This window comes from Pseudomonas oryzicola, assembly GCF_014269185.2.
Lineage (GTDB): Bacteria > Pseudomonadota > Gammaproteobacteria > Pseudomonadales > Pseudomonadaceae > Aquipseudomonas > Aquipseudomonas oryzicola.
This window is the reverse complement of the sequence record NZ_JABWRZ020000001.1, coordinates 422496-477826: the sequence shown is the minus strand read 5'-3', so window position 1 is coordinate 477826 and position 55331 is coordinate 422496. Positions and strand designations below refer to the sequence as shown.

55 protein-coding genes (2 of these 55 cut by a window edge) are annotated in these 55331 nt (G+C 63.1%); 22 read left to right on the top strand and 33 right to left on the bottom strand.

Annotated elements, in window-relative coordinates; genetic code table 11:
• The 3 genes from HU760_RS02245 to HU760_RS02235 all read left to right on the top strand — a co-directional run.
• A protein-coding gene (locus tag HU760_RS02245) for a GMC family oxidoreductase (protein WP_186672131.1) crosses the window boundary here: on the top strand, positions 1–219 show its final stretch. Its footprint begins 1380 nt before the window's first position; only the last 219 of its 1599 coding nucleotides appear in the window; its start codon lies off the left edge, out of view; the stop codon is at positions 217–219.
• Positions 220–330: 111 nt separating this feature from the next.
• The gene (gene coaD, locus HU760_RS02240; protein WP_170033443.1) at positions 331–810 is read left to right on the top strand and encodes a pantetheine-phosphate adenylyltransferase; all 480 of its coding nucleotides are present in this window, start codon (positions 331–333) and stop codon (positions 808–810) included.
• Between the two features lie 107 nt (positions 811–917).
• The gene (locus HU760_RS02235) at positions 918–1169 is read left to right on the top strand and encodes a YfhL family 4Fe-4S dicluster ferredoxin (protein ID WP_013974644.1); all 252 of its coding nucleotides are present in this window, start codon (positions 918–920) and stop codon (positions 1167–1169) included.
• Positions 1170–1200: 31 nt separating this feature from the next.
• Here HU760_RS02235 and mutM read toward each other — a convergent pair whose 3' ends face one another.
• Together mutM and HU760_RS02225 are read right to left on the bottom strand one after the other, a co-directional pair.
• The gene (gene mutM, locus HU760_RS02230; RefSeq protein ID WP_186672129.1) at positions 1201–2013 is read right to left on the bottom strand and encodes a bifunctional DNA-formamidopyrimidine glycosylase/DNA-(apurinic or apyrimidinic site) lyase; all 813 of its coding nucleotides are present in this window, start codon (positions 2011–2013) and stop codon (positions 1201–1203) included.
• Between the two features lie 3 nt (positions 2014–2016).
• Positions 2017–2835 carry an HDOD domain-containing protein gene (locus HU760_RS02225; protein ID WP_186672965.1) on the bottom strand — a complete coding sequence of 273 codons (819 nt, stop codon included), beginning with the start codon at positions 2833–2835 and terminating at the stop codon, positions 2017–2019.
• Between the two features lie 190 nt (positions 2836–3025).
• Here HU760_RS02225 and HU760_RS02220 point away from each other — a divergent pair, with 190 nt between their 5' ends.
• The 3 genes from HU760_RS02220 (at position 3026) to ilvD (ending at position 7117) form a co-directional block, all read left to right on the top strand.
• On the top strand, positions 3026–3565 hold the full coding sequence (locus HU760_RS02220) for a type 1 glutamine amidotransferase domain-containing protein (protein WP_186672127.1): 540 nt from the start codon (positions 3026–3028) through the stop codon (positions 3563–3565).
• Between the two features lie 166 nt (positions 3566–3731).
• A complete protein-coding gene (locus HU760_RS02215; RefSeq protein WP_186672125.1) occupies positions 3732–4928 on the top strand; it encodes a class I SAM-dependent rRNA methyltransferase in 1197 nt (398 codons plus the stop codon).
• Positions 4929–5275: 347 nt separating this feature from the next.
• Positions 5276–7117: a dihydroxy-acid dehydratase gene (gene ilvD, locus HU760_RS02210; RefSeq protein ID WP_186672123.1), complete on the top strand. Its 1842-nt coding sequence runs from the start codon at positions 5276–5278 to the stop codon at positions 7115–7117.
• Between the two features lie 67 nt (positions 7118–7184).
• On the opposite strand, the gene HU760_RS02205 is transcribed toward ilvD, so the two are convergent.
• Positions 7185–8039, bottom strand: coding sequence for a LysR family transcriptional regulator (locus HU760_RS02205; protein ID WP_186672122.1), 855 nt, complete (start codon positions 8037–8039; stop codon positions 7185–7187).
• A gap of 139 nt (positions 8040–8178) precedes the next feature.
• On the opposite strand from HU760_RS02205, the gene HU760_RS02200 reads away from it, so the two are divergent.
• Positions 8179–8847 (top strand): FMN-dependent NADH-azoreductase, encoded by a 669-nt coding sequence (locus HU760_RS02200; RefSeq protein WP_186672120.1) that lies wholly within the window; start codon positions 8179–8181, stop codon positions 8845–8847.
• A 9-nt stretch (positions 8848–8856) separates the two neighbouring features.
• Here the strand turns inward: HU760_RS02200 and HU760_RS02195 are convergent, their stop codons facing one another.
• Positions 8857–9912 (bottom strand): HAD family hydrolase, encoded by a 1056-nt coding sequence (locus HU760_RS02195; protein WP_186672116.1) that lies wholly within the window; start codon positions 9910–9912, stop codon positions 8857–8859.
• A 243-nt stretch (positions 9913–10155) separates the two neighbouring features.
• Here HU760_RS02195 and HU760_RS02190 point away from each other — a divergent pair, with 243 nt between their 5' ends.
• Positions 10156–11547, top strand: coding sequence for an L-cystine transporter (locus tag HU760_RS02190; RefSeq protein WP_186672114.1), 1392 nt, complete (start codon positions 10156–10158; stop codon positions 11545–11547).
• Positions 11548–11581: 34 nt separating this feature from the next.
• On the opposite strand, the gene HU760_RS02185 is transcribed toward HU760_RS02190, so the two are convergent.
• The gene (locus tag HU760_RS02185) at positions 11582–12097 is read right to left on the bottom strand and encodes a dihydrofolate reductase (protein ID WP_186672113.1); all 516 of its coding nucleotides are present in this window, start codon (positions 12095–12097) and stop codon (positions 11582–11584) included.
• 54 nt (positions 12098–12151) lie between these two features.
• On the opposite strand from HU760_RS02185, the gene HU760_RS02180 reads away from it, so the two are divergent.
• Complete coding sequence (locus HU760_RS02180; RefSeq protein WP_186672111.1) at positions 12152–13543, top strand: DUF2868 domain-containing protein; 1392 nt, start codon at positions 12152–12154, stop codon at positions 13541–13543.
• Positions 13536–14900 (top strand): GTPase/DUF3482 domain-containing protein, encoded by a 1365-nt coding sequence (locus HU760_RS02175; RefSeq protein WP_186672109.1) that lies wholly within the window; start codon positions 13536–13538, stop codon positions 14898–14900. Before HU760_RS02180 ends, HU760_RS02175 begins: the two co-directional genes overlap by 8 nt.
• A gap of 84 nt (positions 14901–14984) precedes the next feature.
• On the opposite strand, the gene HU760_RS02170 is transcribed toward HU760_RS02175, so the two are convergent.
• From HU760_RS02170 to HU760_RS02145, 6 genes are all read right to left on the bottom strand, one after another.
• The gene (locus tag HU760_RS02170) at positions 14985–15533 is read right to left on the bottom strand and encodes a phosphonate degradation HD-domain oxygenase (protein ID WP_186672107.1); all 549 of its coding nucleotides are present in this window, start codon (positions 15531–15533) and stop codon (positions 14985–14987) included.
• Positions 15534–15604: 71 nt separating this feature from the next.
• Complete coding sequence (locus HU760_RS02165; RefSeq protein WP_186672105.1) at positions 15605–16630, bottom strand: putative 2-aminoethylphosphonate ABC transporter substrate-binding protein; 1026 nt, start codon at positions 16628–16630, stop codon at positions 15605–15607.
• Between the two features lie 18 nt (positions 16631–16648).
• Entirely contained in the window at positions 16649–18373 is a 1725-nt protein-coding gene (locus HU760_RS02160; RefSeq protein ID WP_186672104.1) for a putative 2-aminoethylphosphonate ABC transporter permease subunit, read from the bottom strand.
• 1 nt (position 18374) lies between these two features.
• Positions 18375–19433, bottom strand: a complete 1059-nt coding sequence (locus HU760_RS02155; protein WP_186672102.1) for a putative 2-aminoethylphosphonate ABC transporter ATP-binding protein — start codon at positions 19431–19433, stop codon at positions 18375–18377.
• 160 nt (positions 19434–19593) lie between these two features.
• Positions 19594–20463, bottom strand: coding sequence for a LysR family transcriptional regulator (locus HU760_RS02150; RefSeq protein ID WP_186672100.1), 870 nt, complete (start codon positions 20461–20463; stop codon positions 19594–19596).
• A 9-nt stretch (positions 20464–20472) separates the two neighbouring features.
• Positions 20473–22686 (bottom strand): heavy metal translocating P-type ATPase, encoded by a 2214-nt coding sequence (locus HU760_RS02145; RefSeq protein ID WP_186672098.1) that lies wholly within the window; start codon positions 22684–22686, stop codon positions 20473–20475.
• Between the two features lie 83 nt (positions 22687–22769).
• On the opposite strand from HU760_RS02145, the gene cadR reads away from it, so the two are divergent.
• Positions 22770–23213 carry a cadmium resistance transcriptional regulator CadR gene (cadR, locus tag HU760_RS02140; RefSeq protein ID WP_186672096.1) on the top strand — a complete coding sequence of 148 codons (444 nt, stop codon included), beginning with the start codon at positions 22770–22772 and terminating at the stop codon, positions 23211–23213.
• Positions 23214–23331: 118 nt separating this feature from the next.
• Here cadR and HU760_RS02135 read toward each other — a convergent pair whose 3' ends face one another.
• The 3 genes from HU760_RS02135 to HU760_RS02125 are packed head-to-tail and all read right to left on the bottom strand — an operon-like array spanning position 23332 to position 25960.
• Positions 23332–24303, bottom strand: a complete 972-nt coding sequence (locus tag HU760_RS02135; RefSeq protein ID WP_186672094.1) for a thymidylate synthase — start codon at positions 24301–24303, stop codon at positions 23332–23334.
• Between the two features lie 51 nt (positions 24304–24354).
• Positions 24355–25161, bottom strand: coding sequence for a prolipoprotein diacylglyceryl transferase (gene lgt / locus HU760_RS02130; RefSeq protein WP_170033507.1), 807 nt, complete (start codon positions 25159–25161; stop codon positions 24355–24357).
• 16 nt (positions 25162–25177) lie between these two features.
• Entirely contained in the window at positions 25178–25960 is a 783-nt protein-coding gene (locus HU760_RS02125; RefSeq protein ID WP_186672092.1) for a sulfite exporter TauE/SafE family protein, read from the bottom strand.
• A 130-nt stretch (positions 25961–26090) separates the two neighbouring features.
• On the opposite strand from HU760_RS02125, the gene HU760_RS02120 reads away from it, so the two are divergent.
• Positions 26091–26837 (top strand): NRDE family protein, encoded by a 747-nt coding sequence (locus tag HU760_RS02120; RefSeq protein ID WP_186672090.1) that lies wholly within the window; start codon positions 26091–26093, stop codon positions 26835–26837.
• 32 nt (positions 26838–26869) lie between these two features.
• Here the strand turns inward: HU760_RS02120 and ptsP are convergent, their stop codons facing one another.
• Together ptsP and HU760_RS02110 are read right to left on the bottom strand one after the other, a co-directional pair.
• The gene (gene ptsP, locus HU760_RS02115) at positions 26870–29149 is read right to left on the bottom strand and encodes a phosphoenolpyruvate--protein phosphotransferase (protein ID WP_186672082.1); all 2280 of its coding nucleotides are present in this window, start codon (positions 29147–29149) and stop codon (positions 26870–26872) included.
• A gap of 22 nt (positions 29150–29171) precedes the next feature.
• Positions 29172–29651, bottom strand: coding sequence for an RNA pyrophosphohydrolase (locus tag HU760_RS02110; RefSeq protein ID WP_003249017.1), 480 nt, complete (start codon positions 29649–29651; stop codon positions 29172–29174).
• Between the two features lie 141 nt (positions 29652–29792).
• Here HU760_RS02110 and HU760_RS02105 point away from each other — a divergent pair, with 141 nt between their 5' ends.
• Positions 29793–30449, top strand: a complete 657-nt coding sequence (locus tag HU760_RS02105) for a histidinol-phosphatase (protein ID WP_186672080.1) — start codon at positions 29793–29795, stop codon at positions 30447–30449.
• A 129-nt stretch (positions 30450–30578) separates the two neighbouring features.
• Here the strand turns inward: HU760_RS02105 and HU760_RS02100 are convergent, their stop codons facing one another.
• Positions 30579–31004 (bottom strand): DUF2269 domain-containing protein, encoded by a 426-nt coding sequence (locus HU760_RS02100; RefSeq protein WP_186672078.1) that lies wholly within the window; start codon positions 31002–31004, stop codon positions 30579–30581.
• Positions 31005–31152: 148 nt separating this feature from the next.
• Positions 31153–32667, bottom strand: a complete 1515-nt coding sequence (gene ilvA / locus HU760_RS02095; protein WP_186672076.1) for a threonine ammonia-lyase, biosynthetic — start codon at positions 32665–32667, stop codon at positions 31153–31155.
• A gap of 134 nt (positions 32668–32801) precedes the next feature.
• Between ilvA and rpiA the strand changes: the two genes are divergently transcribed.
• Complete coding sequence (gene rpiA / locus HU760_RS02090) at positions 32802–33476, top strand: ribose-5-phosphate isomerase RpiA (RefSeq protein ID WP_186672074.1); 675 nt, start codon at positions 32802–32804, stop codon at positions 33474–33476.
• Positions 33477–33580: 104 nt separating this feature from the next.
• Here the strand turns inward: rpiA and HU760_RS02085 are convergent, their stop codons facing one another.
• The 4 genes from HU760_RS02085 to HU760_RS02070 form a co-directional block, all read right to left on the bottom strand.
• Positions 33581–34483, bottom strand: coding sequence for an SdiA-regulated domain-containing protein (locus HU760_RS02085; protein ID WP_186672068.1), 903 nt, complete (start codon positions 34481–34483; stop codon positions 33581–33583).
• A 90-nt stretch (positions 34484–34573) separates the two neighbouring features.
• On the bottom strand, positions 34574–35494 hold the full coding sequence (locus HU760_RS02080) for an SdiA-regulated domain-containing protein (protein ID WP_186672067.1): 921 nt from the start codon (positions 35492–35494) through the stop codon (positions 34574–34576).
• Positions 35495–35676: 182 nt separating this feature from the next.
• Entirely contained in the window at positions 35677–36342 is a 666-nt protein-coding gene (locus HU760_RS02075; protein ID WP_186672066.1) for a fumarylacetoacetate hydrolase family protein, read from the bottom strand.
• A 25-nt stretch (positions 36343–36367) separates the two neighbouring features.
• Positions 36368–37765, bottom strand: coding sequence for a D-2-hydroxyglutarate dehydrogenase (locus tag HU760_RS02070; RefSeq protein WP_186672065.1), 1398 nt, complete (start codon positions 37763–37765; stop codon positions 36368–36370).
• Between the two features lie 171 nt (positions 37766–37936).
• Here HU760_RS02070 and serA point away from each other — a divergent pair, with 171 nt between their 5' ends.
• Entirely contained in the window at positions 37937–39166 is a 1230-nt protein-coding gene (gene serA, locus HU760_RS02065; protein WP_170033531.1) for a phosphoglycerate dehydrogenase, read from the top strand.
• 46 nt (positions 39167–39212) lie between these two features.
• Here the strand turns inward: serA and HU760_RS02060 are convergent, their stop codons facing one another.
• A complete protein-coding gene (locus HU760_RS02060) occupies positions 39213–39689 on the bottom strand; it encodes a DUF4399 domain-containing protein (RefSeq protein WP_186672064.1) in 477 nt (158 codons plus the stop codon).
• 223 nt (positions 39690–39912) lie between these two features.
• Between HU760_RS02060 and HU760_RS02055 the strand changes: the two genes are divergently transcribed.
• Positions 39913–40401, top strand: coding sequence for a substrate-binding periplasmic protein (locus HU760_RS02055; RefSeq protein WP_186672063.1), 489 nt, complete (start codon positions 39913–39915; stop codon positions 40399–40401).
• Positions 40402–40462: 61 nt separating this feature from the next.
• Here the strand turns inward: HU760_RS02055 and HU760_RS02050 are convergent, their stop codons facing one another.
• Both HU760_RS02050 and HU760_RS02045 read right to left on the bottom strand, forming a co-directional pair.
• Entirely contained in the window at positions 40463–40966 is a 504-nt protein-coding gene (locus tag HU760_RS02050) for a 2-thiouracil desulfurase family protein (protein ID WP_186672052.1), read from the bottom strand.
• A complete protein-coding gene (locus HU760_RS02045) occupies positions 40953–41585 on the bottom strand; it encodes a 2OG-Fe(II) oxygenase (protein WP_186672963.1) in 633 nt (210 codons plus the stop codon). The genes HU760_RS02050 and HU760_RS02045 overlap by 14 nt, the downstream gene beginning before the upstream one ends.
• A gap of 113 nt (positions 41586–41698) precedes the next feature.
• Between HU760_RS02045 and HU760_RS02040 the strand changes: the two genes are divergently transcribed.
• Positions 41699–42451: a DUF2059 domain-containing protein gene (locus HU760_RS02040; protein WP_186672050.1), complete on the top strand. Its 753-nt coding sequence runs from the start codon at positions 41699–41701 to the stop codon at positions 42449–42451.
• On the opposite strand, the gene bipL is transcribed toward HU760_RS02040, so the two are convergent.
• Positions 42452–43378 (bottom strand): phospholipase BipL, encoded by a 927-nt coding sequence (gene bipL / locus HU760_RS02035; RefSeq protein WP_186672048.1) that lies wholly within the window; start codon positions 43376–43378, stop codon positions 42452–42454. It abuts the gene before it with no gap.
• 235 nt (positions 43379–43613) lie between these two features.
• On the opposite strand from bipL, the gene HU760_RS02030 reads away from it, so the two are divergent.
• From HU760_RS02030 to HU760_RS02020, 3 genes are all read left to right on the top strand, one after another.
• Positions 43614–44177, top strand: coding sequence for a DUF6436 domain-containing protein (locus HU760_RS02030; protein WP_186672046.1), 564 nt, complete (start codon positions 43614–43616; stop codon positions 44175–44177).
• A gap of 129 nt (positions 44178–44306) precedes the next feature.
• Positions 44307–45641 (top strand): S-type pyocin domain-containing protein, encoded by a 1335-nt coding sequence (locus HU760_RS02025; RefSeq protein ID WP_225932791.1) that lies wholly within the window; start codon positions 44307–44309, stop codon positions 45639–45641.
• Positions 45638–45913 (top strand): bacteriocin immunity protein, encoded by a 276-nt coding sequence (locus tag HU760_RS02020; protein WP_170033547.1) that lies wholly within the window; start codon positions 45638–45640, stop codon positions 45911–45913. Before HU760_RS02025 ends, HU760_RS02020 begins: the two co-directional genes overlap by 4 nt.
• A gap of 40 nt (positions 45914–45953) precedes the next feature.
• Here the strand turns inward: HU760_RS02020 and HU760_RS02015 are convergent, their stop codons facing one another.
• Positions 45954–46505 carry a sugar O-acetyltransferase gene (locus HU760_RS02015; RefSeq protein ID WP_186672042.1) on the bottom strand — a complete coding sequence of 184 codons (552 nt, stop codon included), beginning with the start codon at positions 46503–46505 and terminating at the stop codon, positions 45954–45956.
• A gap of 86 nt (positions 46506–46591) precedes the next feature.
• Here HU760_RS02015 and HU760_RS02010 point away from each other — a divergent pair, with 86 nt between their 5' ends.
• Both HU760_RS02010 and HU760_RS02005 read left to right on the top strand, forming a co-directional pair.
• Complete coding sequence (locus HU760_RS02010; RefSeq protein ID WP_186672040.1) at positions 46592–48955, top strand: penicillin acylase family protein; 2364 nt, start codon at positions 46592–46594, stop codon at positions 48953–48955.
• Positions 48956–49019: 64 nt separating this feature from the next.
• Positions 49020–49838, top strand: a complete 819-nt coding sequence (locus HU760_RS02005) for an alpha/beta fold hydrolase (RefSeq protein ID WP_186672038.1) — start codon at positions 49020–49022, stop codon at positions 49836–49838.
• Between the two features lie 148 nt (positions 49839–49986).
• On the opposite strand, the gene HU760_RS02000 is transcribed toward HU760_RS02005, so the two are convergent.
• The 6 genes from HU760_RS02000 to cysT form a co-directional block, all read right to left on the bottom strand.
• Positions 49987–50772: a MetQ/NlpA family ABC transporter substrate-binding protein gene (locus tag HU760_RS02000; protein WP_186672036.1), complete on the bottom strand. Its 786-nt coding sequence runs from the start codon at positions 50770–50772 to the stop codon at positions 49987–49989.
• Positions 50773–50947: 175 nt separating this feature from the next.
• Complete coding sequence (locus HU760_RS01995; protein ID WP_186672034.1) at positions 50948–51778, bottom strand: sigma 54-interacting transcriptional regulator; 831 nt, start codon at positions 51776–51778, stop codon at positions 50948–50950.
• 63 nt (positions 51779–51841) lie between these two features.
• The gene (locus tag HU760_RS01990) at positions 51842–52423 is read right to left on the bottom strand and encodes an alpha/beta hydrolase (protein ID WP_186672032.1); all 582 of its coding nucleotides are present in this window, start codon (positions 52421–52423) and stop codon (positions 51842–51844) included.
• Between the two features lie 238 nt (positions 52424–52661).
• Positions 52662–53651, bottom strand: coding sequence for a sulfate/molybdate ABC transporter ATP-binding protein (locus HU760_RS01985; protein ID WP_186672030.1), 990 nt, complete (start codon positions 53649–53651; stop codon positions 52662–52664).
• Positions 53652–53654: 3 nt separating this feature from the next.
• Positions 53655–54527, bottom strand: coding sequence for a sulfate ABC transporter permease subunit CysW (gene cysW / locus HU760_RS01980; RefSeq protein ID WP_186672028.1), 873 nt, complete (start codon positions 54525–54527; stop codon positions 53655–53657).
• Positions 54528–54538: 11 nt separating this feature from the next.
• On the bottom strand, positions 54539–55331 hold the 3' portion of the coding sequence (gene cysT / locus HU760_RS01975) for a sulfate ABC transporter permease subunit CysT (protein ID WP_186672026.1). Its footprint extends 26 nt past the window's final position; the window shows 793 of its 819 coding nt (coding positions 27–819); its start codon lies off the right edge, out of view; the stop codon is at positions 54539–54541.

The following is a 55331-nucleotide window of genomic DNA, read 5'->3' as shown; positions in this document are numbered from 1 at the left end:
CTGGGCAGCGCCCACGTGATGGGCGGTTGTGCCATGGGGGAAGACCCGCGCCAGGCGGTATGCGACAGCCTGGGCCGCCATCACCAGCTGGAAAACCTGTCGATTCACGACGGTTCGCTGTTCCCCACCAGCATCGGCGCCAACCCGCAACTGTCGGTGTATGCCATCAGCGCCAGGCTCAGCGAGGCCCTGGTTGCCCGCCTGGCACACAGCGCATGACAATGAACGCGGCCCCTGTCTATAGTGCCATCAGCCGGCCGCATGACTTGGCCGGGCGCAGTCGCTGCGCTACCATCCGACTCCCCAACGCACTCCAGCCAGGATGACGCGATGAACCGAGTGTTGTACCCGGGTACTTTCGACCCCATTACCAAAGGCCATGGCGATCTGGTCGAACGCGCCTCGCGGCTGTTCGACCACGTGATCATCGCCGTGGCGGCCAGCCCCAAGAAAAACCCGCTGTTCCCGCTGGAACAACGGGTGGAGCTCGCCCGTGAGGTCACCAAGCACCTGCCCAATGTCGAAGTCATCGGCTTCTCCTCGCTGCTGGCACATTTCGCCAAGGAACAAGGCGCGAACGTGTTCCTGCGCGGCCTGCGGGCGGTATCCGACTTCGAGTACGAATTCCAGCTGGCGAACATGAACCGGCAATTGGCCCCTGATGTGGAAAGCCTGTTCCTCACGCCTTCGGAGCGTTATTCGTTCATTTCCTCGACCCTGGTCCGGGAAATCGCCGCATTGGGTGGTGATATCAGCAAGTTCGTCCACCCGGTGGTGGCCGACGCGCTGACCGAACGCTTCCGGAAGTAAGCCAGACAGCTGATTGTCGCGCCCGCGTGCACTGCGGGCGCGAATGCGGCACAATTGTGCCCACTGCGTTGAACATGCCCGGGCGCTGAGCCCCGGCCGGAGTCCCCATGTCCCTGATCATCACCGACGATTGCATCAACTGCGACGTCTGCGAACCCGAGTGCCCGAACGAGGCCATCTCCCAAGGCGAAGAGATCTACGTGATCGACCCTAACCTATGCACCCAGTGCGTGGGGCATTACGACGAGCCGCAATGCCAGCAGGTCTGCCCGGTCGACTGCATCCCGCTGGATGAAGCGCACCCGGAAACCGAAGAAGAACTGATGGCCAAGTATCGCCGGATTACCGGCAAGGCCTGAACCCTCAGGCCTACAGGTACAGCGAAACGCTTCAGCGCTGGCAATGCGGGCAATACACGCTGGCCCGCTGCCCCAGCTTGACCTCGCGCAATAGCGTGCCGCACACCTTGCACGGCTGCCCGCCCCGCCCGTACACGAACAATTCCTGCTGGAAGTACCCCGGCTGACCATCACCGCCGATGAAGTCGCGCAGGGTGGTACCGCCCTGCTCGATCGCCGCCGCCAGCACCCGCTTGATCTCGATGCTCAGTTTCAGGTAGCGCGCCCGTGAAATCCCGCCTGCTGCGCGGCGTGGGTCGATACCGGCAGCAAACAGGGCCTCGGTGGCGTAGATGTTGCCCACCCCCACCACCACGGCGTTATCCATGATGAACGGCTTGACCGCCATCGAACGCCCGCGGGACAACTGGAACAACCGCTCGCCGTCGAACAGGTCGGTCAACGGCTCCGGGCCCAGGCGCAGCAGCAGTTCGTGGTTGAGCGGGTCCTGGCTCCACAGCATCGCGCCAAAGCGGCGCGGATCGGTGTAGCGCAGCATCAGCCCAGATTCCAGTTCGATGTCGACGTGCTCGTGCTTGGCTGCCGGCAAGCCCAGTTCGACCAGGCGCAGGTTGCCCGACATGCCCAGATGGCTGATCAGGGTACCGACCTCGGCGTTGATCAGCAGGTATTTGGCGCGCCGCTCGACACTGACGATGCGCTGCCCCGACAGGCGTACATCCAGGTCTTCGGGTATCGGCCAGCGCAGGCGCCGGTCACGCACCACCACCCGGCTGACGCGCTGGCCCACCAGGTGCGGCGCGATACCGCGGCGGGTAGTTTCTACTTCGGGTAATTCCGGCATGTGTCAGTGCCCGCCCAACTCGCGAATGTTCTGCTTGAGGTTTTCGAAATCGTATTCCGACAAGCCGATGTAATCGAGCACCAGCGGGCCGACCGCACGCCACTCGTGGTCCACCGACTGGTTGCCCAGCACCCGGTAGGAGGCGCAGATATGCTCGGCCATCTTCAGCACCGCCAGCAGGTTCTTCAGCTGGCTCTGGGTGTTGCGCGAGCTTTCGTCGCGGAACACCGCCAGGGCATTGTGGTGGTTGGCGATGGTCGCGCTGAGGTGTTCGGGCAGCCGCCAGGACTTGGCGGTGAAATAGCCGACCACCGAATGGTTGGTGTTGAAAGCACGGTTTTCCGTGTCGACAATCCGGGTTTCCTCATCGGCCGTGGCATAGGCCTGCTCCAGCACCTCCATGTAATCCGGGAAGCGCTTGAGCATCAGCGGCACGCCACAGTCATGGAACAGGCCGAGGGTGTAGGCCTCGTCCGCAGGCTGGATGCCGGTACGCTTGGCCAGGGTCAGGCAGGTCATCGCCACATCCTGGGCGGTATCCCAGAAGCGGTTGAGGGTGACGATGGTCTCGTCGCTCATTTCGCCTTTGATCGACTGGGCGTTGATCAGGTTGATGATCGAACGGCTGCCCAGCAGGTTCACCGCGCGCTGGATCGAACCGATCTTGTTGGAAAGGCCGAAATGCGGGGAGTTGACCAGCTTGAGCAAGGCACCCGAGAGGCCCGGGTCCTGGGAGATCAGCTTGGCGATGGTTTCCAGGTCCGGGTCGGGCATGTACTGCTCGAACTGCAGGTCGACCATGATCTGCGGTTGCGGCGGGATGGTGATGCCTTGCAAGGCTTGCTCGATCTGTTCGGCGCTGAGTTCTTGGGACATGCGTGCATACTCGTTCGGGACGGGCGATTCTAACCCTCCAGACCGGCACGGGACCAACCACTGAATCGTAACGCCGGAACTTTACGTGAGTGGCACGGGCCTCCTTTTCACATACATCGCAAAAGGAGCAAGGCTCATGAGTGCGGAACTGAATGGCAAGCGCGTGGCCTTTCTGGTCACCGATGGCTTCGAGCAGGTGGAACTGACCGGGCCCCGCGAAGCCCTTGAGCAGAGCGGCGCGGTAGTGGATATCCTCAGCGACAAGGAAGGCAGTGTACGGGGTTGGAACCATGACCGGCCCGCGGATGAATTCGCCGTGGATGCTACCTTCGAAGGCGCCCACCTGGACCTCTACGATGCCCTGGTACTGCCCGGTGGTGTGCAAAATTCTGACACGATTCGGCTCATCCCCGCCGCGCAGAAACTGGTGAAAAGTCACGACTCGGCCGGGAGGCCGCTGGCAGTCATCTGCCACGGCGGCTGGTTGCTGGTGTCGAGCGGGCTGGTCAAGGGCAAGCGGATGACCAGCTACATGACCCTGCAGGACGACATCCGCAATGCCGGGGGAGAGTGGGTGGATGAAGAAGTGGTGGTCGATGGCAACCTGATCAGCAGCCGCAAGCCCGATGACATTCCGGCGTTCAGCCAGCAATTGATCAAGGCACTCGCGGCCTGATTGCCTCTAAGGCACGCCAGCACCCACAGGCAAAGCACAGGCCTCTGAGCCGTTGCAGCCCGCGTCGGAGCTGGCTTGCCGACAATGAGGCCCGCAGTTTGTCGAGCTTGGCACCGACAGATAGGCAGACAGGCTATAATCCCGCTCTTTTTCCCGGAGCGACGTCATGTCCCTGCCCAGCCTTCGCCTCAAAGCCAATGCCGACCGCCGCCTGCGCGCCGGCCATCTGTGGGTCTACAGCAACGAAGTCGACGTCACCACGACCCCGTTGCAAGGCTTCCAGGCCGGCCAGCAGGCCGTTCTCGAGGCGGCCAACGGCAAGCCGCTGGGTATCGTTGCACTGAGCCCGAACAACCTGATCTGTGCCCGCCTGCTGTCGCGCGATGCCAAGCTGCCGCTGGACAAGTCGCTGCTGGTACACCGCCTGAACGTGGCCCTGTCGCTGCGCCAGCGCCTGTTCGAGCAACCGTGCTACCGCCTGGTCTACGGCGACTCCGACTTGCTGCCAGGCCTGGTGGTCGACCGCTTCTTCGACATCCTCGTGGTGCAATTGGCCTCGGCCACCATGGAAGCCCACAAGGACGACGTGATTGCAGCCCTGGTGCAGGTGCTCAAGCCAAGCGGCATCCTGTTCAAGAACGACTCCTCCGCGCGTGACGCCGAAGGCCTGCAGCGTTATGTCGAGACCGTCTACGGCGAAGTGCCGGACTGGGTACCGCTGGAAGAGAACGGCGTCAGGTTCGAAGCCCCGGTGCGTGAAGGGCAGAAGACCGGCTGGTTCTATGACCATCGCATGAATCGTGCGCGCCTGGCACCTTACGTCAAAGGCAAGCGCGTGCTCGATCTGTTCAGCTACATCGGTGGCTGGGGCGTGCAGGCCGGTGCCTTCGGCGCCAGCGAAGTGTTCTGCGTCGATGCCTCGGGCTTCGCCCTGGATGGCGTGGAGCGCAACGCCGCGCTGAACGGCATCAGCGAGAAACTGACCTGCATCGAAGGCGATGTGTTCGAGGCCCTGCGCGAGCTCAAGGCCGCCGAAGAGCGCTTTGACGTGATCATTGCCGACCCACCCGCCTTCATCAAGCGCAAGAAAGACCTGAAAAACGGTGAAGCAGCCTATCGTCGCCTGAACGAACAGGCCATGCGCATGCTGACCAAGGACGGCATCCTGGTCAGTGCCTCGTGCTCGATGCACCTGCCCGAGGACGACCTGCACAACATCCTGCTGACCAGCGCCCGCCACCTCGACCGCAACCTGCAGTTGCTCGAACGCGGCGGCCAGGGCCCGGACCACCCGGTGCACCCGGCTATCGCCGAAACCCGCTACATCAAGAGCATCACCTGCCGGTTGCTGCCCAACAGCTGACCACAACACAAACGCGCCCCTGAGGGAGCGGATTCACGCGCGAAGACGGCAGCAGCCCTGCCACCGCATTCGCGGGTAAAGCCGCTCCCTCAGGGCAGGGCAATCCCCCTCGCTGATCGCGAAACGGCCAACTATCCACATCTCCATTCCCTCATCGCCTCAGCGGTGTAGAATCGGCCTATTCATCGCCAGTCATCCCCGGCGGGTTTATGAGCTCTGCCCAAGCACGCGGCGATCCCGCGCGGTCTTCGGCCCCATCCGTGCCAGTGGCAACCGGCCTGCGGTACAAAGGACAAGAGAAGCTCACTCCCCTTTTTGTGACCTGATTAAGCCGCCAGGAGTGTTTCATGCCTGATTACCGTTCAAAGACTTCCACCCAAGGCCGCAACATGGCCGGCGCCCGTGCCCTGTGGCGCGCCACCGGGATGAAGGACGAAGACTTCAAGAAACCGATCATCGCCATCGCCAACTCGTTCACCCAGTTCGTCCCGGGCCACGTGCACCTGAAGGACCTGGGCCAGCTGGTCGCCCGCGAGATCGAACGCGCCGGTGGCGTGGCCAAGGAGTTCAACACCATTGCGGTCGATGACGGCATCGCCATGGGCCACGACGGCATGCTGTACTCGCTGCCAAGCCGCGAGATAATCGCCGATGCCGTGGAATACATGGTCAATGCCCACTGTGCCGATGCCATCGTGTGCATCTCCAACTGCGACAAGATCACCCCCGGCATGCTGATGGCCGCACTGCGCCTGAACATCCCGGTGATCTTCGTTTCCGGCGGCCCGATGGAAGCTGGCAAGACCAAGCTGGCCAGCCATGGCCTGGACCTGGTCGACGCCATGGTCATCGCCGCCGACAGTTCGGCCTCCGATGAAAAAGTCGCCGAATACGAGCGCAGCGCCTGCCCGACCTGCGGCTCCTGCTCCGGCATGTTCACCGCCAACTCGATGAACTGCCTGACCGAAGCCCTGGGCCTGGCCCTGCCGGGCAACGGCTCGACCCTGGCCACCCACGCCGACCGCGAGCAGCTGTTCCTCACTGCCGGCCGCACCATCGTCGAGCTGTGCAAGCGTTACTATGGCGAAAACGACGAGTCGGTACTGCCGCGCAACATCGCCAACTTCAAGGCGTTCGAGAACGCCATGATGCTCGACATCGCCATGGGCGGCTCGACCAACACCATCCTGCACCTGCTGGCCGCAGCCCAGGAAGCCGAGGTGGCGTTCGACCTGCGCGACATCGACCGCCTGTCGCGCAAAGTACCGCAGCTGTGCAAGGTGGCGCCGAACATCCAGAAGTACCACATGGAAGACGTGCACCGCGCCGGCGGCATCTTCAGCATCCTCGGCTCGCTGGCCCGTGGCGGCCTGCTGCACACCGACCTGCCGACCGTGCACAGCCGCAGCATGGAAGAAGCCATCGCCAAGTGGGACATCACCCAGACCGATGACGAAGCCGTGCACACCTTCTTCAAGGCAGGCCCTGCCGGCATCCCGACCCAGACCGCGTTCAGCCAGTCGACCCGTTGGCCGAGCCTGGACCTGGACCGCGCCGAAGGCTGCATCCGCAGCGTCGAGCATGCCTACTCGCAGGAAGGCGGCCTGGCCGTGCTGTACGGCAACATCGCGCTGGATGGCTGCGTGGTAAAAACCGCCGGTGTCGACGAATCGATCCTGGTGTTCGAAGGCACCGCGAAGATCTTCGAGAGCCAGGACAGCGCCGTACGCGGCATCCTCGCCGACGAAGTGAAGGCCGGCGACATCGTGATCATCCGCTACGAGGGGCCGAAAGGCGGCCCAGGCATGCAAGAGATGCTGTACCCGACCTCGTACCTGAAGTCCAAAGGCCTGGGCAAGGCCTGCGCCCTGCTCACCGACGGCCGCTTCTCGGGCGGTACCTCGGGCCTGTCGATCGGCCACGCTTCGCCGGAAGCCGCTGCTGGCGGTGCCATCGGCCTGGTGCGCGACGGCGACAAGATACTGATCGACATCCCCAACCGTTCGATCAACCTGCAAGTCAGCGACGAAGAGCTGGCCCAGCGCCGCGTCGAGCAGGACAAGAAGGGCTGGAAGCCTGCCGAAGTGCGCCCACGCAAGGTGACCACCGCGCTGAAGGCCTATGCCCTGCTGGCGACCAGTGCCGACAAGGGTGCTGTGCGTAACAAGGCAATGCTGGAAGGGCTGTAAGGCTACCTGGCAGTTGAAAAGCCGGCGCCTGGTGCGCCGGTTTTTTTGGCCAGCGGGAACTGCCGAATCAAAGCGCCGCTCTCGAAGCACATTGACGCAATTGCGCCAGCAGCAAGGCAACCGGGCGCTTGGGCTTTGCCGTCGACGTCAGAATGGACTGCGCTTGCGGAAGAGGGGGCAGCGTTGGCTCTTCCTGCAAACCTGCAGCCAGTGCAGTTGACCGGGTGACTGGCGTAATACCCAGACCACCATTGACGGCAGTTATCAGCCCCCCGGCACTTGGGCTCTGACAAACGATCCGCCATTGTCGCCCCGCACGTGCCAAGGCTGCGATAGCGGCAGCACGATAGGGGCATTGATCGGAGAACACCGCCAAGGGTATCGGGGTGCCTGCATCTTCGATCGTCAGCGCAACCGGCCCTCTCGCCCAGATCAGCGGCTCGGACCACAGCAGTTCGCCACGTTCTTCATCACCACAGCGGCTCCCCAACACGATATCGAGCCCACCCGATTGTAAAAGTGCAAGCAGCTCGCCGGTCAGGCCGACTTTGAGGGAGATTTCCACATCGGGATGTGCCGCCGAGAAGCGACGCAAACAGTCGATGATGGGCGCTTTCACCATCTCCTCGCTCAACCCGACAAGTACCATGCCTGACACCCGACGGCCGACACCAAGACTCGCGCGAGCATCATCATGCAGCGCCAGGATGGTACGGGCATAGCCTGCCAGGCGCGTACCGGCTGGCGTCAGGCTGACCGAACGGGTCGTGCGCTCCAGCAGTCTATGCCCGGCGTCACTTTCCAGCCGTCTGATGTGAGCGCTGATTGCCGATTGCGTCAGGTGCAGCCTCTGCGCAGCACGCGTGAAACCACCACAGTCGGCAACGGCAATAAAGCTGCGCAAAAGCACAATATCGAACACGGATTAATCACCTATCTCACTCAATGTGCGAAGCATACGTGATTTCCATAACCGATCGAACTTAATCAGACTTTGCGCCAGACACCTGTGCAGTCGTACTGCCGGGGGATTGTCACCCACACTGCCAAGGAGAAGCCCGATGGTTGAACGTATCTTGTATGTTTGCGCATCACCGCGCGCAGAGCGGTCCGTTTCCACACAGATTGCCGAAGTGTTTCTCACAGCATTAGCGGAACGCAAAACCGTGGAAATTGACCGCCTTGACCCTTGGGAATACGAACTTCCCGAAGTGGATGGCGCGTTACTCTCGGCAAAGTATGCAAGGCTTACCGACGCCCCACTGTCTACCGCTCAGGCCGCGGCATGGACGCAGATCGAAGCACTCGCCGAACGGTTCCACCAGGCTCATACCTTGGTATTCAGCGTACCGCTATGGAATTTCGGCATCCCATACAAGCTCAAGCATCTGATCGACGCAATTTCGCACAAAGGCGTCTTGTTCACCTTCGATGAACACGGGTTGAACGGCATGCTGGGCGGACGTCGGGCTGTTGCAATCTACTCTCGCGGACTAGGCTATGGCCCTGACTCACAAACACCCGACCAAGGCTTTGGCCTGGAAAAGCCCTTCATCGATACGTGGTTTCGCTTTGTCGGGATAAACCAGGTGCACAGTGTCGTCGTCGAGCAGACGCTTGGCCCTGTCGGGGCCAGCGTCCGCGCAGCCGCCATCGAAGCAGCGACCTTGCTGGCGCAGAACATTGACCAGGAAGCGGCCCGGACCATCATCGTGGGCCGCAACGGCTGATAAGCCCCGTTACTGGATCTGCTCCGGCGTCACGATCACCCAGTTCTTGTCCGCCGTCACCGGCAAGCCTTCCTTGGCCTGTGCCGCGGCATTCTTGGCAATCATCCCGTTCAGTTGGTCCATGTACTTGGCTTTGCGGTTGATCCACAGGTGGATGCCGCCCTTGTCCACATCCACGCCATGGAATTGCATGTAGCCGTCGCTGGTTGGCGTATCACCGCCCACCAGTACCGGCTTCTTCCACTCATCGATATAGGTCAGGATGGCCGCGTGCTTGCCGGCCATCCAGGTGGCCGGGGTCCACAGGTACGGGGTCAGCTCCAGCCCGGCGTTGGCCTTGGCATCGTAGTGCCCGGCAGAGATCTGCTTGCGAGCGGTGGTCAGCTGGCCGCTGGCGCGGTCCTTCAGCAGCAGGCTCACACCAATCACGTTCTGTGGCTTCACGTTGTAGCCATATTTGGGGTCGGACGCGACCATGCGCACCAGCTCCTCGGACGCCGCGGAAATCACATAGACCTCGATACCGTTCTCCATAAGCTTGTTGTACAGCTCCGTCTGCCCCTTGAAGACCTTGGGCGGCTGCACCTCGATGGTCTTGACCTGGTCGCCTTCGTAGTAGGTGCTGGGGATCGGCTTGCCGGAGGCCATCATTTCATCCACCTGCACCTTCAGCTCCTGCAGCGTGAAGCCCGAAAATACCTGGGCTACCCATGGGTAACAGACCATGTCGTCGACTTCACACAGCCGGTAGTAATAACTGAACAGGCTTTCCTTGTGGTCGGCGGTGTCCTTGAACGGCATCAGCTTCAACGAGGGGTCGAGCTTGTCGCGGGTCAGCAGGCCTTTGTTTTCCATGAATGGCAGCAAGGCCTCTTCAAGGTCATAGCGGTAGCTGGTGTTATCCATGTCGAACACCGCGTAGTTACCCTTGTTGGCATTGGCGGCAATCAGGGTGTCGAGTTGCTTGGCAGCCTCGGCCGGCCAGTGCTTGAGCTCGGTGGCAAAGGTTTCGATACTGAACAGCAGGGACAGGGCGACAGCGACAGCTTTCGGAACAGATTTCATGTGCGAATCTCCTGAAATGACCCCGGAACGCTAGAGCAACCACGGTCGTCGACGGCCTTTCATAACGACCCCCATGCAGCTGCAAACGCCGCGTTCATTGCAATCCGCGACATGGCGTTATTCCATAAACGACTATGCACATTCCATTTGCGTATAAATTCGTTTGTTTTCAGGCTGTTAGCATTTCCGTTCGCAATCGCTCACAGAGGCGATGCCTCTTTTGCCTTTTCCGCTGGAGCTTCAATGAACCTGCCGCTGTCCCTTAATCTGCTGGTGTTCCTGGCCCTGTTGCTGGGCCTGGCACAAACCCGCCGCACCGACTGGAGCCTGGCCAGGAAAGTCCTCCTGGGCCTGGTGCTGGGCGTGGTTTTCGGGCTGGCCCTGCACACGCTGTATGGCGCCGGCCACCCAGTGCTCAAGGCCACCATCAGCTGGCTTGACCTGGTCGGCAACGGCTATGTCGGCCTGTTGCAGATGATCGTCATGCCGCTGATCTTCGCCTCGATCCTCAGTGCCGTGGCGCGCCTGCACAATGCCTCGTCGCTGGGCCGCATCAGCGTGCTGAGCATCGGTACCTTGCTGCTGACCACCGCCGTCGCCGCATTGATCGGCATCGTCCTGACCAACCTGTTCGGCCTCAGCGCCGAAGGCCTGGTGGCTGGCGCCCAGGAAAGCGCACGCATGCAGGTCATCCACAGCGACTATGCCGGCAAGGTCGCCGACCTCAACCTCCCGCAACTGCTGCTGTCGTTCATCCCCAGCAACCCGGTGGCTGACCTGGCGCGGGCCAAACCGACCTCGATCATCAGCGTGGTGATCTTTGCCGTATTCCTCGGTCTGGCCGCGTTGCAGCTGATCAAGGACGATGCCGAGAAAGGCCAGCGTGTGCTGTTGGCCGTCGACACCCTGCAGGCCTGGGTGATGCGCCTGGTGCGGGTAGTGATGAAGCTGACCCCGTATGGCGTGCTGGCGTTGATGGCCAAGGTGGTAGCCAGCTCGAACCTGCAAGACATCGTCAAGCTGGGCAGCTTCGTGGTGGTATCGTACCTGGGCCTGGGGCTGATGTTCGTGGTGCACGGCGTTATCCTCGCCGCCACCGGTGTGAACCCGCTGCGCTTCTTGCGCAAGGTGTGGCCGGTGCTGACCTTCGCCTTCACCAGCCGCTCCAGCGCCGCCAGTATTCCGCTGAACATCGAAGCGCAAACCCGCCGCCTGGGCGTGCCGCAGTCGATTGCCAGCTTCAGCGCATCGTTCGGCACCACCATCGGCCAGAACGGCTGTGCCGGTCTCTACCCTGCCATGTTGGCGGTGATGGTGGCGCCTGCAGTGGGCATCGATACCTTCGACCCGCTGTGGATCGCCACCCTGGTGGCCATCGTCACCCTGAGTTCGGCAGGGGTTGCCGGCGTAGGTGGCGGGGCGACGTTCGCCGCACTGATCGTGCTGCCGGCCATGGGCTTGCCGGTGGAACTGGTGGCGTTGCTGATTTCGGTAGAGCCGCTGATCGACATGGGCCGGACGGCGTTGAACGTGAATGGTTCGATGACCGCGGGGGTGGTGACCAGCCAGCTGTTGAAAGAGACCGACAAGCAAGTGCTGGCTGGCGATGAACATGCCGAGCTGAGCCACACCTGACGGATTGCCGGGGCTGCTTTGCAGCCCCAAAGTCTCAAACCCTGTCCCAAACCTCAAAGTGATACGCAGGCTTACCTTGCTCAGCCTGCGCCTCGCTCGACACCAGCTTCCACTGCCTCGGATCGAACTCCGGGAACCACGCATCCCCTTGCGGTGCCAATTCGACCCGTGTCAGGTACATTCGGCTGACCAGCCCCTTCTCCAGGGCCTGCGCATACAGCTGCGCCCCACCAATCAGCATCAGCTCATCGACACCTTTCTCACGCGCCCACTGCTCGGCCCGCACCAGGGCCTGCTCCAGCGAGCCAAATACCTCGGCACCCGCCAGCGCCAGGCCTGCCTGGCGGCTGACCACGATGTTCAACCGCCCGGGCAATGGCCGCCCCAGGGAGTCCCAGGTCTTGCGCCCCATGATGATCGGCTTGCCCAGGGTGGTGGCCTTGAAGTACTTGAAATCCCCCGGCAAATGCCAGGGCATGGAGTTGTCGATGCCGATCACGCGGTTTTCGGCGTGCGCCGCGATCAGGCTGAGGGGGAGTGATGTATTCATGCCAGCGAGGATAGCATCGGGTGTGTGGGTTATGCTTCTGCCCTGACCTGTGCAATGGAAGACCTTGTGACTGCTCCGACTTCCCTGGACAAGCGCTGGCTCACCGAAGCGGTACGCCTGCGCGAGGAACATGCCGGCCCCCTGGAGGACCAGGAAGCCAACCGCCACGCCCGCCAGGCAGGTGGTGACCTGGCGACCCGCCTTGAAAACCGCGCGCTGTTCCTGGCTGAACGCGACGGCATGAGCATCGCCCTGCGCCACTGGAAACAGGGTGCACGCCTGGCGCTGCTGGCCTTGCTGATAATGGCCATGCTCAGCGGCGCGGGGCTGGCCTTGGCGGCCCTCGGTGATGGGCAACGCCCGGTAAATGTGTTCTGGGCATTGGGCAGCCTGCTCGGGCTTGACCTGCTGATGCTGCTGGGCTGGGCCATCGGCTTTGCCGCCAGTGGCGAATATGGCACCGGGCTGGGCCGCCTGTGGCTGTGGTTGAGCGAACGCTTTGCCCGCGACGCCAAGGCCGCGCACCTGGCCCCCGCCCTGCTGGTGCTGCTGCAGCGCCAGCGCCTGGGCCGCTGGTTGCTTGGCCTGCTGGTGCACGGCCTGTGGTTGCTGGCGATGATCAGTGCGCTGGGCATGCTGCTGGCCTTGCTGGCCACCCGACGCTATGGCTTTGTCTGGGAAACCACCCTGCTCGCGGCCGACCCGTTCATCCACCTCACCCAGGCTCTGGGCGCCCTGCCTTCGTTGCTGGGCTTCGCCGTGCCCGACGAGGCCATGATCCGTGCCAGTGGTGACACCCTGCCGGGCCTGGACCTGGCACGCCAAGCCTGGGCCAGCTGGCTGCTCGGCGTGGTGCTGGTTTATGGCCTGCTGCCGCGCCTGCTGCTGGCCGGCTTGTGCCTGTGGCGCTGGCGCCAGGGCCGTGGGCGCCTGGCGCTGGACCTCAGCCTGCCCGGCTACGCGCAACTGAGTGAAGCGCTGATGCCGCGCAGCGAACGCATCGGCGTACAGGATGCCGCCCCCGAAGCCTTGCCGCAGTTTGCCGCCGGCCAGCTGGAAAGCGGCAGTAGCGGCGCGCTGCTGGTCGGCCTGGAACTGGACGACCAGCGTCCCTGGCCGCCCGCATTGCCGAAAAGCGTGACCGATGCTGGCGTGCTCGACAGCCGTGAATCGCGTAACCGGCTGCTGGAGCAACTCAGCCGCTTCCCCCCGGCACGCCTGGCCATTGCCTGCGACCCACGCCGCTCGCCCGACCGTGGCAGCCTGGCGTTGCTCGCCGAACTGGCACGCAATGCCGGCGCTACCCGCATCTGGCTGCTTCAGGCGGCACCGGGCCTGGCCGTGGACGCGCAGCGCCTGGGGGACTGGCACGAAGCCCTCGACCGGCTTGGCTTGCCACATGCCGATACCTCGCCACTGACCTGGCTGGAGCATGGCCATGACTGAGCCGCTGAAACTGGCCGTGGTCGGCCACACCAACGTCGGCAAGACCTCGCTGCTGCGCACCCTGACCCGTGATGTCGGCTTCGGCGAGGTGTCCCACCGCCCCAGCACCACCCGCCATGTGGAAGGGGCGCGGCTGTCGGTGGACGGTGAGCCCCTGCTGGAGCTGTACGACACCCCGGGCCTGGAAGACGCCATCGCCCTGCTCGACTACCTCGAACGCCTGGACCGCCCGGGCGAGCGCCTGGACGGCCCGGCCCGTCTGGAGCGTTTTCTGCAGGGCAGCGAAGCGCGCCAGCGTTTCGAGCAGGAGGCCAAGGTGCTGCGCCAGCTGCTGGCCAGCAATGCCGGCCTGTATGTGATCGATGCCCGCGAACCGGTACTGGCCAAGTACCGTGACGAGCTGGAGGTACTGGCCAGCTGCGGCAAGCCGCTGCTACCCGTGCTCAACTTCGTCGCCAGCGACTCGCATCGTGAGCCGCAATGGCGTGAAGCCCTTGCCCGCCTTGGCCTGCACGCATTGGTGCGGTTCGACAGCGTGGCCCCGCCAGAGGATGGTGAACGCCGGTTGTACGAAAGCCTGGCGCTGCTGCTGGAAAACGCCCGCCCGGCGCTGCAGCGGTTGATCGACGACCAGCAGGCGCAGCGCCTGGCACGCCGGCACAGCGGCAAGCGCCTGATCGCCGAGCTGCTGCTGGACTGCGCCGCCTGCCGGCGCAGTGTCGAGGCCGAGCCTGCGGCCGAGGCCCGGGCCATCGCGGCGTTGCGGCAAGAGGTGCGCCAGCGCGAACAGCGCTGTGTCGAAGCGTTGCTCAAGCAGTATGCCTTCCGCCGCGAGGATGCCCATGCCAGCGACCTGCCGTTGCTGGATGGCCGCTGGGGCGACGACCTGTTCAATCCGGAAACCTTGAAGCTGCTTGGCGTGCGCCTGGGCAGCGGTGTGGCGGCCGGTGCTGCGGCCGGTGCCGGGGTCGACTTGCTGGTGGGCGGCCTTACCCTCGGCGCGGCGGCACTGGCCGGGGCGATTGCCGGAGGCGCGCTGCAGACCGCTCGCAACTATGGGGCGCGCCTGATCGGCAAGTTGAAAGGCAAGCGTGAGTTGACCGTGGACGATACCGTGTTGCGCTTGCTGGCCCTGCGTCAGCAGCAGTTGCTGGTCGCACTGGAGAATCGCGGGCACGCAGCGCAGGACAGCATTCGCCTGGAAGCACTGGATGAGAAGACCTGGCGCGAGGGCAAGTTGCCGGAGGCACTGGTGAAGGCGCGGGCGCATCCGCAGTGGTCCACCTTGAATCCTGGGGCGAAGCTGAACCAGGCGGAGCGGCAGGAGCAACTGGAGGCGCTGGTTTCGCAGATTTGAGCCTGCAGGCCCGGCCTCATCGCCGGCAAGCCGTGCAGGGAGCCTGGCTTGCCGGCGATCGGGCCAGTGCTGGCCAGCAGTATTTCAGAGTAGAGCCAGCGCCTTCTGCTTCAGCTCATCCAGGTCGAGCAGCGCAATGTCGACCTCTTTGGCTCGCTCATCCCAATCCCGCATCCGCAAGCTCACCTCGAACAGCGGGTCACGTTCGAACGCATCCGCCTCGGCCGCGTTCATCACCCCGCCTTGGTATTCCAGTGTGCGCCGGCTCGCCTCACTCAACCGCTGGAAATACCCCGGCTGACGCAAAGTCAGGTAGCGCTTGGCCTCCACGTGGTTCTGCACCAGCCGCGCCATGCGCTCGCCAAAGCCACAGCGGCGCAGGTACTCGGCGCCGATGCGTTCATGGCTGACCACGCCATAGCCGCCCATGCTGGCGTCACCGCCACACAGGTGGCCGATATCGTGGAAGAACGCCGCCAGCACCACCTCATCGTCAAAACCCTCGGCCATGGCCAGTTGCGCGGCCTGGGACATATGCTCGAGCTGGGTGATCGCCTCGCCGATGTAATCGTCATTGCCGTGGCGCTGGTACAGGGCAAAGATGCTGTCGATGATCTGGGTCGGGGTGGGCATAACAGCCTTCTCCTGGCGTGATTGTGCTGCTGGATGCTTCGCGGGCGAGCCCGCGAAGAGGTCGGTGCGGGTTACTGCTGGGCCACCTTCTCCGACTTGCCGTCATAGCGCTTGCGCCACTCGGTCAGGATCTGGTCACGGTGCTGCGAAGCCCAGGCAAAGTCATTCTTGATCAAACGCTGTTCGTAATCCGCGGGCAACTCGGTCTGTGGCTTGGCAATACCCGGCGCGGCCAGCACGGCAAAGTTCTCCTTGTACAGCTCCATGGCCGCCGGGCTGGCCGAGAAATCAGCCAGGCGCCTGGCCGCACCCGCCTTCGGCGAACCCTTGATCACTGCGGTCGCCTCGATCTCCCAGCCCAGGCCTTCCTTCGGCAGCACGATGTCCAGCGGCGCGCCCTGGCGCTTGAGCTGCACGGCCGGATACTCGAACGAGATACCGATCGGGAACTCACCCGCCGCCGCCAGCTTGCACGGCTTGGACCCGGAATGAACGTACTGGCCGATGTTCTGGTGCAAGGCATCCATGTAAGCCCAGCCCTGCGGCTCGCCAAAGGTCTGCAGCCAGGCACTGACATCCAGGAAACCGGTGCCGGACGAGGCCGGGTTGGGCATGACGATCTTGCCCTTGTACTCAGGCTTGGTCAGGTCCTGCCAGCTTACCGGCTTGCTCAGGCCCTGTTTCTCGGCCTCGACGGTATTGAAGCAAAGGGTGGCAGCCCATACGTCCATACCGACCCAGGCGGGCGGGTTGGCGGCGTCACGATAGTTGTCGGCAATCTTGCCCAGGTCCTTGGGGGCATAGGCTTCAAGCATGCCATTGTGGTCGAGGATGGCCAGGCTCGATGCCGCCAGCCCCCATATTGCGTCAGCTTGCGGGCGATCTTTCTCGGCCAGCAGCTTGGCGGTGATGATGCCGGTGGAGTCACGAACCCACTTGATTTCAATGTCCGGGTTGGCCTTCTCGAAGGCCTGCTTGTAGCTCTTCAGCTGTTCGGCTTCCAGTGCGGTGTAAACCGTCAGCTGGGTCGCAGCGGCCGAGGCCTGCAGGCTGAACACGGCGGAAACGGCAGCGGCAAGTGCAAGGTGCTTGTGCATGGGTAGATTCCTTACAGGTCAGACGGTCGCGGCGCGTTGGCGCCAGGCTTGGGAGCGGCGCAGCAGGCCGCGTGAGGCTGCGGCCAGCAGCAGTGAAGCGCCGGCACTGGTCAGCAGGATCAGGGTGGACATCGCGGCGGCACCGCCAACGTTGCCGGCGTCGTCCATGTTCAGCACGGCGACGGCAGCCAGAATGGTGTCGGGGCTGTACAGGAAGATCGCTGCCGATACGGTGGTCATCGCCGAGACGAACAGGTAGCGGATGATGTCCAGCAGCGCCGGCAGGCAGATCGGCACGGTCACCCGCAGGAAGTGCCGGTACAACGGGGCCTTCAGCGACAGCGCCGCAGCCTCGAACTCGCCATCGAGCTGGCGCAGCGCGGTAGTCGCGGTCATCTGTGCGGTCGTCAGGTAATGGGCAATGGTGCACACCACCAACAGCCCCATGCCGCCATACAACACGTGCAAGGGGTTGCCGTTCAGGTTGAAGAAGAACACGTAGCCCAGGCCCAGTACCAGGCCCGGCACAGCCATGGGGATGAAGCTGAGCAGGCGCAGCGCCTGGTTGAGCAGGCGTTGGCCCTGGGTTTTCTCCATAAGGTAGGCACCGGTGAAGATCACGATGCTGCCGATCAGCGCTGTGCCGATGGCCATGGTCACGCTGTTGCGATAGGCCAGCCAACCGCCCCCGGCGGTGTCCTCGAACATGTAGTGACGCAGCGACAACGACAGGTTATAGGGCCAGAAGGTAACCAGCGACGAATACACCGCCATGCCGATCACCAGCAGCAATGCCGCACACACCACCAGCACGATGGTCAGGAAGCAGGCATCGCGGGCCCGCGACGGCTTTGCCTCGAACACCTGAGCTCGGCCGCTCATGGCATCGCCCTGGCGTCGGCGCAGCCAGGCATCGACGGAAAAGCTCAACAGCGCCGGCACCAGCAGCACCATGCCAATCAACGCGCCACGGCCAAACTGTTGCTGGCCGACCACTGCCTTGTAGGCTTCCAGCGCCAGCACCTGATAATCACCGCCAACCACGACAGGTACACCGAAATCGGTGATGGTCAGGGTGAACACCAGGCAGAACGCCGCGAACACTGCCTGGCGCGTGGCCGGCCAGGTGATGCTGGCAAAGGCCCGCCACGGCCCGGCGCCCATGCTGGATGCGGCGTCAAACAGGCGTGCATCGGCCAGCGAGAGGGCCGACAGCAGGATCATCAACGCATGCGGGAAGGTATAGATGGCTTCGCCCAGCACGATGCCCCAGAAGCCATAGATATTGTCGCTGAGCAACCCGCGCAGAAGCCCTTGGTTACCGAACAGATAGACCAGGGCAATGGCCGGCAGCATCGACGGCGCGAGCAGCGGCAGCAGGGAAATGCCCCGCCACAGGCCTTTGCCCGGGATCATCGTGCGTTGCAAGGCATAAGCGAACAGATAGGCCAGTGGCACCACGATTGCCGCGACGGTAAAGGCCACCGCCAGGCTATTGCCCAGCAACCAGCGGAAGTTGGCACTGGCAAAGAGCTCGCCCGCCGCCACCAGGCCGCCGCCCTGGCCTGCTTCGGCGCTGAAGCCGCGCCAGAAGATTGCCAGCAGCGGCATCAGCACCGCCACCAGCAGAAGGATCAGCAGCAGGCTCTTGCCGCCGACGACGAACAACCGGTCACCCCGGGCAACGCCTGCACACGGTGTGGCTTGGGCCTGACGCAACGGCAGGGGCATTGGCGCGGCCATCTCAGGCAAACACCTGCAGGCGCTGGGGCGGCAGCGCCACCCAGATGTCTTGCGAGCCCAGCCGCGGCATGGCTTCGGGAGCCAGTTCCGCCAGCAGCGCATGGCCTGGCAGGGCCTTGAGTTCGAAGCTCATGCGGCAGCGGTTACCGAGAAAGGTGATCTCACGGACCAACGCCGGGAACAGGTTGTCCTCGTGCACTGTCGGGTTGACCGCGATCGCCTCCGGGCGACAGAACAGCCGGCCACTGCTGGCTTGGGCCGAACCGGGTGCCAGGCGCATGTTCATGCCACCCACCTGGGCATGGCAGTCGCCGCTGCGCTGGAACGGCAACCAGTTGCCCTGGCCAACGAATTCAGCGACGAACGGCGTGGCAGGCTGGTCGTAGATTTCCTGCGGGGTCGCGTACTGTTCGACCTGGCCGTTGTTCATCACCGCAATGCGGTCGGCCATCAGCATGGCTTCGTCCTGGTTGTGAGTCACCATCAGCGTGGTGATGCCCAACTGGCGCTGCAGCTGGCGCAATTCGCTGCACAGGTGCTCGCGCACCCTGGCATCCAGCGCCGACATCGGCTCGTCGAGCAACAGCAGTGAGGGCGACGGTGCCAGCGCGCGGGCCAGGGCCACACGCTGCTGCTGTCCACCGGAGAGCTGGCCGGGGTACTTCTTCTCGCTACCGACCAGGCCTACAAGTTCGAGCATGTCGGCTACCCGCTGGCGGGCCTGATCGCGGCCGCTGCCAGCCAGCCCGTAGGCAATGTTGGCTTCGACGGTCAGGTTGGGGAACAACGCGTAGGACTGGAACAGGATGCCGTAGTCCCGGGCCTGGGGTGGCAGCGCGGAGACGTCGCGCTCGCCGATGTACAGCGCGCCGCTGTCCTGGCGCTCCAGGCCGGCGATGCAGCGCAGCAGAGTGGTCTTGCCGCAGCCGGAGGGGCCCAGCAGGCACACCAGTTCGCCGGCGTTGATGTGCAACGAGACATCGTTGAGCGCGGTGAAGGCACCGAAGCGCTTGTGGATGTTGCGCACTTTCATAGGTGCGCCGGAGGTGGTGGGGTTCATGGCAAGGCCTCATCGAAGAGATGGGGGCCATGCTAGGGAGGCTGTGCGAAGGTTGTGTGGCGTCAGGGCAAAAGCCGGCGATAGTGGTATAGGCAGATTTTGTAGTGGGTCGCCGGGCGCTTTCGCCGGCAAGCCAGCTCCCACAAACGCCATAGGCCTATCAGAAATGCGAACCCGACACTTCCTGCGCTACCCCCAGGAAGGCGGCCGGCAACCTGGCCTGGCGCCGTTCCTTCAGGCAATACAGGTACTCGTGCATCAGCGGCGCGTTTTCCAGCGCCAGCACCCGCAGTTCGGGGTTGTGCGGCACTTCGTGCCGGGCAATCACGCTGATGCCGATATTGCGCAACACCGCCTCGCGGATCGATTCACGGCTGCCAATTTCCAGCAACGCTCCAGCCGTCACTCCAGCTTCGCGCATCATCTGCTCGGTCAGCTTGCGCGTGGTCGAGCCCTTCTCGCGCAGCAACAGGCAATGCCCGGCCAGCGCCTCGATCGAAACCGCATGGTGATGAGCCAACGGATGATTGCGGTGCACCGCCACCACCAATGGGTCGGTCCCCAGCACGCGCCGCACCAGCCGTGCGTCCTCCACCAGCTGCGACGAAGCGGCGATATCCACCCGGTACTCCTCCAGCATTTCCAGCACCTGCTGCGAGTTGCCGATCTCCACTGCCACGCCCACCTGCGGCAGGCGTTCGCGGTAGATCTTCACCAGGTCGAGAATGTAGTAAGGCGCCGTGGCCGCGATGCGCAAGCTACCCTGGGCCTGGCCGCTGTTACGCAGTTCGAATTCGATGTCGGCCTCCTGCTGCAGCAGCGCCTTGACCATCGGCAGCAGGCGCCCGCCCTCCTCGCTCAGCACCAGGCGTCGCCCGCCGCGGTAGAACAGCTCCACCGCGTACTGGCTTTCCAGGTTACGAATTTGCGTGGTCACCGTGGGCTGGCTGAGCCCGAGCTTCTTTGCCGCCAGCGTGATACTGCCCAGGCGGGCCACCATGTAGAAGGCTTTGAGCTCGGAACTCAGCATGCACGTCCTCTATTTGCGCAACAGGCGCAAGCCGTTGAACACCACCAGCAGGCTGACGCCCATGTCGGCGAACACCGCCATCCACATGGTGGCCAGGCCGGCAAAGGTGATCGCCAGGAATATCGCCTTGATGCCCAACGCCAGAACGATGTTCTGCATGAGGATCGCCGCACTTTGCCGCGACAGCCTGACGAAGGCCGGGATTTTCCGCAAGTCGTCGTCCATCAGCGCAACATCGGCAGTTTCGATGGCGGTGTCGGTACCGGCTGCTGCCATGGCGAAACCGATCTCGGCGCGGGCCAGCGCCGGTGCATCGTTGATGCCGTCCCCGACCATGCCCACCCGATGGCCCTGGGCGTACAACGCTTCGATGCTCTTCAGCTTGTCGCCAGGCAGCAGGTTGCCTTCAGCACGGTCAATCCCGACAACGGCAGCGATAGCCTGGGCGGTATGCGGATTGTCACCGGTCAACATGACAGTCTTGATGCCCAACTCATGCAGCTCGGCGATGGCCTGGCGGCTGCTGTCCTTGACCGTGTCGGCCACGGCGAACAAGGCCAAGGGGCCGGAGCGGTCGAGCAGCAGCACTACCGTCTTGCCCTGACGCTCCAGCGCATCCAGCTGGGCCTCCAGTTGTGGCGAGCACAACCCCAACTCCTCGACCATGCGGTGGTTGCCCAGGTGGTAGACCTCGCCGGCGATGGTACCTCGTACGCCACGGCCAGCCAGGGCAGCGAAATCTTCGACCTCGGCCAGGGCCAGGCCTTGTTGCCTGCCGAACTGCGCGATGGCGCGGGACACCGGGTGGTCCGAACGTTCGCCCAGGCTTGCGGCCAGGGCCTGGGCGCGGCCTTCGAACAGCGCCTCCAGCACTTTGGCGTCGGTCTGCACGGGTTTGCCATGAGTGATGGTGCCGGTCTTGTCCAGTGCCAGGAAATCCAGATGACGCCCCCCCTCCAGGTACACACCGCCCTTGATCAGGATGCCTTTGCGCGCGGCGGCGGCCAGGCCGCTGACGATGGTCACCGGGGTCGAAATCACCAAGGCACATGGGCAGGCCACCACCAGCAGCACCAGGGCGCGATAGACCCAGTCGGACCAGCCGCCAGCCATGAACAGCGGCGGAATTACCGCCACAGCCAATGCAATAGCGAACACCACCGGCGTGTAGATGCGCGAGAAGCGGTCGACGAAACGCTGGGTAGGCGCACGTGCACCTTGCGCTTCCTCGACCGCCTTGATGATCCGCGCCAGGGTCGATTGCCCGGCAGCTGCAGTGACGCGAAACTCCAGCGCCCCCGCCTGGTTGATGGTGCCAGCGAACAGTTTGTCGCCGACTGCCTTTTCCACCGGCAGGCTTTCGCCGGTGATCGGCGCCTGATCGACGCTGGATTGCCCGCTAGTCACTTCACCGTCCAAGCCGATGCGCTCGCCGGGGCGTACCCGCACCAAGGCACCGATCGCCACTTCGCGCACCTCTGTTTCACGCCATTGGCCATCGGCCTGGCGCACGGTGGCCATGTCCGGGGCAAGCTGCATCAGCCCGCCGATGGCATTGCGCGCACGATCCAGGGAACGAGCTTCGATCAGTTCGGCGACGGTGAACAGCACCATCACCATGGCGGCTTCCGGCCACTGGCCGATCAGCACGGCGCCGGTCACGGCAATGCTCATCAGCGCGTTGATATTGAGGTTGCGGTTCTTGAGGGCGATCCAGCCCTTCTTGTAGGTACCCAGGCCACAGCCAAGGATTGCCGCCAGTGCCAGTGCCGCCACCACCCACTCCGGTGCCAGCGCCCAAAAGTGCACGATTTCGGCGGCGAGCGCGGCAACGCCCGACAATGCCAGCGGCCACCAGCTGGCCTTGGCCGATTGCGGCGCGCTGCTGGTGTCTTCATCTGCGCTGCCAAGCGGCTCGGCCTTCATGCCCAGGCTGTCGATGGCCTGCTCGATTTCAGCAGTGCCGTCCAAGGTGTGATGCACGCCGAGTACGCGGTTTATCAGGTTGAATTCCAGCTGCTCGATGCCCGCCAGCTTGCCCAGCTTGTCCTGGATCAGCGTTTGCTCGGTGGGGCAGTCCATGGCCTCGATGCGGAAACGGCTGAACTGCGCGTTGCTGCTAGCCTTCGCGCTGAGCTGAACCTTGGCAGGCACAGCAGAGGCCTCACAGCAGCTGTGGGCGTGGTGGTGATGCTTGTGTTCGTGACTGACAGGCTGGTTCATGGGTGCGTCCTTAATTTGCGCCTGTTGCCAAGTGAACACCCTGTAGCCACTATAGGGTCAAGCCACCTGCTGGAGATTTCGTGATGAAGATCGGAGAACTGGCCAAGGCCACCGATTGCGCCGTGGAAACCATCCGCTACTACGAGCGCGAACAACTGTTGCCGGAGCCGGCGCGTACAGAGGGTAACTACCGGTTGTACACCCAGGCTCACGTCGAGCGACTGACCTTCATCCGCAACTGCCGTACCCTGGACATGACCCTGGATGAAATCCGCAGCCTGCTACGCTTGCGCGACAGCCCCGATGATTCATGCGGCAGCGTCAATGCGCTGATCGACGAACATATCGAGCATGTGCAGGCAAGGATCGATGGCCTGGTGGCGCTGCAGGAACAGCTGGTGGAGCTGCGGCGGCGCTGCAATGCGCAAGGGTCGGAATGCGCGATCTTGCAGCAACTGGAGACGAACGGGGCGGTATCGGTGCCGGAAACCGAGCATTCGCATGTGGGGCGAAGTCACGGGCATTAAGCCGAAAGCATTCGCGGGCACGCCCGCTCCCACAGGTACTCCGCAGGGCCAAGCCTTGTGCGGTCCCTGTGGGAGCGGGCGTGCCCGCGAATAGGCCAGTTCAGGCAATAGCGATCAGTCAGACCGCCATTGGCGCCGTCATCGGCGCATGGTGCTCATACCCTTCCAGCCAGAAATCACTTGGCTCGATCTTCTCCAGCCACTCCGGCTCGTACTTGCCAGTCTCGGCAAACGCCGGCACGCGGTCGCTGATCACCAGCTTCGGCGCTTCCAGCGGCTCGCGCTTGAGCTGTTCGTTGAGCATGTCCAGGTGGTTTTCATACACATGGGCATCGCCGATGAAGTAGGTGAACCACCGCGGTGTGTAGCCGGTAAGGCGGCCGAACAGCGACAACAGGGCCGCACCTTCGGTGAGGTTGAACGGTGTACCCAGGCCCAGGTCGTTGGAGCGGATGTACAGGGTCAGGGAAATTTCCTTCGTCTCTACATTCGGGTGGAACTGGTACAACAGGTGGCATGGCGGCAGCGCCATTTCGTCCAGCTGCGCGCAGTTCCAGCCGTGGAACAGGATGCGCCGGCTGCCCGGGTCGTTGGCGATGGTGTCCAGGCACTGACGCACCTGGTCGATGGCCTTGTACAGGATGACGAAGGCGACCCCGTCCTCCTCGTCCTGGGCAATGCGGCGGAAGCCTGCCTGCTCGGCCATCTCGATGGCCGCCGGGTTGCTCAGCGGGATGCGCTTGTAGCCCGGCCACTGGCGCCACTGCACGCCGTAGATCTCGCCCAGGTCGTCCTGGCCCTGGCGGAACGGGTTGGCCAGCCACTGGGCGTTTTCGTTGGCATTCTGGTCCCACACCTTGCAGCCCAGCTCGCGGAATTCACCGGCGTTTTTCACACCGCGCAGGAAACCGACCATTTCGCCGATCGCCGACTTGAACGCCAACTTGCGCGTGGTGATGGCCGGGAAGCCCTTCTGCAAGTCGAAACGCAGCATGGCGCCCGGCAGGCTGATGGTGCGGATGCCGGTGCGGTTGCCCTGCAGCGTGCCGTTTTCGATGACGTCGCGGACCAGGTCCAGATACTGTTTCATGGCTTACCTGTAGCAAGAACGGCAGGAGGATCGCCCCTGCCGTGGGATTAATCAGGCGGGTTTCGCCGTGGGCTTGCGATTATAAGCCCACCAGATCAGGCCGAGGCCAGCCAGGATCATCGGCACGCACAGAATCTGACCCATGGTCAGCCAGCCCCAGGCCAGGTAGCCGAGCTGGGCATCTGGTACGCGGACGAATTCGACGATGAAGCGGAAGATGCCGTAGAACAACGCGAACATGCCCGACACCGCCATGGTTGGCCGCGGCTTGCGCGAGAACAGCCAGAGGATGACGAACAGCGCCACGCCCTCGAGGGCGAACTGGTACAGCTGCGACGGGTGCCGTGGCAGCTGCGCCGGGTCGCTGAACGGCGGGAAGATCATCGCCCACGGCACATCGGTCGGCTTGCCCCACAGCTCGGCGTTGATGAAGTTGCCGATGCGCCCGGCGCCCAGGCCGATCGGCACCAGCGGGGCGACGAAGTCCATCAGCTCGAAGAACGACTTGTTGTTGCGCTTGCCGAACCACAGGGCCGCCAGCATCACGCCGATGAAGCCGCCGTGGAACGACATGCCGCCTTTCCAGACCTCGAAGATCAGCGTCGGGTTGGCCAGGTAGGCGTGCAGGTCGTAGAACAGCACGTAGCCCAGCCGGCCACCGACGATCACCCCCATCGACAGCCAGAACACCAGGTCGGAGAGCTTTTCGCGCGTCCAGGTGGGGTCGAAGCGGTTCAACCGGCGCGAGGCGAGCAGCCAGGCACCACCTATGCCGACCAGGTACATCAGGCCGTACCAATGGATTTTCAGCGGCCCGATGGCTACGGCCACGGGATCTATCTGCGGGTAAGGCAGCATGGAACTTCCTCTCGGTTCAAATCAGAAAGCTGAGCCCGACGCAGAACAGCAAGGCTGCGAACAGGCGCTTCAACAAACGTGGCGACAACTTGTGCGCCAGGCGCGCGCCGAAGCGGGCGAAAAACATACTGGTCACGGCAATGCCGACCAGCGCCGGCAGATACACATAACCCAGGCTATGGGCCGGCAGGTGCGCCTCATTCCAGCCCAGCAGCATGAAACTCAGGGCACTGGCCACGGCAATCGGCAGGCCACAAGCCGAGGACGTGGCCACCGCCTGCTGCATGGGCAGGCTGCGCCAGGTCAGGAATGGCACGGTCAGCGAACCACCGCCAATGCCGAAAATGGCCGAAGCCCAGCCGATCACCCCACCGGCACCGACCAGCGCGGGTTTGCCGGGGATGCCACGGCTGGCCTTGGGCTTGAGGTCCAGGGCCATCTGGGCGGCGATGACCAGGGCGAACACACCAATGATCTTCTGCAGCAGCGGCCCCTGGATCAGCGAGGCGGTCTTGGCACCGATACCGGCGCCGATGAGAATGCCCAGGGTCATCCAGGCGAAGATCGGCCACTGCACCGCGCCTTTGCGGTGGTGTTCGAGCACGGCGTTGATCGAGGTGAAGACGATGGTTGCCAACGATGTACCGACCGCCAGGTGAGTCAGCACCGAGGCATCGAACCCCTGCAAGGTGAAGCTGAACACCAGCACCGGCACGATGATGATGCCACCACCCACGCCGAACAGCCCGGCCAGCACACCGGCACATGCCCCCAACAAAAGATAGAGCGCGAATTCCATTCGTCTTCCCCGAAATAACAATCCGGCATGGTAACGGAAGCCGGGCTCGGCGCTCTAGTGAAGTCTGTGTCAGGATGGATCCGCCCCGACGCTGTGGGTACAGTGGCAAAAACACACAGAGGCTCGAACGATGTGCCTGATCGTATTCGCCTGGCGACCGGGGCATGCCCTGCCACTGATCGTGGCGGCCAACCGCGACGAGTTCTATGCCCGCCCTACCCAGGCCCTGGCGGCCTGGGAAGACGCACCTGGGGTGTATGCCGGGCGCGACCTGGAGGCCGGCGGAACCTGGCTGGGCGTGGGGCCGCAGGGGCGTTTCGCGGCGCTGACCAATATCCGCGACCCACAGCAACCGCTGGGGCCGCGTTCACGCGGCGAGCTGGTAGCCGCCTACCTGCAAGGTGAGCTGGGGGTCGAGGCTTATCTTGATCAGGTGGCCAGCCGTAGCGGGCAGTATTCGGGGTTCAACCTGCTGGTGGGCGATAGCCGACAGCTTGGCTACCTGCATGCCCGGGATGTCGCACCGCGCTTGCTTGGAGCGGGGGTGTACGGGCTATCCAACGCAGGGCTGGATACGCCGTGGCCGAAGCTGGTGAAGGCACGTAGCGGGCTGGAGGGGTTGCTGGAGACGGCAGATCCACAGCGGTTGCTGGCCTTGCTTGCCGATGCCGAGCCTGCGCCGGAGGGCGACTTGCCGGAGACCGGGGTGGGATTGGCGACCGAGAGACTGCTGTCGAGTGTATTCATTGCCAGCCAGAACTATGGCACGCGGGCGAGTACCGTGCTCTTGGTCGATGATCAGGGGAAAAGGCAGCTGATCGAGCGCAGTTTCGGGCCTTTTGGCGGGCATCTGGGGGAAGTTGAGTTTTTGCTTTGAGAGCCAGGGGGCCGTTTTGCGGCCCCGGCAACTCACAGCGTTTTATTGGCCCCTGGCCCGATCATCCGCGCCAGGCCCAGGTTCTTCAGGGCCAGCTGCAGCGAGCTGTGGATAACCTGCGGGTTGTCATGGCTCAGGGCTTCCACCAACAGCTCCTTGGCCTTGCTCAGGTTCACCTGGCGCAACATCCACTTCACCTTCGGCAGGTTGGTGGCGTTCATCGACAAGCTGTCGAAGCCCATCGCCATCAACAGGATTGCCGCCGCCGGGTCACCAGCCATCTCGCCACAGATGCTCACCGGCTTGCCTTCGCCGTGGGCGTCGCGCACCACCGTGTTGAGCGCTTGCAGCACCGCCGGGTGCAGGTAGTCGTACAAATCAGCCACACGCGGGTTGTTACGGTCTACGGCCAGCAGGTACTGGGTCAGGTCGTTGGAACCGACCGACAGGAAGTCCACCTGCCGCGCCAACTCCTTGGTCTGGTACACCGCAGCGGGAATCTCCACCATCACGCCCACCGGCGGCATCGGTACGTCGGTCCCTTCGTCGCGTACCTCGCCCCAGGCGCGGTGGATCAGGTGCAGTGCCTCTTCCAGCTCATGGATGCCGGAAATCATCGGCAGCAGGATACGCAGGTTGTTCAGGCCTTCACTGGCCTTGAGCATGGCGCGGGTCTGCACCAGGAAAATTTCCGGGTGATCGAGCGTGACACGGATGCCGCGCCAGCCGAGGAACGGGTTTTCTTCCTTGATCGGGAAGTACGACAGCGATTTGTCGCCGCCGATGTCGAGGGTACGCATGGTCACCGGCAGCGGGTGGAAAGCCGCCAGCTGCTCGCGGTAGATGGCCAGCTGCTCCTTCTCGCTGGGGAAGCGCTGGTTGATCATGAACGGCACTTCGGTGCGGTACAGGCCGACACCTTCGGCGCCGCGCTGCTGGGCACGGGCCACGTCGGCGAGCAGGCCGGTGTTGACCCACAGCGGCATGCGGTGGCCATCCGGGGTAACACACGGCAACTCGCGCAGGGCGTCCAGGCCGCGGGCCAACTGGCGTTCCTCTTCGACCACATCGCTGTACTGCTTGCGCAGCACTTCGCTGGGGTTGGTGAACACCTCGCCCTTGTAGCCATCGACGATCATCTCGATGCCGTCGACCTTGGAATAGGGCAGGTCGACCAGGCCCATCACCGTGGGGATGCCCATGGCACGGGCCAGGATGGCGACGTGGGAGTTACCCGAACCCAGCACCGAGACCAGGCCGGCCAGCTTGCCTTCCGGCACTTCGCCGAGCATCGCCGGGGTCAGCTCTTCACTGACCAGAATGGTGTTGTCGGCATATACCAGTGACTGCGAACGGGCCTCCTGCAGGTAGGCCAGCAGGCGCCTTCCAAGGTCCTTGACGTCGGAGGCGCGCTCGCGCAGGTAGTCATCGTCCATCAGCTCGAAGCGGTTGACGTGCTCACCCACCACCTGGCGCAGCGCGCCCTGGGCCCACTGGCCGGTCTTGATGACTTCGGTCACCTCACCGCCCAGGGCCGCGTCCTCGAGCATCATCAGGTACACGTCGAACAGCGCGCGCTCTTCCGGGCGCAGCTGGGTGGCCAGCTTGGCGGACAGCTTGCGCATGTCTTCGCGCACGCCTTCAAGGGCGTTCTGGAACAGGTTCAGCTCGGCGTCGATGTCATCGATGGTCTTGTCCGGCACCACCTCCAGGTCGGCCGGCGGCAGCATCACCACCGCGCGGCCCACAGCGGCGCCAGGCGAACCAGGCACACCGACGAAGCGCGCTTCCTGGATGCCTTTGCCCTGGCGGCCCAGGCCGCGAATCGAGCCGGTAGCCTCGGCGTGGGCGATGACCCCGGCCAGCTGGGCGCTCATGGTGACCAGGAAGGCTTCTTCGCCCTCGTCGAACTGACGACGTTCCTTTTGCTGGATGACCAATACCCCAACCACCCGGCGGTGGTGGATGATCGGCGCACCGAGGAAGGAGGCGAACTTCTCTTCGCCGGTTTCGGCAAAGTAGCGGTAACGCGGGTGATCGGCGGCGTTTTCCAGGTTCAGCGGTTCTTCCCGGGTGCCCACCAGGCCAACCAGGCCCTCGTTGGGGGCCATGCTGACCTTGCCGATCGAGCGCTTGTTCAGGCCTTCGGTGGCCATCAGCACGAAGCGGTTGGTTTCCGGGTCGAGCAGGTAGACCGAGCAGACCTGGCTGCCCATGGCCTCCTTGACACGCAAGACAATGATCCCCAACGCCGACTTGAGATCTTTGGCGGAGTTTACTTCCTGGACGATCTTGCGCAGCGTATTGAGCATGGCTCGGGGTCGAACTCCGTCGTCAGTCGCGCGTCAGCAGACGCGGTGCTAGCTCTTTCAGGGCGCGTCGGTAGACCTCGCGCTTGAATGTCACAACCTGGCCCAGCGGGTACCAATAGCTGACCCAGCGCCAGCCGTCGAACTCCGGCTTGCCAGTCAGGTCCATCCGCACCCGTTGTTCGTTGCTGACCAGGCGCAGCAGGAACCACTTCTGCTTCTGGCCGATGCACAGCGGCTGGCTATGCGTACGCACCAGTCGCTGAGGTAAACGATAACGCAACCAGCCACGGGTGCAGGCAAGAATTTCCACATCATCGCGTTCCAGGCCAACTTCTTCGTTCAGCTCGCGGTACAGGGCGTCTTCCGGCGTCTCGTCAGGGTTGATGCCACCCTGGGGGAATTGCCAGGCATCCTGGTTGATCCGTCGAGCCCATAGCACCTGCCCGGCATCATTCGTGAGAATGATTCCGACATTGGGGCGAAAACCATCCGGGTCGATCACGGCAGCAACCTCGCAAACGCATGTCACCGCATTGTTCCACAAAGCTTGCGAGCGCAGCAACGCGCCCGCCAAGCTTATGTGCAGCGCTGTGAAAACTCCGTATTCTGCGGGCCTACCTTGTGGCTGATGCGAGTGACCGCGATGCGCCTGGCTTTATTCGACCTGGACAATACCCTCCTCGGTGGCGACAGCGACCATGCCTGGGGCGATTACCTGTGCCAGCGCGGCATCGTCGACCCGGTTACCTACAAGCAACGTAATGATGGCTTTTACCAGGACTACCTGAACGGCACGCTGGACCTGCAGGCCTACCTGGCCTTTTCCATGGAAATCCTTGCCGCAACCTCCGTGGCCCAGCTCGACGAATGGCACCGCGACTTCATGCGCGACTGCATCGAGCCGATCATCCTGCCCAAGGCACTGGCCTTGCTGGAGCAGCACCGTGAAGCGGGCGACCAGTTGGTTATCATCACGGCCACCAACCGCTTCGTCACCGCGCCGATTGCCCGGCGCCTGGGGGTTAGCGTGTTGCTGGCGACTGAATGCGAGATGCATGATGGCCGTTATACCGGGCGTAGTACCGATATACCCTGTTTTCGTGAAGGCAAGGTGACGCGACTGGAACGCTGGATGCTGGAGAACGGCTTCGATCTTGAGGACAGCTACTTCTATAGCGACTCGATGAATGACCTGCCGTTGCTGCAGCGGGTGACGCATGCGGTGGCAGTGGACCCGGACCCGAACCTGCGGGCCGAGGCCGATAAGCGCGGGTGGCCGGCGCTCTCGTTGCGGGATTGAGGTTTTCCTGTGCCGGCCTCTTCGCGGGTAAACCCGCTCCCACAGGTACTGCACAGCCCTCAAGCCTTGCTCAGACCCTGTAGGAGCGGGTTTACCCGCGAAGAGGCCAGCACATACAGCACAAAGCTGTCAGACCGGCTTGGCCCCCATCAGCCCGGCGATGGACAGGAAGCAAACCCCACTGAACACCGCCAGTGCCAAGGTAAAGCGCAACCCCACCACCTCGGCCTTGCGCAGTCGGTTCAACCGCACCAGCAGCCACCACACGGCAAACGCGCCCAGCGTATAGATAACGCTGGACGCCAGCACCCAGGCCTGCCCCAGCGGCCAGCCCACCAGGTGTACCAGCCACCAGCCAGTGAACGGCATGCTGACCAGGCACAGGCCCATCGCCAGCCAGACGAACACCAACGGCCGACGCAGCAGCTTGGCGTAGGCCTCGGCATCGCCCTGGCGGCGGGCGCGTACGGTCCAGATCGCCAGGCCCAGGGCACCCAGCAGCAGGAGTGCGGTGGCGAGGATGTGCAGGGTCTTGAGGGTGGTCAGGTATTCCATGTCTCGGTTGTCCTTGAGCAGGCCATTTTGTGCAGGCTTCTTCGTGGGCTTGCCCGCTCCCACAGGGGTATCACAGGCCCTGAAGCCTGCGCAGTACCTGTGGGAGCGGGCAAGCCCGCGAAAGGGCCATCAGCCCCAGCTTAGCCGCTCAGCCCAGGAACAGCTTGTAAGCCGGGTTGTCGGTTTCGTCCCAGTACGGGTAGCCGATCTTGGCCAACGCCGCCGGCACCAGGTGGCGCTCGTCCTCCGGTACCTGCAGCCCTGCCACCACGCGCCCGTCAGCCGCACCATGGTTGCGGTAGTGGAACATCGAGATGTTCCAGCGCCCACCCAGCTTGTTGAGGAAGTTGAACAGCGCCCCCGGTCGTTCGGGGAACTCGAAGCGCAGAACCATCTCGTCGCTGGCCCCCGCCGAATGACCGCCGACCATGTGGCGAATATGCAGCTTGGCCAGCTCATTGTCGGTCAGGTCGGTCACCGGGAAGCCCTGCTCGGTGAGTTGCTGCACCAACGCCGCGCGCGGGTCGTTTTCCGGGTGGGTCTGCACGCCAACGAAGATATGCGCTTCGTCGGAGGTGTGCTTGCGGTAATTGAATTCAGTGATCTGGCGCTTGCCGATGGCCTCGCAGAAAGCCTTGAAGCTCCCCGGGCGCTCGGGGATGGTCACGGCAATGATCGCTTCCCGCTTTTCACCCAGCTCGGCACGCTCGGCCACATGGCGCAGGCGGTCGAAGTTGACGTTGGCGCCAGAGTCGATGGCTACCAGGGTCTGACCGGTCACGCCGTACAGCTCGACATACTTCTTGATGCCGGCCACGCCCAAGGCGCCGGCAGGCTCGGTGATCGAGCGGGTATCGTCGTAGATATCCTTTATCGCAGCACAGATCTCGTCGGTGCTTACGGTCACCACCTCATCCACATGGTGCCGGCAGATATCGAAGGTGTGCTGGCCGATCTGCGCCACCGCCACGCCGTCGGCAAACAGCCCGACCTGTGGCAGCACCACGCGCTCGCCGGCCGCCATGGCCGCCTGCAGGCAGTTGGAATCGTCCGGCTCGACGCCAACCACCTTGATTTCCGGGCGCAGGTACTTCACATAGGCGGCAATCCCGGCGATCAGGCCGCCACCGCCTACCGGCACGAAGATCGCGTCCAGCTGGCCAGGATGCTGGCGCAGGATTTCCATGGCCACAGTGCCCTGGCCGGCAATAGTGTGCGGGTCATCGTAGGGGTGGATGTAGACGAAGCCCTTTTCATCCACCAGCTTCAGCGAATAGGCCAGTGCCTCGGGGAACGTGTCGCCATGCAGCACCACTTTGCCACCACGCGAACGCACGCCTTCGATCTTGATCTCCGGGGTGGTCTTGGGCATCACGATGGTAGCCTTGATGCCCATTTCACGCGCAGCCAGGGCCAGGCCCTGGGCGTGGTTGCCGGCCGAGGCGGTGACCACGCCACGGGCCAGTTCTTCTGCGGTCAGCTGGGCGAGCTTGTTGTAGGCCCCGCGAATCTTGAACGAGAACACCGGCTGCAGGTCTTCGCGCTTGAGCAGGATCTGGTTGCCCAGGCGCTTGCTCAGCTGCCCGGCGCTCTGCAGCGGGGTTTCGACCGCAACGTCGTAGACGCGCGAGGTGAGGATCTTCTTGACGTACTGTTCGAGCATCGGGAATGCATCACTGGGCCGCGGGACAAGGGCTTGGAGTCTACCCCAGCGCTACGTCGGGCGACCACAGCAAAGCCGTGCGAGCCGTTATACTAGGCTCCTTTAAAAACCGCCCTGCCCCTCTCGGAGCCCGCATGACCCAGGACCAACTCAAACAGGCCGTCGCCCAGGCCGCTGTCGACTTCATTCTGCCCAAGCTGGATGAGAAGAGCGTTGTCGGCGTCGGTACCGGTTCGACCGCCAACTTCTTCATCGACGCCCTGGCTCAGCACAAGACCGCCTTCGACGGCGCGGTCGCCAGCTCCGAGGCCACCGCCCAGCGCCTGAAGGGCCATGGTATCCCGGTGTACGAGCTGAACAGCGTCAGCGAACTGGAGTTCTATGTGGACGGTGCCGACGAGAGCGATGCGCACCTGAACCTGATCAAGGGTGGCGGCGCAGCCCTGACCCGCGAGAAGATCGTTGCCGCCGTGGCCAAGACCTTCATCTGCATCGCCGATGCCAGCAAGCTGGTGCCGGTGCTGGGCGCCTTCCCGCTGCCGGTCGAAGTGATCCCCATGGCCCGCAGCCACGTGGCGCGCCAGCTGGTCAAGCTGGGCGGCGATCCGGTTTACCGCGAAGGTGTGGTCACCGACAACGGCAACGTGATCCTCGATGTGCACAACCTGCAGATCACCAACCCGGTGGAGCTGGAAGCGCAGATCAACGCCATCGTTGGCGTGGTGACCAACGGCCTGTTCGCGGCACGGCCGGCGGACCTGCTGCTGCTGGGCACCTCTGACGGCGTGAAGAGCCTCAAGGCCGAGTAACCTTCTTCGCGGACGCGCCCGCTCCCACGGGTACTGCACAGGGTCCGAAACCTGTGGCGTAGCTGTGGGAGCGGGCATGCCCGCGAATAGGCCCTCACAGATACTCACTCCGCTGGCTGTTTGAACACATAGAACAGGTTCGGCTCACTGACCAGATAGATGGTCCCTGCCTCATCCATCGCAATCCCCTCCGCCTGCGGCACCGTCGCCTGCAACCCCTGGAAGCCTTTGCGCAACGACAGGGTGCTCAGCGGCCGCCCTTCCACATCCAGTTCCAGCACCAGTCGCGACTCGTCAGACAGCGCCAGCAGATGCCCACTGCGCTCATCGAACTGCAAGCTCGACAGGTCGCGCACGAACAGCCGTGAGTCGCGCTTGCGGTCTTGCACCACGTGCACGGCATAAGGCTGTTCGGGGTTGTCATGCGGAAAACCATGCACTTCGTAGATAAGCATCGGATCGCGCTCCTTGGCCACGAACAAGCGCTTGCCGGCCGAATCGTAGGCCAGCCCCTCGAAGCCCTTGTTGCCGTTCAGGCCTATGCCCAGGGTCAGCTGCTCGGCATCGCCGGCATCGAGGAACGGCGTGTCGTCGTCGAGACGCACGCGAATCAGCCGCTGCTGACGCTCATCGGTGATGACGTAGCTGTTCGGCCCCACATACTCGACAGCTTCAGGGTCGCCGAAGCCGGTCAGCGGTATCCGGCGCAGGATGCGACCATCCAGCGACAGCTCGATCAGCTCGGAACGGGCATTGGTGACCGTGAACAGGCTCTTGCGGTCGGGGTCGTAGGTCAACGCCGAAATGTCATCATCCAGCCCTTCGACCGGCTGTGCCTCGACCACTACCCGGTAGCGGTCCAGACCGATGCTCTGCTCCGCAGGCTGCCACCAGGCCTTGAGGTTGAACCAGCCACGCTCGAACAAGCGGAACTCCTGCCCGGCCCAACCGAGCAGAAGCAAGCCGGTAACAGCCAGAACAAGGAAGGGGCGAACAAAGCAGCGCATGCGTACAGACTCGACATAGGGGTGGCGAATCTAACCATGAACAACTGAAATAAAGCTTAATGCCAGCATCCGAAAAGCCGGATATTCGAGTCAGTTCTTTCTGAAGCGATAGAACAGCGCAGGCTCGCTGACCATGTACAGGTTGCCCTTGTCGTCCATGGCCACCCCTTCGGCGCGCGGGATGGTGTCCTGCAGGCCATTGAAACCGCCCAGCAAGGTCATGAAGCTGACCTGCTGGCCCTGCTCGTCCAGTTCCAGCAGCATGTTCGAATCGGCCGACAGCACCAGCAGATGGCCAGTACGTGGGTCGACGCTCAACGCCGAGAGGTTGCGCACGTCCAGTTCATCGCTGGGCAACGCTTGCTTTTCACCCATGAGCGGGCTGCGGCCATCGGTGTTCCAGGTATACAGCTTGGGTGGGCGCTCCTCGCCGATGACCAGGCGCTGGCGTAGCGGGTCCCAGGCAACCGCTTCGAAGCCCTTGTTGCTTTTCACCGACTGGCCCAGATCGTGGCTCTGGAAATCATCGTGGTTCAACGCGGTGGTCTGGGCATCCACCTTGACCACGGTCAGGTCATGCAGGCGTTCATCGGTGATGGCCAGGTAGCCGTCTTCCAGCACGGCGATGCCTTCCGGATTGTTCCAGCCGTTGAGCGGGATCTTGCGTAGTACATCGCCATCCAGGTTCAGCTCGACCAGGAACGGGTTCTTGCCCATCACTGCAAACAGGGTGCGGGTACGCGGGTTGAATGCCACGTCGGAGGCTTCGTCATCCTCCATGCCCGGCAGCGGCTTGGCATCGATGTCAACCCGGTACTCCGGCAGCCACACGCTTTCGCTACGTTCGGCGGTGCTTTCGAAGCGCTCCTTGACCCACAGCACGCCACGGTCGTCCCAATGCATGGCCATGGCCACGCCATAGCCGATCACTGCCGCCAAGGCCAGGCCGAAGGGCCAGCGCAGGTAGAAACGGCGCTTGGGTGTTGCCGGGGCGCTGGAGGGAGATGGCATGCGAGGTTCCTGGTGAAATGGGCGTAGATCCACGCATTATCCGGATTGGGTGTGAAAAATCGGTAAACAGGTCTGGCCTCTTCGCGGGTGAACCCGCTCCCACAGGCATAGCGCCGCGCTTGAGGGTTGCGCAGTACCTGTGGGAGCGGGTTTACCCGCGAAGAAGGCGATACGGTTCCGGCTCAAAGCACCCGGCTTTCGAAGCGGCTCACGCCCGGCAGCTCCAGCAACACTTCGTCACCGACACTGAACGGCCCCACGCCCGCCGGGGTGCCGGTGAGGATCACATCTCCCGCCTGCAGCGAGAAATGCGCCGATATGTACTGAATCATCGGCACGATCGGGTTGAGCATCATCTTGCTGTTGCCGTCCTGGCGCACTTCGCCGTTGACGGTCAAGCGCACCGGAATGTCGGTCACGTCTTCAAAGCTGCCAGCCGACACGAACGGAGGCAGCACACAGGCGCCATCGAAGCTTTTGGCCAGTTCCCACGGCAGGCCCTTCTCTTTCAATTTGGCTTGCACCTCGCGCAAGGTCAGGTCCAGCGCCGGGGCATAACCGGAAATTGCGTCCAGTACCTCTTCCTCGGTCGGGTGAGCCGACAGCGGCTTGCCCAGCAACACCGCGATTTCGACTTCATAGTGCACCGAACCACGCTCGGTCGGGATCTTGAAGCCACCTTCGGCCGGTACCACGCAGCTACCCGGCTTGATGAACAGGAGCGGTTCGGAGGGGATGGGGTTGTCCAGCTCCTTGGCATGCTCGGCATAGTTACGGCCGATGCACACGACCTTGCCCAGCGGGAAGTGAATGCGCGTGCCGTCTACGTACTGGTGCTGGTAACTCATGGCCGACTCCTCTGGATACTGCTTTTTATTCAGGTGCGAAGATCTTACCCGGATTCATGATGCCGTTAGGGTCGAACACGGCCTTTATTGCCTTCATGCAAGCGATTTCCTCGGCTGAGCGGCTATAGCCCAGGTAGTCGCGCTTGGTCATGCCCACACCATGCTCGGCGGAGATCGAGCCGTCGTAGCGTTCGACGATCTCGAACACCCATTTGTTGACCTTGGCACACGAGGCAAAGAACTCGTCCTTGCCCATGTGCTCGGGCTTGAGGATGTTCAGGTGCAGGTTGCCATCGCCAATGTGGCCGTACCACACCACCTCGTAATCTGGATAATGTTCGTCGACGATAGCATCGATATCGCGCAAGAATGCCGGCACTTTCGCCACTGTCACGGAAATGTCGTTCTTGTACGGAGTCCAGTGCGAGATGGTTTCCGACAGGTACTCGCGCAGTTTCCACAGGTTTTTCAGCTGGGTCTCGCTCTGGCTCATCACACCGTCCACCACCCAGCCTTGCTCGACGCAGTGCTCGAAGGTGGCCAAGGCTTCGTTGGCCACTTCTTCGGTACTGGCCTCGAATTCCAGCAGCGCATAGAAGGGGCAAGAAGTCTCGAACGGTGCCGGCACGTCGCCACGTGCCAGGATCCTGGCCAGGCCCTTGTCGGAGAAGAATTCGAAGGCGGTCAGGTCCAGCCTGCCCTGGAAGGCATGCAGCACCGGCATGATCGAGTCGAAGTCCGGGGTACCCAGCACCATGGCGGTGAGGTTGCGCGGCGCGCGGTCCAGGCGCATGGTGGCTTCGACCACGAAACCAAGAGTGCCTTCGGCACCGATGAACAACTGGCGCAGGTCGTAACCGGTGGCGTTCTTGACCAGGCCCTTGTTCAGCTCAAGCAGTTCGCCCTTGCCGGTGACCACCTTCAGCCCGGCGACCCAGTTGCGGGTCATGCCGTAGCGAATCACCTTGATCCCGCCGGCATTGGTGGCGATGTTGCCGCCAACCTGGCTGGAGCCGCTGGAGGCGAAATCCACCGGGTAATACAAGCCCTGCTCTTCGGCGAAGCTTTGCAACTGCCGGGTAATCACCCCCGGCTGGCAGACCACGGTGCGGTCACAGGCATTGAAGCCGAGAATCTGGTTCATGTAGTCGAAGGCGACCACCACTTCGCCATTGGCCGCCACAGCCCCTGCGGAAAGCCCGGTGCGCCCGCCAGACGGCACCAACGCTACCTTGTGGGTATTGGCCCAGCGGACAATCGCCTGCACCTGCTCCGCCGTCTTGGGAAACACGATGGCGCTGGGTGCCGGTGGGTAATGCTTGGTCCAGTCCTTGCCGTAGGTTTCAAGGGAAGCCGCGTCGGTCAGCACCTTGCCAGGGTCGACCAAGGTCATCAGTTCATCAATAACAGCGGGATGGGTCATCGCTGGAACTCTCGACTTATTCATAGTCACCCTGAGCACTCTTCACCTGTCGGGATAAGCTCAGACTGTGTCGCGTATGCTAGCATAGCCCTCCCGCTGTTCATGCTAAGGCAGCCCTGGCGCCTGGCATCACCCCTCGCCATTTTTTCTCCGGGATACAGGTTTACGCAGATGAGCAAGACTTCTCTCGACAAGAGCAAGATCCGGTTCCTTCTTCTTGAAGGTGTGCACCAGAACGCGGTCGATACCCTCAAGGCCGCTGGCTACACCAACATCGAATACCTCACTGGTTCGCTGCCGGAAGCCGAGCTGAAGGAAAAGATCGCCGATGCCCACTTCATCGGCATTCGTTCGCGCACCCAGCTGACCGAAGAGATCTTCGACTGCGCCAAGAAACTGGTCGCGGTTGGCTGCTTCTGCATCGGCACCAACCAGGTCGACCTGGAAGCGGCCCGCGAGCGCGGTATCGCCGTGTTCAACGCACCGTACTCCAACACCCGTTCGGTGGCCGAACTGGTACTGGCCGAGGCCATCCTGCTGCTGCGCGGCATCCCTGAGAAAAACGCCTCCTGCCACCGTGGCGGCTGGATCAAGAGCGCGGCCAACTCGTTCGAGATTCGCGGCAAGAAGCTTGGCATTGTCGGCTACGGCTCGATCGGTACCCAACTGTCGGTCCTGGCCGAAAGCCTGGGCATGCAGGTGTATTTCTTCGACCCGCTGACCAAGCTGCCACTGGGCAACGCGGTGCAGGTGACCAGCCTGCACGAACTGCTGGGCCTGGCCGACATCGTCTCGCTGCACGTGCCTGAGCTGCCGTCCACCCAGTGGATGATTGGCGAGAAGGAAATTCGTGCCATGAAGAAAGGTTCGATCCTGATCAACGCCGCCCGTGGCACCGTGGTCGAGCTGGACCACCTGGCTGCCGCGATCAAGGACAAGCACCTGATCGGCGCTGCCATCGACGTGTTCCCGGTCGAGCCGCGCTCCAACGACGAAGAGTTCGAAAGCCCGCTGCGTGGCCTGGACAACGTGATCCTGACCCCGCACATCGGTGGTTCCACCGCCGAAGCCCAGGCCAACATCGGCCTGGAAGTGGCCGAGAAGCTGGTCAAGTACAGCGACAACGGTACCTCGGTGTCCTCGGTCAACTTCCCCGAAGTGGCCCTGCCGGCACACCCAGGCAAGCACCGCCTGCTGCACATCCACCAGAACATCCCGGGCGTGCTCAGCGAGATCAACAAGGTCTTCGCCGAGAATGGCATCAACATCTCGGGTCAGTTCCTGCAGACCAACGAGAAAGTCGGTTACGTGGTGATCGACGTCGACGCCGAGTACTCGGACCTGGCGCAAGAGAAGCTGCAACAGGTCAAGGGCACCATCCGTTCCCGCGTCCTGTTCTGATTTTGCTGGTGGTGTGAAAGAGGGAGGCCGTGATGGCCTCCCTTTTTTATTTCACTTCAACCGTGATCTTCTGCGACTCGACACTTGGCTTGAACGGCACGTGATACTGGTCACCCAGTATCAGTTGCAGGGTGTGCTTGCCCGGAGTCAGGGTAATGGTGGTTTCGGTCTGCGCCTTGCCGAAGTGCAGCACCTGCGGCCCATCTGGCAGCGCCACGCCTTTTTCCGGCATCAGGCTGGTTGGCAGAGGCATGTCGGCCACTGGCTCCTTGTCCACATCCACCAACAGGTGGTGATGGCCGGTATGCGGGGTGTGGTCGCCGGCGGGCTTGAGTGCCATGCCCTCGATGCCGAACTTGATGGTGAAGGTCTTGTCGACCGTGGCGCCATCGGCGGGGGAAACGATGAAGACCTTGGCCTCCTTGGGCGGCTCCTGGCTTTTCAATGTATCTGCGGCAATGGCCAGCACCGATGCCCCCATCAGCAGACCCGCAACGGCAGCACGCGAAAATAGGCTGTTCATTCACTTCTCCTGTGATTCACTTGTTGGCCCCCGCCTGCGATCCAACGGCGGCGGTAATTCACCTTAGTTGATATGGACGCCCATATGTTCACATCGACAGGTAGAAATATTTCCGTCACGGTTAAACATCGCCGAAGCTTCAAGGTCATAGGCTGCGCTCGACCACGGTGAGGAAAAAAGTCGTGGCGGGCGCTATTCACCTGCCAAGAAGAAAGGGGCTTTCATGCGTTCGACCATTGGACTACTGCTGGCGCTGCTGATCACGCCGTTGGCACAGGCCGAGCTGATAGACGAAGTTGCCGACCGGGGCGAACTGCGTATTGCTGTACAGGCTGGCAATTCGCCGTACGCTTTCAAGGAAAACGACCAGCTGACCGGCTTCGACGTGGAGTTTGGCCAGGACCTGGCCAGGGAGCTGGACCTGCGCGCCGAATTCATCGAGGCCCCCGCAGCCGAGGTACTGCCGGGTGTCGAGAGTGGCAAGTACGACATTGCCCTGACCCCGTCGAGTGAATCGCCCAAGGCTGATGGCCCGCTCGATGTAAGCCAGCCGTTTGGCGAGAAACAGCTGGTGATCCCGTTCCAGAAGGACAACCCGGCTTTCCAAAGTGCGCTGAACAACGCATTGCAGCGGCTCAAGGACAGTGGGCGGACTGCCGAGCTCGAGCAGAAGTGGTTCAAGGGTGTACCGACTACGGCGGCCGGGCAGTAAGTTCCTTCGTCGCCAGTACCGGCCCTTTCGCGGGTGAGCCCGTGAAAGGGCCGATACTGGCTTAAACTGAAAGCCCAGCCAGCGCCTGTTCCGCCTGCTCCAGCTCCAGCTCGCTGAACACCTGCACCCCAGCCCGCCGCAGCAGCGCCGTGGTCACGCCTTCCCCGGCTACCTTCACGCCACTGAACGTGCCGTCATAGATCAAGCGGTTACCACACGAAGGGCTGCCGGCCTTCAGCACCGCCACGCGAATGCCATGCCGGCGCACCAACTCCAGCGCCTGCTGCGCCCCGGCAATGAACTGCGCACTGACGTCTTCAGCAGTCACCGTCAGCACCTGCACATCACCGTCGAGCACCGCGGCGCCCTGCCCACCCGGTATTTCTGCAGGCGCCCGGGGGGTTGGCAAGCCGCCTGCCACTTCAGGACATAACGGCACCACACGCCCTTCGACCTGCCAACGCTGCAACAGCTCGGGGTAACCACTGGTGCGGCCGTCATAACGCACCGCCTGCCCCAACAGGCAAGCGCTGACCAGCACCTTGGGCAACTCAGAACGGGTCATTGCCACGGCGCCGGAACCAGCCGGTCAACGACAGCCGCTCGCGCCCGGCCGGCAGCACTTCGTGCGGCACCTCACCGGACAGGAACACCACCAGGCAACCCGCCACCGGTTGCACATCGTGTTCGACGCCGTCCGCCAGGAACATGCGCAACTGGCCACCGTCCTGCGGCTGCCAGCTTTCATTCAGGTAGAGCACTGCCGACACCATACGCCGGTCATCGTCGCGGAAACGGTCCAGGTGCCGGCGATAGAACGCCCCTGGCGGATACAGGGCAAAATGGCACTCGAAATCTTCCAGGCCCAGATACAGGCCGCGGTTGATGGCCTGACGCAGCTGGTCCATGGCAGCCAGATACTGGTCGCAGGCCTCGGCCTGGCCGGGGTCGACCCACTGGATCTGGTCACCGCGAATGGCTTCGCGCACCTCCTGGGCAACACCACGCCCAACCCCTGCAGGGTTGAGTTCGCCTTCGGCATCACGACGCCGGCATTCGGCCGCCAGCGCACGCACCAGGTCGGCAGGCAGAAAGAGCGCCTGCTGCGACCAGCCATGGGTGGCCAGATCGTCGACGACGGCCGCGAGCATCGGGTGTTCAGAGGTAATATGCATGGCGCGCATCATATCCATTAGCCATGCCGCCGCACAGCGCCACTTGGCCGACAAATATGCGGATATCTCGACAAACCGACGCCGGGCCAAGGACAATAGCCGCCTGCCGACAGGAGTCCTGAATGCGCCGTCTGTTTTCCCTGATTCTGCTGATGATCTGCACCTTGCCTGTCTGGGCAGACAACCTGGATCGACTGTACAAGGCTGCCGGCTGGCCCGACCAGCGCGCCCATTTCAACGATGCCCTGACCGCTGCCCAGGAACGCTACCGCAACAGTTTGCCACCCGCCGTGTACCAGGCGCTGGTCAACAACAGCAACCAGCGTTTCCAGGCCCAGGCCGTGGATCGTCGCGCCCAGGCAAAACTGCGGGCGACCCTGGCCAACCCGGCGCCGGCGCTGGCGTTCTTCCAGTCGCCGCTGGGGCGCAAGGTGGTGGCGGCCGAACTCAAGGCCACACGCAAGGATGAACTGGCCAGAAATGCCAAAGGCCTGCCAAAGATCCAGGCCAGCGACGACCGCCTGCTCATCATTGGCCACCTGGCCCAGGCCCTGCCGGCGCGCGAGGCCGGTGCTGAAGTCAGCCTGGCCATTGCGGGCGTGGCAGCGGACAGCCTCAGTTCGATGATCCCCGGCCTGTTCGGTAACGGCCAGGCCCAGGGCCTGCTCGATGGCCAGCGCCAGCGCCTGATGAGCCAGATCGGCGAAGACCTCAACAACACCCTGTTGTATGTCTACCGCGACCTTTCCGACGCCGAGCTGGAAGAGTTCGCGACCTTTGCCGAATCGCCTGAAGGCAAGGCCTACTACCAGGCAGCCCTGGCCGCCGTTCGCGCAGGCCTGGCAGTGGGCCAGAGCAGCAGCGACCTGCAGTGATCAGCCCAGGCGCTGGTCGATGAAGTCGAAGTAGCGCTGGCGAATGCCCGGCAGCTCGTTGGCCAGGTGGTGGCGAGCTTCGGGCAGCAGCAGGATCTGCGGCTCGGCGAACTTGGCCTTGAGTACTTCAAGGTTGTAGGGCCAGTCCACCGTGCCATCCGCCTCCCCTTGCACGATCAATGGCCGCCGCGTGCTGCACGGGGCGGCCTCGATGCGTTTGACCCAGGCGATCAAGGCCCCCACCCAGGCCGTTGGCAGGCGGCGCGGTTGCAGCGGGTCGGCTTCGAGGAACGGTAGAAAGGCCGGGTCATTGGTGTTCTCGCTGAAGCGCCGTTCGATGCCGTTGACGAAGTGGCGCAGCACGCGATAACTCAACTTCGACCAGCGCCAGGAACACGGCCGCACCAGCGGTGCCAACAGGATGACCTGACCATCGATGGGGCTCTGTGCGCCCTGGTACAACAGGTGGTCCACGGCAATCGCACCACCGGTGCTCTGCCCGCACAGATGCCACGGGCGTGGCAATTGCAGCAAGCGCGCCTGCTCGAACAACGCCTCCAGCGCCTGTTGGTACAGCGCGAAATCACTGATGCAGGCCCGCTCGCCACTGGACAGGCCATGACCGGGCAGGTCGCAGCTGATTACGGCAAATCCTTGCTCGAGCGCCCACTCGATCACGTGCCGATAGAGGCCCATATGGTCGTAGTAGCCGTGCAGCAGGAACAGCGTCGCGTTGGCCTGCTCGGGTAACCAGACCTGCCCGACCAGATCGAAGCCTGCAGCCTGAAAGCCGCCCAGCCAGCTTTGCGCCGGCAGGTTCAGGCCATAGAAGCGCTGGTATTCCAGGGCCTGTGCCGACAGCGCCTGGCGCGCGGTCAACGGTGCCAGGCTGGTGCGCAGCAGGTCGGGGTGAAAGGCAGCGGGCATCGTTACATCCAAAGCGAAGCAAGTATTGATCTGCGATATTCAGCTCTGGCCGGCATCGTGGCAAGCTTGCTCAGCTTCGAACGACCAGCACCGAACCTTGTAGGAGCGGCCTTGTGTCGCGATAGGGGTGCGAAGCGCCCCCGGGATTTGTGCATCAGGCTGATGTTGCCGGGGCCGCTTTGCGGCCCTCTCGCGACACAAGGCCGCTCCTACAAGGGGACCGCGGAAGAACTTCATGAACAACCGGATCATCAAACCGCTGTGCACAGCAGTTGCCCTGCTGGTCGGGGCCGCCATCCTCTGGCAGGCCTACACCACCTTCCAGGCCCGCTACCTGCGTCCATTCGACAACCAGACCACGCTGTTCGACGGCAGCCAACTGCAGCTGCCCGCCGAGCTGGCCGGCCCCGGGCCGATCCGCGTGGTGCACTTCTGGGACCCGACCTGCCCGTGCAACGTCGGTAACCAGCAGCACCTGGGCGAACTGGTCAGCCAGTTTGCCGCGCAAGGGGTGGTCTTCCATGTGCTGCAAAAGCCCGGCAGCCATGGCCAGTTGCCGGCCAACCTGAGCAGCCTGCAGCCCATCGCCAGCTTGCCCGGCAGCGAGCAGCTGCCGGCCTCTCCGGCCATTGCCATCTGGGACAGGCAAGGCCGCCTGGCTTACTTCGGCCCATACAGCGAAGGGGCGGTGTGCAACGCCAGCAACAGCTTCATCGAGCCGGTCATCCAGGCACTACTCGCAAACCGGCCTGTACAGGCCGACAACACCCTTGCCTCAGGGTGCTATTGCCCCTGGTAGATAGCAAGCACCCAAGGATTATCTACAGCAGCAGCCCACAGGAGGATTCTTACCGTAGCGACATACAGAGCAATGGAGAAACTGTATGTCTCAACACGGATCCGTCGAGCTAGCCGACAGCATTGTAAAATGCTCCCCGTCTTCCACCAGTCCCGCAATATTTTTGGGGCCACAACCGCATACCGTCTCGCTATCTGGCGTCGACCCGACTTGCTCAAGTGCCGAGCCACTCTCAGCACCCAGTACGTCGACCTCGACAAGCTCTATGGGCACATGCGCCATACCCCTACCAGAATTGACGTCACGCTCAAGCTGGACACCGCGCGCTCACCGCTGCCACACAAGCAGGAGTTGCTGGATCTCAAGCAGCAAGTCAGCGCTTTCAACGCCACCCATGTCCAGTCGTGGCCAACTGAAAAGGCCAACGTCGCACGCCTGCTTGCAGCGTCGGACCGCAGCCTCACTGCTGCATTCGACGAACAGCTCTACCTCGCTGCGCTCGCCGGGCGCCCCCCGAGTAGCACACCGGTCATCTTCAACGCTTGGGCCGCCAGCACCCGCCATCCGCTGGTGCTTGCCACCTCTCGCGGTGGCGTGGCGCATTTCGAGTCTGTATGGGAGCCCTTTGGCAAACTTCTGAGCAAAGCTGCGGTACGCCTGCTCGAAAGCAGCCTCACGGTCGCGCTCAGATATGCCCCGCTGATGTTCTACTCAGCCCGCCTTGGTGACGGCGAGCGTATGGGCGTAACTGTCCCGCTGGCCTCAATGACAGCCGGTGCCGACCTCACCCAACAGGCCAATCGCTTGGCAGGCCAGACGCTGGAGTTGCCGCTGCGCATGAACGCGGTACCCAGCGGCGAGCAGACCGAGGTCTACCTGGTCAACACCGACGGCAACGCTGTACTGCGTGATGTGCGAGTGCGCCAGGCGCAATGGGACTCTGCCGTCAAAGCCTACCGCTTCACTGCCGATGGCCCAGGCGGCGCCACCCTACTCTGGCACCCGGCAACACCGCCAAGCAGCCTGGGCAAACTGGACTTGCACTCCGGCGCCTACGTCGGCGGCCAGCCCATCGTAGAAGAGGTGCAGAAGCACTACCCCGGACGCCTCATTGTGCCGCAGCAGGCGGACATCCGCTCTTTCCCCGAACGGCCCGAACTGCACATTGATGACTACGTCATCATCTTCCCGGCAGATTCAGGACTGGCGCCGATCTATGTGATGTTGCGCAGCCCCCGCAATATTCCGGGAGTTGCCAGCGGTAATGGGGTGCTTACGCCAGACAGGGTATTGGACGCAGCAAGCACGGCAGCAGGCGCGCCAATTCCGGTAGGAAGACGAATAAAGCTGGAGATCCATCATAAGCATGAAATCGCAAGCGGTGGCGCAGTGTATGATCTGGACAATCTTGTACTCATGACACCGCGAGTTCATATTGATCACCACAAGGAGAGCAATCAATGACACTCAAGGGCAAATTGGAGGATTACACAGAAGATGAATTCCTCGCGCTCATAACAGAACTGTACGAAAACCGAGCGGGCCGCCGCGGTACTGAGTTAGAGAGCTTTCGAGACAGGATCATTTCCAATTTCAAAAAGATCACCGAACACCCTGATGGGGCTGATGTTCTGACACGCCCTCCAGCAGGCTCGGACAAAAGCCCTCAAGGCGTCATAAACCGCATTAAAGAATGGCGCGCCGCCAACGGCAAACCCGGCTTCAAGCCCGCCTGACCTACAAAGCCCTGCGGCAGACACCGCAGGGCTTTTCATATTATCCGCGTACCCGCGCAGGGTTACCCACCACCGTCGCTCCCGCCGGTACATCCCGCGTCACCACACTACCGGCACCTATCACGGCGTTGTCGCCGATGGTCACCCCCGGCAGGATGATCGCTGCACCACCAATCCACACGTTGTTGCCGATGGTCACTGGCCGCCCGCTTTCCAACCCGGTGCGGCGCACCTCGGGGTCGAGCGGATGGTCGGCGGTGTAGATCTGCACGTTGGGGCCGATCTGGCAGTCCTCGCCGATACGCACCGGCAACACATCGAGAATCACGCAGTTGAAGTTCATGAAAGTATTGCGACCGACACTGATGTTGTAGCCATAGTCGCAATAGAACGGTGGGCGGATCACCGCGCCTTCGCCAACTTGGGCAAAATGCTCGGCCAACAGCCCATGCCGTGCTTCGTTGAGCAGTTCGACGCTGCTGTTGTAGCGGTGCATCCAGTGCTTGTTGGCGATCTGCTCGGCCTGCAGCTCGGGGCAACCGGCATGATAGAGCTGGCCTGTAAGCATTTTCTGTTTTTCGCTGAGGGACATGGAAACTCCTTCCTGGGGCTATGCTCTGTTCGCGAATCCGCCCATGATCGGACCACATTTTTCGCTGGAATGCACAAGGAGCCTGAATGAAGCGCAGCCTGACCCTGTTGGCCGTAGCGGTTGCCGTAGCCGCAGGCGCCGGATACTGGTACGTGCAGGGCAAACTGCCGCAACGCGAGGGCGAAGTGGCCATCGCCGGCCTTCAAGCGCCGGTCAGCGTGCGCTACGACGCCCGCGGCGTGCCGCACCTGCAGGCGCAGAGCGAGGCGGACCTGTACCGGGCACTGGGCTATGTGCATGCCCAGGACCGGCTGTTCCAGATGGAGATCCTGCGCCGCCTGGCCCGTGGCGAACTGACCGAGGTGCTGGGCGACAAGCTGCTGCCCACCGACACCCTGTTCCGCAGCCTGCGCATTCGCGAACAGGCCGCCCTGATGGCCGCGCGTCAGGACCGCCAAGCCCCTGCCTGGCAGGCCCTGCAGGCCTATCTCGACGGCGTCAATCGCTGGCAGGCCAGCCACCCCAAGCCCGTCGAATTCGACCTGCTCGGTATCACCCCGCGCCCATTCACCGCCGAAGACACGCTGAGCATTGCCGGCTACATGGCCTACAGTTTCGCCGCTGCCTTTCGTACCGAGCCGGCACTGACTTATATCCGTGACCAGCTGGGCCCCGAGTACCTGGGCATCTTCGACCTCGCCTGGCAGCCGGAGGGCGCCCTGGGTACGCCGCTGGCCGCTGCCGACTGGCACAGCCTGGAGGCGCTCGCCCGCCTTAGCCATGAGGCGCTCGGCGCGGCCGGCATCCCGCAGTTCGAAGGCAGCAACGCCTGGGCCGTATCCGGCAGCCGTACCCGCAGCGGCAAGCCGTTGCTGGCCGGCGACCCGCATATCGGCTTCGCCGTGCCGGCGGTGTGGTACGAGGCCGAACTGTCGGCGCCCGGTTTCAACCTGTACGGCTACTTCCAGGCACTTAACCCATTCGCCCTGCTCGGCCACAACCGCGACTTCGGCTGGAGCCTGACCATGTTTCAGAACGATGACATCGACCTGATTGCCGAACGTACTAACCCGGCTGACGCCAACCAGGTCATGATCGATGGCCAATGGCAGGCGCTGGAGAAGACCGAGCAGCAGGTCGCCGTGAAAGGCGCAGCGCCGGTGACCCTCAGCCTGCGCCGATCGCCCCACGGCCCGATCGTCAACGACGTACTGGGCGCCACCGCCGGGCCCACGCCGATCGCCATGTGGTGGGCATTCCTGGAAACCGAAAACCCGATCCTCGATGGCTTCTACCAGATCAACCGTGCCGACACCCTGAGCAAAATGCGCGAAGCCGCCGCCAAGGTCCACGCGCCCGGGCTGAACTTCGTCTGGGCCAATGCCCGTGGCGACATTGGCTGGTGGGCGGCGGCGCAGCTGCCGATCCGCCCCGACGGGGTCGACCCGGCCTTCATTCTCGACGGCGCCAGCGCCCAGGCCGACAAGCTCGGCTTCTACCCCTTCAGCGTCAACCCGCAGCAGGAGAACCCGGCGCGTGGCTATATAGTGTCGGCCAATTACCAACCGCCGGCAGCGGTGCCGATACCGGGTTACTACAACCTGCCGGACCGTGGCCGTCAGCTCGACAACCAACTGGCCAACCCCGAGGTGAAGTGGGACACGCAAAACAGCCAGACGCTACAGCTGGGCACCGCCAGCGATTATGGCCCGCGTACCCTTGCCCCGCTGCTGGCAACGCTGCGCGTGGTGGCCGAGGGTGACGAAGAAAAGGAGTTGGTGGAGCAACTGGCCGCCTGGACGGGGGATTATCCGCTGGATTCGGTCAGCGCCACGCTCTTCAACCAGTTCCTCTACGAAATGGCGTTCGCCGCACTGCATGACGAACTGGGCGATACCTGGTTCCCGGTGCTGATCAGCACCCGCGCCATCGACGCCGCGCTGCCGCGCCTGGCGGCGGATGCCGATTCGCCCTGGTGGAACACCCGTGGTGACAACCAGCGCACCGACCGCACCGCCATCGTGCGCACGGCCTGGCAGCACAGCCTGAAGCACCTGCGCGACACCTTGGGCAATGACCCGGCCAGCTGGCAGTGGGGCAAGGCCCACACCCTGACCCACAACCACCCGCTTGGGGTGAAGAAGCCACTGCACCTGCTGTTCAACGTCGGCCCGTTCGCCGCGCCGGGTACCCATGAGGTACCGAACAATCTCTCGGCAAAGATCGGCCCGGCGCCATGGCCGGTGACCTATGGGCCGTCTACGCGGCGGTTGATCGATTTTGCCGATGCTGGGCAGGCGTTGACCAGCAACCCGGTCGGACAGAGTGGCGTGCCGTTCGACGAACACTACGCGGACCAGGCCGAGGGGTATGTGCAGGGGCAGTACCAGCGGGCGCAGATGGCCGTGATCCCGGCGAAAAGTACCTTGCGATTGGTGCCAGGGCCATAAGGGGCCGCACAGCGGCCCCGACAATTTCAGATAATCTACAGTCCTCCCAGCCGAGACCCTATTCATGCAAAGACACTTCATCGAAATCGACGGCGCCCGCATGAGCTGCGTCGACCAGGGCCAGGGCTTCCCAGTGCTGCTCGGCCACAGCTACTTGTGGTCCGCCGACATGTGGCAACCACAGATCGAGGCCCTGTCAGCACACTTTCGCGTCATTGTGCCCGAGCTATGGGGCCACGGCGGCTCCGATGCACCGCCCGCCACTACCACCGACATGAGCGCGCTGGCCCGTCAGCACCTGAAGCTGCTGGACGCCCTGGATATCGGCCAATGCCATCTGGTCGGCCTGTCGGTCGGCGGCATGTGGGGTGCGCAGCTGGCCCTGGAGCACCCCGAACGGGTCGACCGCCTGGTGCTGATGGATACCTATCTCGGCGCCGAACCGGAGTCGACGCGGCTGAAGTATTTCGGCCTGCTGGATGCGGCCAGTGGCGCAGGCATGTTCACGGAGCCATTGCTGGATATCGTCGTGCCGATTTTCTTCCATGCTGGCGGGCAGACGGTGCCAAAGGTACGGGAAAGCTTCCGGGAAGCATTGAAGGCGAGCAGTGCCGAGGTGATCAGGCAAAGCCTCGATCCGCTGGGGCGAGTGATTTTTGGCCGGCCGGACTTGCTGTCACGGCTGGGTGAGCTGGCCAGCGAGCGGACCATCGTAGTCTGTGGCGACCAGGACATTCCACGGCCACCGGAAGAGTCCAGCGAAATGGCGCGGCTCATTGGCTGCCTGGCGGCGCAGATCCCGTTTGCCGGGCATATCTCCAGCCTGGAGAACCCACGGGTGGTCAATGAGTTCCTGTTGAACTGGTTGCCGCGCAACCGGTGAGATTGCCAGGGCTGCTTTGCAGCCCATCGCCGGCAACACAAGAAAGTTGCTGCCGCACGCCCTCCTCAATATTCAAGCCTGTGGTAATCCTGTGCAGACAAAAACGCCGACACGAATGGGTCGGCGTTTCTTCAATACTGGCAGCGGATCAGAACGCCGGCAGTACGGCACCTTGGTACTTCTTGGCGATGAAGGCCTTCACTTCCGGGCTGGTCAGGGCCTTGGCCAGTTTCTGGATGGCCTCGCTGTCCTTGTTGTCCGGGCGAGCGACCAGGAAGTTCACGTATGGCGAGTCGCTGCCTTCGATCACCAGCGCATCCTTGGCCGGGTTCAGGCCGGCTTCCAGGGCGTAGTTGGTGTTGATCATGTCCAGGTCGACCTGGTCCAGCACGCGCGGCAGCATGGCCGATTCAAGCTCGCGGAACTTCAGCTTCTTCGGGTTCTCGGCGATATCCTTGGGCGTGGCCAAGGCGTTTTTCGGGTCCTTCAGGGTAATCAGGCCGGCCTTCTGCAGCAGCAGCAGGGCACGGCCGCTGTTGCTACCCTCGTTGGGGATGGCAACGGTGGCGCCTTCTTTCAGTTCGCTCAGGTTCTTGACCTTCTTCGAGTAGCCACCAAACGGCTCGACATGAACGCCGATCACGGTTTCCAGGTGGGTGCCCTTGCCTTCGTTGAAATTCTGCAGGTATGGCAGGGTCTGGAAGTAGTTGGCGTCCAGGCGCTTCTGGTCAACCTGCACGTTTGGCTGCACGTAGTCGGTGAACACCTTGATCTGCAGGTCCACACCTTCCTTGGCCAGGGTCGGCTTGATCAGTTCGAGGATTTCAGCGTGCGGTACCGGGGTGGCGGCTACCACCAGTTTCTCGGCAGCGGCAGCCAGGCCAGCGAACGACAGGGCAGCGGCCAGGGTGGTGGTCAGCAGGGTCTTCTTCATGGTGATCCTTGTTCTGGTTCTGAGCCATCGAGGATGGCGAATCGGGTGCCCAACCGATTCATCAGTGGGCGTGGACTGGACGATACCTAGATTTTTTATTCCGTAAAAATATCTTTTAATTTGCTGCTTATTCCAAAATCAAATTGCTATCAGTCACTTTGTTCATTAGCGATGTCTAGCGCGCGGGGCTGGGTATATCGAGGTCCTCGGGCACGATTTCCTCGCCCTCGTTCACCAACAAGGCAAAGTGAATGACATTTTCCAGTTCGCGGGTATTGCCCGGCCAGGCGTGCGCCTCCAGCACCTGTTGCGCGGCCTCGCTCACCAGCGGCACTGGCCGTTGCAGGCGCACGCTGTAGATACCCACGAAATATTCGGCCAGCGGCAGGATATCGCCTGGCCGCTCACGCAGCGGCGGCAGTTCCAGCGCCCCTTCGCGCAAGTACTGGTACAAGCGCTCGTTGAAGCGACCCGCCCGCACGACCCGGGCCAGGTCGATGCTGGTGGCGGCCACCAGGCGCACATCCACCGGTTGCGGCTGTTGCGCCCCGACCCGGGTAACCTCGCGGTTTTCCAGGGCGGCCAGCAGCTTGCCCTGAATGACCAATGGCAAGTCGGCGATTTCGTCCAGGTACAGCGTGCCACCATTGGCTGAACCGAACCAGCCAGCGCGGCTGCTGGCCGTGCCGCCATGGCTGCCGGCGCTGTAGCCGAACAGCTCGGCTTCGGCATAGTTGGTGCTGATGGCCGCACAGTTGACCGAGACGAACAACCCGCCGCGGTCACTGGCGCGGTGTATCTGCCGAGCCAGCAGCTCCTTGCCGGTGCCGGTTTCACCACGGATCAGTACTGGCAGGGGCTGTGGCGCCAGGCGCTCGAGTTGCTCGCGCAGCTGCTGGGAACGCGGGTCGATGAACACCAGCGCCTTGGCGCGAATGCTCAAGGGGCTCTTGTCCAGCTCGGGAAAGGTCAGCAGCGGCTGGCCAAACGGATTTTGAAAAGTCATGACGAACTCCCGCCCCAGGCCTGCAGTGGCCGGGCGTCGGCAAACGGTAGACAGTCAGGGCGATCAGGCGCGGCGCAGAGCGCGCTGCTCGACCCGGTTCTGCAAGCGATACAGGTAAGCGAAACCTTGTTCCCAGCGCTCATGGCCGGACTTGACGTTGATGTGCCCGGCGTTGCTCAGCAGCCCCGCTTCAGCGCCCCAGGCCTGGGCTAGGTACAGTGCCCGTGGCACGCTTACGGCTGGGTCGTTATCCGAGCTGACCACCTGGCTGGGGAACGGCAGCGCCTCGCTCGGAATCGGCGCGAAGTTGCGCAGGGCTGGTGCGCAATTGGGTCGCTCGACATCCGCCGGCGCGACCAGCAAGGCGCCACGCACCCGCCGCAGCAAGGTCGGGCTGGCCTGCACGGCCCAATGAGCGACGGTGATGCAGCCCAGGCTGTGGGCAATCAGAATCACCGGCGAGTGCTCTGCGGCAATCGCCTGCTCCAGCGCCTGTACCCAGTCCTGGCGCTGCGGGGTCAACCAGTCATGCTGCTCGACCCGTGCGCTGTTGGGCAGGGTGCGCTGCCAGTGACTTTGCCAATGGTTGTCTGGCGATCCTTGCCAGCCCGGCACAATCAGGTAACGGATCGACTCGTTGCGCATGGGGACGCCTCCAGTGGGTTTGCGTGCTTGGAGGCCAGTATAGGGCGATGGTTATATCAGTAAAGGAATAAGAAGCTATTTATTAATAACCAAATTTGTACAGCACTTCTTGTGTCACGATGCACCGCGACGTTGCCCCCTGACGCGACCGATCTGGCCCCCTGCGGAGGTTCTCCGGCTTCTGCCAGGCATGAAAAAACCCGGGAGGGTGCCCGGGTTTTTTCTGTACTGAGGCGACTTAGATATCCGCCAGTTTCTGCCAGACCTTCGGCCGGAAGAACAATGTCTCGCCCCGTGCCAACCCGGTCAGGCTGTCGTGGTCCTTGACCACCTCGGCCTCGATCAGCTCGCTCTGCCCTTCAACCTTCAGGGTCACCCGCGTGGTAGCGCCCAACGGTCGAATATCGCGCACTTCGGCCGCATGATGCCCTTCGGTCTCGTGCCGCGACAACGACACCTCGTGGGGGCGGAACAGCACATGGTGCCCTTCGCTCAAGGCCAGGCGGTTGGAGTCACCCAGGAAGTGATAGACGAAATCGTTGGCAGGGTGCTCGTACACCTCGCCCGGCGAGCCGATCTGCTCGATCACGCCCTTGTTCATCACCACGATACGGTCAGCCACTTCCATGGCTTCCTCCTGGTCGTGGGTGACGAATACCGAGGTCAGGTTGATGTCCTCGTGCAGGCGCGCCAACCAGCGGCGCAGCTCCTTGCGCACCTTGGCATCCAGCGCACCGAACGGCTCATCCAGCAGCAGCACCTTGGGCTCCACCGCCAGCGCGCGGGCCAGGGCAATACGCTGGCGCTGGCCACCGGACAATTGCTCGGGGTAACGATCGGACAGCCAGTCCAGCTGTACCATGTTCAGCAGCTCATGCACCTTTTCGGCAATCCTGCTTTCGCTCGGGCGCTCCCCCTTGGGCTTCATGCGCAGGCCGAAAGCGACGTTGTCGAACACGCTCATGTGGCGGAACAAGGCGTAGTGCTGGAACACGAAACCAACGTTGCGGTCACGCACGTCATGGCCTGACACATCCTCCCCATGGAACACGATATTGCCCTGGTCGGGGGTTTCCAGCCCGGCAATGATGCGCAACAGAGTGGTCTTGCCGCAGCCGGACGGGCCAAGCAGGGCCACCAGCTCGCCGCTGTTGATGTCCAGGTTGATGTTGTCCAGTGCCTGGAAGCTGTTGAAGCGCTTGCTGACGTTACGAACTTCGATCGACATGAATCATTCCTCCGCGGCGCTGTGGCGCAGGCGGTTAATACGGTTCTCGCTCCACTGCTTGAGCAGCAGGATGAAGAGCGCCATGATCAGCAGCAGGCTGGCCACGCTGAAGGCCGCCACGTGGTTGTACTCGTTGTAGAGGATCTCCACGTGCAGCGGCAAGGTATTGGTCACACCGCGAATATGGCCCGACACCACCGATACTGCGCCAAACTCGCCCATGGCCCGCGCCGTGCACAGCACCACGCCGTAGATCAGGCCCCATTTGATGTTCGGCAGCGTCACATGCCAGAACATCTGCCAGCCATTGGCGCCGAGCAGGCGCGCAGCCTCCTCCTCTTGCGTACCCTGCTCCTGCATCAGCGGGATCAGTTCACGGGCCACGAACGGCACGGTGACGAAGATGGTGGCCAGGACAATGCCCGGCAGGGCGAACACGATCTGGATGTCGTGGTCCTGCAGCCACGGCCCGAACAGGCCTTGCGCGCCGAACATGAGCACGTACACCAGGCCGGCGATCACCGGCGACACCGAGAACGGCAGGTCGATCAGGGTGACCAGGAGACTCTTGCCACGGAAGGTGTACTTGCTCACGCACCAGGCGGCGCTGACCCCGAACACCAGATTGAGCGGTACCGAAATGACTACCGCGATCAGGGTCAGCTGCAGGGCCGACAACGCATCCGGCTCGAGGATTGCCTCGAAGAACGTGCCAAAGCCGTTCTTCAGCGCTTGCGAAACCACGATCACCAGCGGCAGCAGCAGGAACAGCGCGAACACCAGCCAGCCAAGGCTGATCAGGATACGCCGCGACGTTGCACTGCCACGGCGGGCGGCGTTGGCGGCGGCGGTTGCATTCAGGGTTGAACTGGACATGCAGGCCTCCTTCAAGGGGTTTCGATGCGGCGCTGCAGCAGGTTGATCAGCAGCAGCAGGATGAAGGAAACCACCAGCATCAGCACGCCGATGGCGGTCGCGCCGGTGTAGTCGTACTGGTCGAGCTTGACCATGATCAGCAGCGGCAGAATCTCGGTCTTCATCGGCATGTTGCCGGCAATGAAGATCACCGAACCATACTCACCCACACCGCGGGCGAAGGCCAGGGCAAAGCCGGTGAGCCAGGCAGGCAGCAGCGCCGGCGCCAGCACATGGCGGAACACCTGCAGTGGCTTGGCACCCAGGCAGGCAGCGGCCTCCTCGACTTCGCGCGGGACGTCGGCCAGCACCGGCTGCACCGTGCGCACCACGAACGGCAGGGTGACGAAGGTCAGGGCCAGGGTGATGCCCAGCGGGGTATAGGCGATCTTGAAACCAAGCTCGGTGGCGAACTGGCCGACCCAGCCCGAAGGCGCGTACAGGGCAGTCAGGGCGATGCCGGCAACGGCGGTGGGCAAAGCGAACGGCAGGTCGATCATCGCATCGATGACCTTGCGCCCGGGGAAGGTGTAGCGCACCAGCACCCACGCCAGCAGCGTGCCGATCACGCCGTTGATGATGGCGGCGAACAGGGCAGTACCGAAACTCAGCTTGAGCGCGGCGATCACCCGCGGTGCACTGATGACGTTCCAGAACTGCTCCCAGGTCAGCTGCGCGGCATGCACGAACATCGCGGCCAGCGGTATCAGCACGATCAGGCTGAGGTACACCAAGGTGTAGCCCAGCGTCAGCCCGAAGCCGGGT

Excerpts from the sequence above, each read along its gene's own strand:
- HU760_RS02025 (WP_225932791.1), top strand. The coding sequence starts at position 44,307 with ATGCTCCCCGTCTTCCACCAGTCCCGCAATATTTTTGGGGCCACAACC.
- HU760_RS02105 (WP_186672080.1), top strand. The coding sequence starts at position 29,793 with ATGCGCCTGGCTTTATTCGACCTGGACAATACCCTCCTCGGTGGCGAC.
- ilvD (WP_186672123.1), top strand. The coding sequence starts at position 5,276 with ATGCCTGATTACCGTTCAAAGACTTCCACCCAAGGCCGCAACATGGCC.
- HU760_RS02160 (WP_186672104.1), bottom strand. The coding sequence starts at position 18,373 with ATGGCCGCGCCAATGCCCCTGCCGTTGCGTCAGGCCCAAGCCACACCG.
- HU760_RS01985 (WP_186672030.1), bottom strand. The coding sequence starts at position 53,651 with ATGTCGATCGAAGTTCGTAACGTCAGCAAGCGCTTCAACAGCTTCCAG.
- serA (WP_170033531.1), top strand. The coding sequence starts at position 37,937 with ATGAGCAAGACTTCTCTCGACAAGAGCAAGATCCGGTTCCTTCTTCTT.
- HU760_RS02080 (WP_186672067.1), bottom strand. The coding sequence starts at position 35,494 with ATGCCATCTCCCTCCAGCGCCCCGGCAACACCCAAGCGCCGTTTCTAC.
- HU760_RS02235 (WP_013974644.1), top strand. The coding sequence starts at position 918 with ATGTCCCTGATCATCACCGACGATTGCATCAACTGCGACGTCTGCGAA.
- ptsP (WP_186672082.1), bottom strand. The coding sequence starts at position 29,149 with ATGCTCAATACGCTGCGCAAGATCGTCCAGGAAGTAAACTCCGCCAAA.
- HU760_RS02215 (WP_186672125.1), top strand. The coding sequence starts at position 3,732 with ATGTCCCTGCCCAGCCTTCGCCTCAAAGCCAATGCCGACCGCCGCCTG.
- cadR (WP_186672096.1), top strand. The coding sequence starts at position 22,770 with ATGAAGATCGGAGAACTGGCCAAGGCCACCGATTGCGCCGTGGAAACC.
- HU760_RS01995 (WP_186672034.1), bottom strand. The coding sequence starts at position 51,778 with ATGACTTTTCAAAATCCGTTTGGCCAGCCGCTGCTGACCTTTCCCGAG.
- HU760_RS02075 (WP_186672066.1), bottom strand. The coding sequence starts at position 36,342 with ATGAGTTACCAGCACCAGTACGTAGACGGCACGCGCATTCACTTCCCG.
- HU760_RS02200 (WP_186672120.1), top strand. The coding sequence starts at position 8,179 with ATGGTTGAACGTATCTTGTATGTTTGCGCATCACCGCGCGCAGAGCGG.
- HU760_RS02040 (WP_186672050.1), top strand. The coding sequence starts at position 41,699 with ATGCGCCGTCTGTTTTCCCTGATTCTGCTGATGATCTGCACCTTGCCT.
- cysW (WP_186672028.1), bottom strand. The coding sequence starts at position 54,527 with ATGTCCAGTTCAACCCTGAATGCAACCGCCGCCGCCAACGCCGCCCGC.
- HU760_RS02000 (WP_186672036.1), bottom strand. The coding sequence starts at position 50,772 with ATGAAGAAGACCCTGCTGACCACCACCCTGGCCGCTGCCCTGTCGTTC.
- HU760_RS02010 (WP_186672040.1), top strand. The coding sequence starts at position 46,592 with ATGAAGCGCAGCCTGACCCTGTTGGCCGTAGCGGTTGCCGTAGCCGCA.
- HU760_RS02015 (WP_186672042.1), bottom strand. The coding sequence starts at position 46,505 with ATGTCCCTCAGCGAAAAACAGAAAATGCTTACAGGCCAGCTCTATCAT.
- HU760_RS02085 (WP_186672068.1), bottom strand. The coding sequence starts at position 34,483 with ATGCGCTGCTTTGTTCGCCCCTTCCTTGTTCTGGCTGTTACCGGCTTG.
- HU760_RS02190 (WP_186672114.1), top strand. The coding sequence starts at position 10,156 with ATGAACCTGCCGCTGTCCCTTAATCTGCTGGTGTTCCTGGCCCTGTTG.
- rpiA (WP_186672074.1), top strand. The coding sequence starts at position 32,802 with ATGACCCAGGACCAACTCAAACAGGCCGTCGCCCAGGCCGCTGTCGAC.
- HU760_RS02050 (WP_186672052.1), bottom strand. The coding sequence starts at position 40,966 with ATGACCCGTTCTGAGTTGCCCAAGGTGCTGGTCAGCGCTTGCCTGTTG.
- HU760_RS02185 (WP_186672113.1), bottom strand. The coding sequence starts at position 12,097 with ATGAATACATCACTCCCCCTCAGCCTGATCGCGGCGCACGCCGAAAAC.
- HU760_RS02060 (WP_186672064.1), bottom strand. The coding sequence starts at position 39,689 with ATGAACAGCCTATTTTCGCGTGCTGCCGTTGCGGGTCTGCTGATGGGG.
- HU760_RS02030 (WP_186672046.1), top strand. The coding sequence starts at position 43,614 with ATGAACAACCGGATCATCAAACCGCTGTGCACAGCAGTTGCCCTGCTG.
- HU760_RS02070 (WP_186672065.1), bottom strand. The coding sequence starts at position 37,765 with ATGACCCATCCCGCTGTTATTGATGAACTGATGACCTTGGTCGACCCT.
- HU760_RS02165 (WP_186672105.1), bottom strand. The coding sequence starts at position 16,630 with ATGCACAAGCACCTTGCACTTGCCGCTGCCGTTTCCGCCGTGTTCAGC.
- mutM (WP_186672129.1), bottom strand. The coding sequence starts at position 2,013 with ATGCCGGAATTACCCGAAGTAGAAACTACCCGCCGCGGTATCGCGCCG.
- HU760_RS02020 (WP_170033547.1), top strand. The coding sequence starts at position 45,638 with ATGACACTCAAGGGCAAATTGGAGGATTACACAGAAGATGAATTCCTC.
- HU760_RS02045 (WP_186672963.1), bottom strand. The coding sequence starts at position 41,585 with ATGCGCGCCATGCATATTACCTCTGAACACCCGATGCTCGCGGCCGTC.
- HU760_RS02125 (WP_186672092.1), bottom strand. The coding sequence starts at position 25,960 with ATGGAATTCGCGCTCTATCTTTTGTTGGGGGCATGTGCCGGTGTGCTG.
- HU760_RS02100 (WP_186672078.1), bottom strand. The coding sequence starts at position 31,004 with ATGGAATACCTGACCACCCTCAAGACCCTGCACATCCTCGCCACCGCA.
- bipL (WP_186672048.1), bottom strand. The coding sequence starts at position 43,378 with ATGCCCGCTGCCTTTCACCCCGACCTGCTGCGCACCAGCCTGGCACCG.
- HU760_RS02120 (WP_186672090.1), top strand. The coding sequence starts at position 26,091 with ATGTGCCTGATCGTATTCGCCTGGCGACCGGGGCATGCCCTGCCACTG.
- HU760_RS02055 (WP_186672063.1), top strand. The coding sequence starts at position 39,913 with ATGCGTTCGACCATTGGACTACTGCTGGCGCTGCTGATCACGCCGTTG.
- HU760_RS02180 (WP_186672111.1), top strand. The coding sequence starts at position 12,152 with ATGGAAGACCTTGTGACTGCTCCGACTTCCCTGGACAAGCGCTGGCTC.
- HU760_RS02155 (WP_186672102.1), bottom strand. The coding sequence starts at position 19,433 with ATGAACCCCACCACCTCCGGCGCACCTATGAAAGTGCGCAACATCCAC.
- HU760_RS02005 (WP_186672038.1), top strand. The coding sequence starts at position 49,020 with ATGCAAAGACACTTCATCGAAATCGACGGCGCCCGCATGAGCTGCGTC.
- HU760_RS02175 (WP_186672109.1), top strand. The coding sequence starts at position 13,536 with ATGACTGAGCCGCTGAAACTGGCCGTGGTCGGCCACACCAACGTCGGC.
- HU760_RS02195 (WP_186672116.1), bottom strand. The coding sequence starts at position 9,912 with ATGAAATCTGTTCCGAAAGCTGTCGCTGTCGCCCTGTCCCTGCTGTTC.
- HU760_RS02135 (WP_186672094.1), bottom strand. The coding sequence starts at position 24,303 with ATGAAACAGTATCTGGACCTGGTCCGCGACGTCATCGAAAACGGCACG.
- HU760_RS02170 (WP_186672107.1), bottom strand. The coding sequence starts at position 15,533 with ATGCCCACCCCGACCCAGATCATCGACAGCATCTTTGCCCTGTACCAG.
- coaD (WP_170033443.1), top strand. The coding sequence starts at position 331 with ATGAACCGAGTGTTGTACCCGGGTACTTTCGACCCCATTACCAAAGGC.
- HU760_RS02150 (WP_186672100.1), bottom strand. The coding sequence starts at position 20,463 with ATGCTGAGTTCCGAGCTCAAAGCCTTCTACATGGTGGCCCGCCTGGGC.
- ilvA (WP_186672076.1), bottom strand. The coding sequence starts at position 32,667 with ATGCTCGAACAGTACGTCAAGAAGATCCTCACCTCGCGCGTCTACGAC.
- HU760_RS01990 (WP_186672032.1), bottom strand. The coding sequence starts at position 52,423 with ATGCGCAACGAGTCGATCCGTTACCTGATTGTGCCGGGCTGGCAAGGA.
- lgt (WP_170033507.1), bottom strand. The coding sequence starts at position 25,161 with ATGCTGCCTTACCCGCAGATAGATCCCGTGGCCGTAGCCATCGGGCCG.
- HU760_RS02220 (WP_186672127.1), top strand. The coding sequence starts at position 3,026 with ATGAGTGCGGAACTGAATGGCAAGCGCGTGGCCTTTCTGGTCACCGAT.
- HU760_RS02145 (WP_186672098.1), bottom strand. The coding sequence starts at position 22,686 with ATGAACCAGCCTGTCAGTCACGAACACAAGCATCACCACCACGCCCAC.